General features: G+C 43.3%; 44 protein-coding genes (2 of these 44 cut by a window edge). 36 read left to right on the forward strand and 8 right to left on the reverse strand.

Annotated features, from left to right (window positions below; genetic code table 11):
• The 10 genes from ABHV44_RS10730 to ABHV44_RS10775 form a co-directional block, all read left to right on the forward strand.
• On the forward strand, window positions 1-153 hold the 3' end of the coding sequence (locus tag ABHV44_RS10730; RefSeq protein ID WP_459074687.1) for a lipoate--protein ligase. Its footprint begins 837 nt before the window's first position; the window shows 153 of its 990 coding nt (coding positions 838-990); the start codon falls outside the window, past its left edge; the stop codon is at window positions 151-153.
• Window positions 154-260: 107 nt separating this feature from the next.
• The gene (locus tag ABHV44_RS10735) at window positions 261-1,196 is read left to right on the forward strand and encodes a hypothetical protein (protein WP_459074688.1); all 936 of its coding nucleotides are present in this window, start codon (window positions 261-263) and stop codon (window positions 1,194-1,196) included.
• Window positions 1,197-1,266: 70 nt separating this feature from the next.
• On the forward strand, window positions 1,267-1,803 hold the full coding sequence (locus ABHV44_RS10740) for a GNAT family N-acetyltransferase (RefSeq protein ID WP_459074689.1): 537 nt from the start codon (window positions 1,267-1,269) through the stop codon (window positions 1,801-1,803).
• 81 nt (window positions 1,804-1,884) lie between these two features.
• Window positions 1,885-2,952, forward strand: a complete 1,068-nt coding sequence (locus ABHV44_RS10745; protein ID WP_459074690.1) for an NAD-dependent epimerase/dehydratase family protein — start codon at window positions 1,885-1,887, stop codon at window positions 2,950-2,952.
• 37 nt (window positions 2,953-2,989) lie between these two features.
• A complete protein-coding gene (locus tag ABHV44_RS10750; RefSeq protein WP_459074691.1) occupies window positions 2,990-3,547 on the forward strand; it encodes a GNAT family N-acetyltransferase in 558 nt (185 codons plus the stop codon).
• 21 nt (window positions 3,548-3,568) lie between these two features.
• Window positions 3,569-3,958, forward strand: coding sequence for a hypothetical protein (locus tag ABHV44_RS10755; protein ID WP_459074692.1), 390 nt, complete (start codon window positions 3,569-3,571; stop codon window positions 3,956-3,958).
• Window positions 3,959-4,097: 139 nt separating this feature from the next.
• Complete coding sequence (locus ABHV44_RS10760; RefSeq protein ID WP_459074693.1) at window positions 4,098-4,553, forward strand: hypothetical protein; 456 nt, start codon at window positions 4,098-4,100, stop codon at window positions 4,551-4,553.
• 32 nt (window positions 4,554-4,585) lie between these two features.
• Window positions 4,586-5,137, forward strand: a complete 552-nt coding sequence (locus ABHV44_RS10765; RefSeq protein ID WP_459074694.1) for an RDD family protein — start codon at window positions 4,586-4,588, stop codon at window positions 5,135-5,137.
• A gap of 65 nt (window positions 5,138-5,202) precedes the next feature.
• Entirely contained in the window at window positions 5,203-5,820 is a 618-nt protein-coding gene (locus tag ABHV44_RS10770) for an alpha-ketoglutarate-dependent dioxygenase AlkB family protein (protein ID WP_459074695.1), read from the forward strand.
• A 22-nt stretch (window positions 5,821-5,842) separates the two neighbouring features.
• Complete coding sequence (locus ABHV44_RS10775) at window positions 5,843-6,472, forward strand: hypothetical protein (protein WP_459074696.1); 630 nt, start codon at window positions 5,843-5,845, stop codon at window positions 6,470-6,472.
• Between the two features lie 56 nt (window positions 6,473-6,528).
• On the opposite strand, the gene katG is transcribed toward ABHV44_RS10775, so the two are convergent.
• On the reverse strand, window positions 6,529-8,775 hold the full coding sequence (gene katG, locus ABHV44_RS10780; RefSeq protein WP_459074697.1) for a catalase/peroxidase HPI: 2,247 nt from the start codon (window positions 8,773-8,775) through the stop codon (window positions 6,529-6,531).
• A 193-nt stretch (window positions 8,776-8,968) separates the two neighbouring features.
• Here katG and ABHV44_RS10785 point away from each other — a divergent pair, with 193 nt between their 5' ends.
• The 4 genes from ABHV44_RS10785 (at window position 8,969) to ABHV44_RS10800 (ending at window position 16,034) form a co-directional block, all read left to right on the forward strand.
• On the forward strand, window positions 8,969-9,541 hold the full coding sequence (locus tag ABHV44_RS10785) for a pentapeptide repeat-containing protein (protein WP_459074698.1): 573 nt from the start codon (window positions 8,969-8,971) through the stop codon (window positions 9,539-9,541).
• Window positions 9,542-9,733: 192 nt separating this feature from the next.
• Window positions 9,734-13,765, forward strand: coding sequence for a CheR family methyltransferase (locus ABHV44_RS10790; protein ID WP_459074699.1), 4,032 nt, complete (start codon window positions 9,734-9,736; stop codon window positions 13,763-13,765).
• 120 nt (window positions 13,766-13,885) lie between these two features.
• Window positions 13,886-14,305: a response regulator gene (locus tag ABHV44_RS10795; RefSeq protein ID WP_459074700.1), complete on the forward strand. Its 420-nt coding sequence runs from the start codon at window positions 13,886-13,888 to the stop codon at window positions 14,303-14,305.
• A 79-nt stretch (window positions 14,306-14,384) separates the two neighbouring features.
• Window positions 14,385-16,034: a PAS domain S-box protein gene (locus ABHV44_RS10800; protein ID WP_459074701.1), complete on the forward strand. Its 1,650-nt coding sequence runs from the start codon at window positions 14,385-14,387 to the stop codon at window positions 16,032-16,034.
• Between the two features lie 8 nt (window positions 16,035-16,042).
• Here ABHV44_RS10800 and ABHV44_RS10805 read toward each other — a convergent pair whose 3' ends face one another.
• Complete coding sequence (locus ABHV44_RS10805; RefSeq protein ID WP_459074702.1) at window positions 16,043-17,806, reverse strand: carboxypeptidase-like regulatory domain-containing protein; 1,764 nt, start codon at window positions 17,804-17,806, stop codon at window positions 16,043-16,045.
• A gap of 187 nt (window positions 17,807-17,993) precedes the next feature.
• Between ABHV44_RS10805 and ABHV44_RS10810 the strand changes: the two genes are divergently transcribed.
• The 3 genes from ABHV44_RS10810 (at window position 17,994) to ABHV44_RS10820 (ending at window position 19,675) form a co-directional block, all read left to right on the forward strand.
• A complete protein-coding gene (locus ABHV44_RS10810) occupies window positions 17,994-18,230 on the forward strand; it encodes a hypothetical protein (protein ID WP_459074703.1) in 237 nt (78 codons plus the stop codon).
• A gap of 73 nt (window positions 18,231-18,303) precedes the next feature.
• Window positions 18,304-19,182 (forward strand): NmrA family NAD(P)-binding protein, encoded by an 879-nt coding sequence (locus tag ABHV44_RS10815; protein ID WP_459074704.1) that lies wholly within the window; start codon window positions 18,304-18,306, stop codon window positions 19,180-19,182.
• A gap of 10 nt (window positions 19,183-19,192) precedes the next feature.
• Window positions 19,193-19,675: a GyrI-like domain-containing protein gene (locus ABHV44_RS10820; protein WP_459074705.1), complete on the forward strand. Its 483-nt coding sequence runs from the start codon at window positions 19,193-19,195 to the stop codon at window positions 19,673-19,675.
• A gap of 38 nt (window positions 19,676-19,713) precedes the next feature.
• Here ABHV44_RS10820 and ABHV44_RS10825 read toward each other — a convergent pair whose 3' ends face one another.
• Complete coding sequence (locus tag ABHV44_RS10825; RefSeq protein ID WP_459074706.1) at window positions 19,714-22,596, reverse strand: T9SS type B sorting domain-containing protein; 2,883 nt, start codon at window positions 22,594-22,596, stop codon at window positions 19,714-19,716.
• Between the two features lie 271 nt (window positions 22,597-22,867).
• The gene (locus tag ABHV44_RS10830) at window positions 22,868-23,869 is read right to left on the reverse strand and encodes a T9SS type A sorting domain-containing protein (RefSeq protein WP_459074707.1); all 1,002 of its coding nucleotides are present in this window, start codon (window positions 23,867-23,869) and stop codon (window positions 22,868-22,870) included.
• A 194-nt stretch (window positions 23,870-24,063) separates the two neighbouring features.
• Between ABHV44_RS10830 and ABHV44_RS10835 the strand changes: the two genes are divergently transcribed.
• Complete coding sequence (locus ABHV44_RS10835) at window positions 24,064-25,245, forward strand: T9SS type A sorting domain-containing protein (protein ID WP_459074708.1); 1,182 nt, start codon at window positions 24,064-24,066, stop codon at window positions 25,243-25,245.
• Window positions 25,246-25,351: 106 nt separating this feature from the next.
• Here ABHV44_RS10835 and ABHV44_RS10840 read toward each other — a convergent pair whose 3' ends face one another.
• A complete protein-coding gene (locus ABHV44_RS10840; RefSeq protein ID WP_459074709.1) occupies window positions 25,352-28,795 on the reverse strand; it encodes a T9SS type A sorting domain-containing protein in 3,444 nt (1,147 codons plus the stop codon).
• Window positions 28,796-29,220: 425 nt separating this feature from the next.
• On the opposite strand from ABHV44_RS10840, the gene ABHV44_RS10845 reads away from it, so the two are divergent.
• Window positions 29,221-34,611 carry a choice-of-anchor J domain-containing protein gene (locus tag ABHV44_RS10845; RefSeq protein WP_459074710.1) on the forward strand — a complete coding sequence of 1,797 codons (5,391 nt, stop codon included), beginning with the start codon at window positions 29,221-29,223 and terminating at the stop codon, window positions 34,609-34,611.
• Between the two features lie 75 nt (window positions 34,612-34,686).
• A complete protein-coding gene (locus ABHV44_RS10850; protein WP_459074711.1) occupies window positions 34,687-35,139 on the forward strand; it encodes an SRPBCC family protein in 453 nt (150 codons plus the stop codon).
• A gap of 30 nt (window positions 35,140-35,169) precedes the next feature.
• Here the strand turns inward: ABHV44_RS10850 and ABHV44_RS10855 are convergent, their stop codons facing one another.
• Window positions 35,170-35,544 carry a DUF6567 family protein gene (locus ABHV44_RS10855; protein ID WP_459074712.1) on the reverse strand — a complete coding sequence of 125 codons (375 nt, stop codon included), beginning with the start codon at window positions 35,542-35,544 and terminating at the stop codon, window positions 35,170-35,172.
• Window positions 35,545-35,921: 377 nt separating this feature from the next.
• On the opposite strand from ABHV44_RS10855, the gene ABHV44_RS10860 reads away from it, so the two are divergent.
• The 5 genes from ABHV44_RS10860 (at window position 35,922) to ABHV44_RS10880 (ending at window position 39,941) form a co-directional block, all read left to right on the forward strand.
• The gene (locus ABHV44_RS10860; RefSeq protein WP_459074713.1) at window positions 35,922-36,644 is read left to right on the forward strand and encodes a phospholipase D family protein; all 723 of its coding nucleotides are present in this window, start codon (window positions 35,922-35,924) and stop codon (window positions 36,642-36,644) included.
• A 63-nt stretch (window positions 36,645-36,707) separates the two neighbouring features.
• Window positions 36,708-37,280, forward strand: a complete 573-nt coding sequence (locus ABHV44_RS10865; RefSeq protein WP_459074714.1) for a DUF7149 domain-containing protein — start codon at window positions 36,708-36,710, stop codon at window positions 37,278-37,280.
• A 114-nt stretch (window positions 37,281-37,394) separates the two neighbouring features.
• Window positions 37,395-38,003: a DUF4468 domain-containing protein gene (locus ABHV44_RS10870; RefSeq protein WP_459074715.1), complete on the forward strand. Its 609-nt coding sequence runs from the start codon at window positions 37,395-37,397 to the stop codon at window positions 38,001-38,003.
• Window positions 38,004-38,157: 154 nt separating this feature from the next.
• The gene (locus ABHV44_RS10875) at window positions 38,158-38,829 is read left to right on the forward strand and encodes a porin family protein (RefSeq protein ID WP_459074716.1); all 672 of its coding nucleotides are present in this window, start codon (window positions 38,158-38,160) and stop codon (window positions 38,827-38,829) included.
• 284 nt (window positions 38,830-39,113) lie between these two features.
• Complete coding sequence (locus tag ABHV44_RS10880; RefSeq protein WP_459074717.1) at window positions 39,114-39,941, forward strand: T9SS type A sorting domain-containing protein; 828 nt, start codon at window positions 39,114-39,116, stop codon at window positions 39,939-39,941.
• Window positions 39,942-40,080: 139 nt separating this feature from the next.
• Here the strand turns inward: ABHV44_RS10880 and ABHV44_RS10885 are convergent, their stop codons facing one another.
• Window positions 40,081-40,455 (reverse strand): VOC family protein, encoded by a 375-nt coding sequence (locus ABHV44_RS10885; protein ID WP_459074718.1) that lies wholly within the window; start codon window positions 40,453-40,455, stop codon window positions 40,081-40,083.
• A gap of 239 nt (window positions 40,456-40,694) precedes the next feature.
• Here ABHV44_RS10885 and ABHV44_RS10890 point away from each other — a divergent pair, with 239 nt between their 5' ends.
• The 3 genes from ABHV44_RS10890 (at window position 40,695) to ABHV44_RS10900 (ending at window position 49,657) form a co-directional block, all read left to right on the forward strand.
• Window positions 40,695-42,149 carry a hypothetical protein gene (locus ABHV44_RS10890; RefSeq protein WP_459074719.1) on the forward strand — a complete coding sequence of 485 codons (1,455 nt, stop codon included), beginning with the start codon at window positions 40,695-40,697 and terminating at the stop codon, window positions 42,147-42,149.
• A 313-nt stretch (window positions 42,150-42,462) separates the two neighbouring features.
• On the forward strand, window positions 42,463-46,941 hold the full coding sequence (locus ABHV44_RS10895; RefSeq protein ID WP_459074720.1) for an HYR domain-containing protein: 4,479 nt from the start codon (window positions 42,463-42,465) through the stop codon (window positions 46,939-46,941).
• A 250-nt stretch (window positions 46,942-47,191) separates the two neighbouring features.
• The gene (locus tag ABHV44_RS10900) at window positions 47,192-49,657 is read left to right on the forward strand and encodes a heavy metal translocating P-type ATPase (protein WP_459074721.1); all 2,466 of its coding nucleotides are present in this window, start codon (window positions 47,192-47,194) and stop codon (window positions 49,655-49,657) included.
• A 276-nt stretch (window positions 49,658-49,933) separates the two neighbouring features.
• Here ABHV44_RS10900 and ABHV44_RS10905 read toward each other — a convergent pair whose 3' ends face one another.
• Window positions 49,934-51,670, reverse strand: coding sequence for a M23 family metallopeptidase (locus ABHV44_RS10905; RefSeq protein WP_459074722.1), 1,737 nt, complete (start codon window positions 51,668-51,670; stop codon window positions 49,934-49,936).
• Between the two features lie 278 nt (window positions 51,671-51,948).
• Here ABHV44_RS10905 and ABHV44_RS10910 point away from each other — a divergent pair, with 278 nt between their 5' ends.
• The 8 genes from ABHV44_RS10910 to ABHV44_RS10945 form a co-directional block, all read left to right on the forward strand.
• Complete coding sequence (locus ABHV44_RS10910) at window positions 51,949-52,239, forward strand: hypothetical protein (RefSeq protein ID WP_459074723.1); 291 nt, start codon at window positions 51,949-51,951, stop codon at window positions 52,237-52,239.
• A gap of 13 nt (window positions 52,240-52,252) precedes the next feature.
• Window positions 52,253-52,534 (forward strand): cell division protein ZapA, encoded by a 282-nt coding sequence (locus tag ABHV44_RS10915; RefSeq protein WP_459074724.1) that lies wholly within the window; start codon window positions 52,253-52,255, stop codon window positions 52,532-52,534.
• A gap of 77 nt (window positions 52,535-52,611) precedes the next feature.
• Window positions 52,612-54,156, forward strand: coding sequence for a ribonuclease Y (rny, locus tag ABHV44_RS10920; protein WP_459074725.1), 1,545 nt, complete (start codon window positions 52,612-52,614; stop codon window positions 54,154-54,156).
• Between the two features lie 95 nt (window positions 54,157-54,251).
• On the forward strand, window positions 54,252-54,560 hold the full coding sequence (locus tag ABHV44_RS10925) for a hypothetical protein (protein WP_459074726.1): 309 nt from the start codon (window positions 54,252-54,254) through the stop codon (window positions 54,558-54,560).
• A gap of 124 nt (window positions 54,561-54,684) precedes the next feature.
• A complete protein-coding gene (locus tag ABHV44_RS10930; RefSeq protein ID WP_459074727.1) occupies window positions 54,685-55,557 on the forward strand; it encodes a hypothetical protein in 873 nt (290 codons plus the stop codon).
• An 85-nt stretch (window positions 55,558-55,642) separates the two neighbouring features.
• The gene (locus ABHV44_RS10935; RefSeq protein WP_459074728.1) at window positions 55,643-56,383 is read left to right on the forward strand and encodes a hypothetical protein; all 741 of its coding nucleotides are present in this window, start codon (window positions 55,643-55,645) and stop codon (window positions 56,381-56,383) included.
• 108 nt (window positions 56,384-56,491) lie between these two features.
• Complete coding sequence (locus ABHV44_RS10940) at window positions 56,492-57,280, forward strand: class I SAM-dependent methyltransferase (RefSeq protein ID WP_459074729.1); 789 nt, start codon at window positions 56,492-56,494, stop codon at window positions 57,278-57,280.
• Between the two features lie 85 nt (window positions 57,281-57,365).
• Window positions 57,366-57,671 carry the 5' portion of a lipocalin family protein gene (locus ABHV44_RS10945; protein ID WP_459074730.1) on the forward strand. The gene runs 105 nt beyond the window's last position, so only the first 306 of its 411 coding nucleotides appear in the window; it begins with the start codon at window positions 57,366-57,368; its stop codon lies off the right edge, out of view.

A 57,671-nucleotide genomic window follows, 5' to 3' on the forward strand; every position in this document is an offset into this window, starting at 1 on the left:
TTCTTTGTCAACAAAGACATTGAGCCCGTAAAAGAGGCCTTGATAGGTGTTGAGCATCGTGAAGAATCAGTATTGAAAAAACTCAAAGAAATTAATAGCAGCGAATATTTCAACAAGGTATCTGAAGAGGAGTTAGCAAAAGCGTTTTTCTGATTTTGACTATATTTCAAGTGTATTTGACTTATTGATACTGGTACTCAATATAATTTGTAAACGACCCCGACCGTTATTAGCATCTCATACTACTTACTAACTATCTAATGAAAACTCTCCTAAAGATCTCACTGCTTCTAGTCTTTTTCTCTTTTGAATCTTGTCTTGTCTATCGTGGTTATGTGAATGTAGATAATGCTTTTCATGTTCCTACGGTCAACAATAACGTTTGCAAAAGGCTGAAGGGAAAGGTGATTGTATATGGGATTTTTGTAGACTCCAGGCAAACCGGACTCTGGACTGAGCACGACATTACCAGCACCATCGACTCGATCAACTACGCCATGAATTGGGTAGAAAAGCAAGGACAAAAGGCTGGAGCTGCGGTTGACATTGATTTCATTTACCATCAGGATGACAAAGGAACAATTCCGATAAGAGGAATACTTTCTGGTCAAACCCTGAAAGGCACACTCTTCGACAACGGTTACCGCGGAGGTTACGCAACAAGAAAAGTAGACCTTTGGGCAGACAAGCTGGCCCGTGATGCTCATCGCTCGCTTGAAACCGATAGCTCCGAAATTACAAAAACGAAAATCCGTCCTCGAGGTAGAGATGAGTTACTGGCAACGCTTCGTGATATTCACGGCACAGACAATGTGGCTTTGATGTATTTCTTAAACAACTATTACTCAGATGAAGTCTCAGTTGCCATTCATACATCCGAAGATGAAGAGCCCGAATACGCTGTGGTAAGCTTCAAACAACCTGCAATTATTGCTCACGAATTTTTGCATCTGTTTGGTGCGCTCGATCTTTACATTACTCCTGGAATGCGCAAAAACAAAATCAAGAGAAAGAGAGAATTTGCTATGCGCGAATTTCCGAATGAAGTTATGGCGTTTTATTATCGAAGATTAGACACCCTCAATATTAGTCCTTTAACCCAGTATCTGGTTGGTTGGGACAACGAGCTAAGCCCGGAACATAAAAACATGATTTTGAGCAAAAAAGTCGAAGTTGCGAAGTACTGTGTTCATTAATCCATTCCAGATTCAAAACCTTCAACTTCTCCAAAACTTATCTTAACTTCACATTAGATTTTAAGATAGGATGATCGCCAAGACTTTTCCGAAACTCGAAACTTCACGACTGACGCTGCGACAGATCTCAGAAAGCGATCGAGAGCTCATTTTCAAGGGCCTCTCCCACCCCGAAGTCATCAGATACTACGGTGTTAGTTTCGACAGTCTGGAAGCCACTAAAGAGCAAATGGAATGGTTTCGCGATCTGGAGAAAAAGGCCACTGGTATTTGGTGGGCCATTTGCTCGAAAGATCAAAGTCAGTTCTACGGAGCAGCAGGATTCAATAATCTTGATAGAAAAACCGCCACTGCTGAAATCGGTTTTTGGCTTTTACCAGAGTTTTGGGGAAAAGGAATAACCACAGAAGCTGTCGAGCTGGTTCTTGATTACGCCAGTTGTACGCTCGATTTGAAACGAGTAGAAGCTTACGTTGAAATCGAAAATGAAAACAGCAAAAACGTTCTTCAAAAGCAGGGTTTTGTTTTGGAGAAAACCATGAGCAATTGCGAAGAGAAAAACGGAAAGCTGATCAGCCTTGATGTTTTTGCGAAGCATTTTAAGTAAATGCTAAATTCAGTTTCTTGTGACAATTATTTGTCAATCTTATACTTACCGTGGTTTAGATTTCCATAACTTCGGCCACCTATGACAGAAATTGACAAAACAAAGCCCGTATTGGTCACAGGCGCAACTGGATATGTTGCTGGCTGGCTAGTAAAAAAGCTTTTGGAAGAAGGACTCACAGTTCACGCTGCAGTGCGAGACCCCAAAAATGAAAAGAAGTCGGCTCACCTCAGAAAGTTGGCTGAAAAAGCCGATGGAAACATAAAGTTTTTCAAATCAGATTTATTGGTAGAAGGATCTTATGCCGAGGCTATGAAAGGTTGCGAGTTGGTTTTTCACACAGCATCTCCTTTCACTTCAGATTTTGACGATCCGCAAAAGGAACTCATCGACCCAGCAGTAAATGGCACAACCAACGTGCTTGAGGAGGCCACCAGGACCGACTCCGTGAAACGAATTGTACTCACCAGCAGCTGCGCGGCAATTTACACCGATGCAATAGAGTGCAAAGAGGCCCCAAACGGTAAACTCACTGAGGAAATCTGGAATACTACCGCCTCGCTCGACTACCAGCCTTACAGCTACTCAAAGACACTTGCTGAGAAAAAAGCCTGGGAGATCAACAAAGCTCAAAACCGTTGGGATTTGGTGACCATCAACCCAAGTTTAGTGATGGGGCCACCACTTAACCCGGGGGCTACGACCTCTGAAAGCTTCAGTCTGCTAAAGCAACTTGGCGATGGCACTATGAAAATGGGAGTGCCTAATGTGGGTATCGGTTTGGTAGATGTGCGCGATGTTGCCGATGCTCACTTCGCGGCTGGCTTCACACCAAAAGCAAGTGGAAGATACATCACTTCGGCCCACAACACCAACTTTCTGGAACTCGGAAAATCCCTGCAACCCAGGTTTGGAGATTCTTTTCCCGTACCCAAAAAAGCGTTGCCCAAATGGGTCGCTGTTTTGTTCGGACCGATGATGGACTCATCCATCAGTCGAAAATTTCTCCGAAACAATGTGAACGTAGAATGGAAAGCTGATAACTCGAAAATCAAAAACGAACTGGGAATACACTTCCGACCTCTCCGGGAAACCATGGAAGATGGATTTCAGGTGCTGGTTGACGAAGGGATTTTAAAAGGGAAATAAATCAGTTCTATCATGTGAAAGACCCATCAGTAGTAAAATGAACCCTTTCGAAATCTACACCGACCGACTTCTGATCAGAAACTTATTGGTTTCCGATTTGGAGGCTTTTCTCGCTTACAGGAGTGACCCCGAAGTAGCACGCTACCAGGGTTTCGAACCTTTCGATCTTGACAGAGCCAAAGAGTTCATTCTGGAAAACGCAGAGAAAACAATCGGAATGCTTGGTGAATGGGTGCAGTTTGCAATTGAACTCAATCCGACCAAACAGCTGATTGGCGACTGCGCCATAAAAATTAGTGCTGACGATCACCGCCTTGGTGAAGTAGGTATAACTATCTCTCCTACCTTTCAGAAAAGTGGTTACGCTAAAGAAACACTGACTGCGATAGTCGACTACCTGTTTTCACTCGATGATTTCCATCGGATAACAGAAAGAGTTGCTCCCGAAAACACTGCCTCAGTTCGCTTGCTGGAAAGCCTGGGTTTCAGAAAAGAAGGCCATTTCATTGAGAATGTTTTTCTAAAAGGAAGATGGCAAAGCGAATTGCAGTTTGCTTTGCTTAGAAAAGAGTGGGAGGAACAATCTAAATCTTAAAAATAACTCAAGACTTAAACTATGGAGTCTATAATTTCTCAAACGACTGCGGCTTATTCCTTACTCGTGCTGCTGTTCGCACTTGGGTTCTTCCATTTGCTAATTTTGGTCGGCATCATTCCGCACAGCATCATTTGGGCAGGGAAAATTAAAAGTCGTAAACAGCTTATCCAACTTGAGATGTTTTCAATATTTATTCTACTGGTTGCTGCGTTAATTGCAGTTTTAAACACAAGTTTGGTGGAAGTAGATGTATCTCAAACGAGCCTGAAAATCGCTAACTGGGCCCTTTTCGGTTTCTTTGTGCTAAACACTCTCGGAAACCTTACAGCAAAAACTAAATTTGAAAAGTTTGGATTCGGAAGTCTAACAATAATCATGGCTTTTCTGGCATTGGCACTCGCACTTTAGCATTGAATCCTAATGGGAGAGATTTGTGAGCTCCCCATTTGTTTCGACCTCTTGTCATAAACATGGTTGTCCGGCTTTATTATTTGGTTTAATTTGAGAGCATTAGCACAACCAAAATTTTAATAGCACTTCAGCACCTATGCAGATCAATTCACTAGACTCACGTCAGGAACTAGAAAAAGACAGTAAAACCGAAAAAGTCTATTTGCAGTTTTCAAATTTACTCTCATCACTTCGCAAACAGGAGTTAGCTGATGAAGTTGTGGAATCCATCAACCTCGAGATTGCGAAAGTAAATACCGCAGAAAAAAGTAAACTGAGAAATGCCATCCGAAAAAGCCAGACTCGTATCTTAAGAGTAGTCGAGCAAAAAGCCAAAATCGTGCCTGTAAACTACTACCGCAACCTGTGGCTTGCCCTGGGTATGGCTGTTTTTGGAGTTCCCTTCGGTGTGATTCTAGGGCTGTCACTCGATAATATGTCTTACCTGGCTATCGGCCTGCCATTTGGAATGGGCATCGGCATTGCAATCGGAACCGGAATGGATAAAAAAGCCAAAGAAGAAGGACGTCAGCTTGACTTTGTTTTGCGGTAGACTCAGGCTTTTTAAGTTTAACTCATAAAAAAATGAAGCACTTACTCCAAAGGGGGCTAGCCTACTACATCGATTGCATCATCTGCTTTGGAGCCGTCATGCTCATTTTGCAATGGGGGATACTTTCAAACATTCGAGACGACATTGGAATTACAGACGATTGGTTCAGAGAAAGCTGGAACATGCAGCTTTACGTACTGACTACGATTTCTTTGCCTACCTGGCTTTACTTCGCCATGTTCGACAGCAATCATTCAAAGGGAACTCTCGGTAAAAGACTATTCAAACTATCTGTACTCAGAAGCGAAGATTCGAATCGGATTTCATTCGGAAAATCTTTTGGAAGGACCATCCTCAAACTTTTACCATGGGAAGTTGCTCACCTCGGAGTGATTTTTCCCACACCACTTTACTTTGCAAAAGAACCTGAAATTCAACCAATGACTTACATTGGAATTGCTCTTTTTGGAATCTACGTCCTCAGCATTCTTCTTAGCAAAACGAATCAGTCTATCTACGATTACTTGTTAAAAACAAGGGTTGTGAAAAGTAGTCGCAAGGCGAAATCCGTGAACGGAGTTTAGAAACGAAAATGAAATTGAGTGCCGAATCTTTAGAACAGCCTAGCCGAAAGTCTGTTCCAACCTTGATGAGTTATTCCGATTCCTCAAATCGCAAGAGTCCCAACCTACTCTCCCATGATGGCGTTGTTCATTATTTCCCACAATTAGTTTCACCCGCTGAAGCTGACGAATTCTTGCAGCTTTTGCTCAATAATATCGAATGGCAACACGATGAAGTAGTGATGTTTGGCAAGCGGATTATCACAAAGAGAATGACTGCCTGGTATGGCGATCGACCTTTTGACTACACCTACTCAAAAATTAAACGGACTGCTCTCGAGTGGACTGAGGAATTAAAAAAGTTAAAACTAGTCGTTGAAAAAGTAACCGGTGAAACTTTCAACTCCTGCCTTCTAAACCTCTATCACTCTGGAGAAGAAGGAATGGGCTGGCACAGCGACAATGAAAAAGAGCTTGAGAAAAACGGAGCAATTGCTTCGCTGAGTTTTGGCGCTGAGCGAAAATTTGTTTTCAAGCACAGGCGGACCAATGAGAAAGTTGAGATCCAACTGGCTCATGGTAGTTTGTTGCTGATGGCTGGTGAAACACAAAAACACTGGTTGCACCGCCTTCCTCCCACTAAAAAGATTTCTTCACCCAGAGTGAATCTCACTTTCAGAACAATCGCGGAGCAATCAACCTAATTTCTTTTTGTAACTATGTCGCATGACAGGGCCACAAAAAGTTTGGTATGCCAGCTACGGATCGAATATTCTCGAAAGTCGATTTCGCTGCTACATTGCCGGAGGCAAGCCAGAAGGTGCAACGCGAACCTACAAGGGTTGCAGAGATAAAACGCTTCCAGAAGACAAAGAACAAATCATTATTTCAAGTGAAGTTTATTTTGCCCGATCTGCAAAAACCTGGAATGGCGGTGGCGTGGCCTTCATCAAGAACAATTTTGATGAACATCATCAAACACTCGGACGAATGTACCTCATTTCTCAAGAGCAGTTTGAAGACGTGGTCAGACAGGAGATCGGAACCGAAGAACCACTAGAAATTGACTTCGACCTGGTAAGCGAAATGGGAAATCTGGTAGTGAAGCCTGATTCGTGGTATGGGAATATCATCTTTCTCGGCAAGAGTCGTGGTCATCCGATATTCACTTTTACGAGTGATACAGATTTGTTAGATCAATTAAACATGCCGAACCAACACTACCTGCGCACCATCAGTAAAGGTTTGAGAGAAGCATATGGCTACTCTGATTCAGAGTTGATTAACTATTTTCAGAAGTTGAGTGGCATTAAAGGCACAGCAATGGAAAGTGAAGTCGGGAGAATGATAAAATAAAAAGGTGGTCCGTTTCCAGACCACCTTCCTACATTCTAAAGTTAGGAACTGAAGAATTATTTCAAATCAAATCTGTCGAGGTTCATCACCTTGTCCCAGGCTGCTACAAAATCCTTTACGAATTTTTCCTGAGAGTCAGAACAAGCGTAAACTTCTGCAAGTGCACGAAGCTCTGAGTTAGAACCGAAAACAAGATCGGCTCTGGTGCCTGTCCATCTTAGCTCTCCAGACTTGCGGTCTTTTCCTTCAAAGAGTTTTTCTTCCTCCGAGGTAGCTTCCCATTTCGTTCCCATGTCGAGAAGATTTACGAAGAAATCATTGGAGAGCACACCTGGCTTGTCGGTGAACACACCGTGCTTAGAGTCATCCCAGTTGGTGCCAAGCACGCGCATCCCTCCTACAAGAACAGTCATCTCTGGTGCTGTGAGTGACATCAGTTGTGCTTTGTCAACTAATAGCTCCTCTGTAGTTACAGAATACATTGTTTTTCTGTAGTTGCGGAAACCATCTGCGGCAGGCTCCAGATAAGCAAACTGCTCTTCATCTGTCTGCTCTGCTGAGGCATCCATTCTTCCTGGAGTAAATGGAACTTCGATATCGAAACCGGCATCTTTCGCAGCTTTTTCAACTCCTGCGCAGCCAGCCAGCACAATCATGTCTGCAAGCGAAACTTTTTTATTTCCGCTTTGAGAATTATTGAACTCTTTCTGAATAGATTCGAGTTTATCGAGCACTTTCGAAAGTTGTTTTGGGTTGTTCACTTCCCAGTCCTTTTGAGGAGCAAGGCGAATACGCGCCCCGTTGGCTCCACCTTTGTAGTCTGATTGACGGAAGGTCGAAGCTGAGGCCCAGGCAGTAGAAACTAATTCAGAAACAGAAAGTCCAGAATCGAGGATTTCACCTTTTAGGTGAGAAGTGTCTTTCTTATCGATCAAGTCGTGATCAACTGCCGGGATCGGATCTTGCCAAATCAACTCCTCGTCTGGCACTTCCGGTCCGAGGTAGCGATTAATCGGTCCCATATCGCGGTGAGTGAGCTTGTACCAAGCTTTCGCGAAAGCCTCTGCAAACTCATCTGGGTTTTCGTAGAAATGTCTTGAAATTTTCTCGTATTCTGGATCGTAGCGCAACGACAAGTCTGTAGTCAGCATTGTCGGTTTTTGCATCCTGTCAGAATGAGCGTAAGGAATTATTTCGGGAGCGTCCTTGGCTACCCACTGCTTAGCGCCCGCTGGACTTTCAGTGAGTTCCCATTCAAAACCAAAAAGGTTTTCGAAGAAGTTGTTGCTCCATTTTGTGGGTGACTTGGTCCAGGTAACTTCCGGCCCTCCGCCAATGGTATCATCACCGTGGCCCTGTCCGTAGCTACTTCTCCAACCCAAACCTTGCTCGGCCATACTTGCTGCTTCAGGCTCGGCAGACTGATGCTCTGGTGAAGCAGCACCGTGTGCTTTACCAAAAGTGTGACCACCGGCAATGAGCGCTACAGTTTCGTAATCATTCATAGCCATTCGGCCAAAAGTCTCTCGGGTGTCGTGGGCTGCTGCCACCGGATCGGGGTTTCCATCGGGGCCTTCGGGATTCACGTAGATCAATCCCATTACTACTGCTGCAAGTGGGTCTTCGAGTTCTCTGTCTCCAGAGTAGCGTTTATCTTCGAGCCACTCACCTTCAGAGCCCCAATAAATATCGTCTTCTGGCTCCCAAACATCTGCACGGCCTCCACCAAATCCAAAGGTTTCGAGGCCCATAGATTCGAGAGCACAGTTTCCAGCCAAAATCATTAGATCGGCCCATGAAATTTTCTTCCCATACTTTTGTTTTATCGGCCAGAGCAGTCTTCTTGCCTTGTCGAGGTTTACGTTATCCGGCCAACTGTTGAGCGGTGCAAAACGCTGGCTTCCGGTTCCGCCTCCACCACGGCCATCGCCAATTCTATAGGTACCTGCACTGTGCCAGGCCATTCTGATAAAGAATGGACCGTAGTGACCAAAATCTGCCGGCCACCATTCCTGTGAGTCGGTCATCAGATCGTAGAGGTCTTGCTTAATTGCTTTTAAGTCGAGCTTCTTAAACTCCTCTCTGTAGTCGAAGTCCTCTCCCATCGGATTCGACTTTGACGAGTGTTGTCTTAAAATTCCGACATTTAATCGATTGGGCCACCAATCGTCATTGCGAGTTCCGCTACCTGCGGCACCGTTGCTTCTTCCCGCCAAAAAAGGGCACTTGCTGGCGTCACCGCTGTTGTTGTTATAGCTTTTCGATCCATTTGAGGATGAATCGTGATGTTCGTTACTATCCATATTGTATGATTTTTTGAAAGTTCACGTCCCTAATTTAAAAGATTCATCTGGATAATTTTCATTTATAATTCTTATGAATGTATAAGCTGTAACTATGAAAGCTAAGTCAGTAAAGAGCAATTTCCCATACTACACTGTAGGTTCATCGTTTAACTCACATTAATTAGCTTTGTCTCATCCAAAGAACTCTACGATGACCTTCAATAACACCCTGGAGCAAACCTTTGAAAAACTCGATTTCTCAGAATCAAAATTCGAAAGCGGGGATTTCGAACTATGCACTTTTATCGGTTGCTCATTTTCCAATGCGGACCTCTTGTCTTGTAGGTTTTTGGAAACTGAGTTCCTCGATTGCGATTTTAGTAATTGCAACCTGTGGAAGACAGCCTTTCAGGAAGTAACTTTTGAAAATTGCAAAATGCTCGGGCTGCAATTTGAGAATTGCAATGAGTTTGGGTTTGAGGCTGACTTTAAAAACTGCATCCTTGACCATTCATCTTTCTTCAAAATGAAGCTTAACAGATGTCGGTTCGAATCGTGTCATTTAAAAGGAGTTGATTTTACCGAATGTGAATTGAAGCAGGTGAAGATCACAAACTGCGATTTGCTTGAAGCCACATTCGAAAGAACGAGTTTGGAAAAAGCCGACTTCAGAAAGTCGATGAACTACTCTATTGATCCAGAGTTAAATAATGTGAGGGACGCGATTTTCTCCCTTCCTGAAGTCCTGGGCCTTTTGGAAAAGCACGGGATAAAAGTGAGTTAATTCTCACGAAGATGGCCATACATGCGGAATGGCAGATTGCCTGCGTCTTTGAGGAACGACCAGTCAATAAGCTCCTGGAGTATATTATTTTCCAGAAGGTGTGGAAATCTTCCAGAATAATCACTTCTTTGTAAGCGCGGCTGGGGTTCCGTCAAATAAAGCATCCCGAGTGAACAATTAGATAAGTAATTTATGTCTGGAAAGAACACTTTCCCGATCATAGGTATCGGGGCTTCGGCTGGAGGATTAGAACCCCTCGAGGCATTTTTTGAAAATATCGACCCCACTTCAGGCTATGCATTTGTGGTCATTCAGCACCTGGCGCCAAACCACAAGAGCTTGATGGATGAGCTTCTGGCTCGGCACACCTCTCTTCCTATAAAAGTCATCGAAAACGGTCTCGAAATCGAGGCCAATCACATTTACCTCAATCCACCCAAGAAATTTGTAGAGCTCAAAAACGGCAAATTTGTTTTGAGCGAAAAGGAAGATCGAAAGCTCAGTTTTCCAATCAGTTCATTTTTCGAATCTCTTGCATATGAAGTAAAAGACAACTCTGCTGCAATTGTGGTTTCTGGAACGGGAAGTGACGGCTCTGAGGGGATCAAGTACATCAAAGAAATGGGCGGTCTTGTCATCGCCCAGGATCCGGATACAGCCAAGTTTGACGGCATGCCCAAAAACGCCATCCAGACATCTTGTGTTGACAAAGTGTGTAAAATCAGAGAAATCCCAAAAGAGCTTGCCGTATTCTTTGACAACAAGAGCAAGACTCAAAAATATGAGATCGATCCTCAAGACAAGGAGGCTGAAATTTCGGAAATACTAGATGCGGTTTATTCTCAAACCAGCGTGAGCTTTGCGGATTATAAAATTTCTACGATTTACAGAAGGACAACAAGGAGAATGGGAATTTTGGGGTATTCAGATCTCACTGAGTATCGCGACTACTTGAGGATTTCCCCAACTGAAGCTCATCAACTGGCTAGTGAACTATTGATCGGTGTGACCCGATTCTTCCGAGATGAAGAGGCATTTCAAAAGATTTACGATGAAGTGATTCCCAAAATTGTGGAAAGCACATCCGACATCAAGTCCATTCGGGTTTGGGTGCCTGCCTGCTCTACCGGTGAGGAGGCTTACAGTCTGGCTATTTTATTCAAAGATTATCTCAGGCAACACAAGCTTCACTATGACGTGACAATTTTCGCTACAGATCTCGACAAGGAAGCGATTAAAATTGCATCGAACAGGATTTTCCCGGAAAGCATTTCGAACGAGGTTCCCACCTCCTATCTCAATAATTACTTCATCCCACAGAAAAAAGGCTATTCGATAGCTAAAGAAATTCGGGAGATGATTGTTTTTAGCATTCACAACGTTATTCAGGATCCTCCTTTCAGCAAGATCGATTTATTGAGTTGTCGCAATTTCCTGATCTACCTAAACAGCAATGTTCAGCAAAGGCTTTATTCTTTATTTCAGTATGCGCTAAAGCAGCACGGTGTACTTTTTCTCGGATCGAGTGAGTCGCTTGGCCAAAAGGGCGAGCAGTTTTCTGAACTCGATAGCAAGCACAAAATTTACCTCAACAAAAACAGTAAAAAGCTGGTGCACCTCAGAGAAAGAAAACCGATGCACGTGAACACAGCCAAGATCAGCGGAAAGGAACAGAATAATCAAAGCACACCTCCCTCCAACGAGAGCTACTATGCCTACAATCCATCGAGAAGAATGCTTAGCGAGATTCAGGAGGCAATTATTCAGGAGTTCGCTCCAGACACCATAGTCTATTCCGATTCTTTTGAATTAGTTCACACCACAGGAAAGGTGAACCAATGGCTTAAATTACCTCAGGGAGAGATCAGCACCAACATCTTGCGAATGCTTCCAGATCACATTGCCCTGTCTTTCGAAATGATGACCAACAGGGCACTGGGTAGCGGTGAGGTTCACTTGCTGAAAAACATCAAGCTAGATGAAAAGCTTAAGGAGGTGTATGGCGAAGATGAACGTCTCCATATCCACATTCGAAAACTAGCCTCCCAAAAAGGCCACCAACTGATGGCTGCAACATTTTTGGTGAAAGAAAAAACTGAAGAAATTGCGGAGTCCAATGAATTGGATTTGAGCATGGCTTCGCGCGAGAAGATCGATATTCTCGAGCGCGAACTCAGGGTGAATCAGGAAAACCTGCAAACGACAATTGAAGAACTGGAATCCAGCAACGAAGAGCTGCAAGCGGCCAATGAAGAATTGCAGAGTTCCAACGAAGAGCTGGAGTCGGTAAACGAGGAGCTATATACAGTAAATGCTGAATATCAGGAAAAAGTAGAAGAGCTCAGCAATGCCAACAACGACCTCAACAACCTCATTCAGAGCACAGATATTGCTCTACTCTTCCTGGACTCAAACCTCAACATCCGCAAATTCACTCCAGCGATAAAGAAAATCCTGAACCTCAATGAACAGGACATTGGTCGTCATGTCAGCAATTTTAGAGGAAAGATTCAGGTGCAGGATTTAATGGAACATGTGGATCGTGTTTACGATGAAATCACTTCGTTTGAAACTACAGTTAAAGACGATTCTGGAAAGGAGTACATAGTTAGGATGAGCCCTTTCAAAACCATGAACAAGGAGATTCAGGGAGTCATCATTACTTTCTTTGACATCACAGCTGTGAAGTCGGCCAATAGAAAACTGGAGCTTTCCAATGAAGCGCTTAACGAGGTGAGCTCTGTTTTCAAGAAGCAAACTGAGCTTTTTGAAATCATCGCGAGAAACTCTAACGATCTCGTAAGTCTCCACAATCTAGATGGTGAGATCACTTACCTCTCTCCTTCTGCTCAGGACCTTATCGGTTACACTCCCGAAAGTCTGATGGGCAAAAGGCTCACTGATCTGATGCCGAAACCCGAACATCAGGAAAAGTTGAAATCTATGATCTCTGATCACCGATTTGGCGACAAAGCCGGAACGCTAAAAGTGATTCTCCGAAATAACAATGGACACGAAGACTGGTACGAAACAAAGCTCAAGCAAATAACCGATCAGGAGGGCAAAGTAACGAGCGTGTTGGCAACGACCAGAGACATTCGCCACAAAATCGAAATGACTCAGGAGCTTGACAAGCTCTCTTTATTAGTCGATCAGACCACAAACTCGCTGGTTCTTACAGATGCTGATGAGAAGATCACTTTTGTGAACAACGCCTTTGAGAAACTCACAGGCTTTGAGATGTATGAAGTGTTGGGTAAAAAACCCGGAGACTTTTTGCAGGGTGAAGAAACTGACCCATCTACTGTAGAGCTGATGAGGAAGAGTTTAAAAGAAGAAAAGCCGTTTGACGTTGACGTCATTAATTACACCAAAACCGGTGAAAAATATTGGGTCAGCATCCATTGTGAGCCGATGTACGATCACGACAACACGCTCATTGGATTTTTCTCCATTCAACACGAAGCAACTATTCAACGCGATTATGAGGAGCGCATCAATAAGCTCAACGACCAGTTGAGAGAACAAAATAGCAAGCTGAGTAGTCTCAACAAAAATCTGGAAGAGTTTGCCTACGTTGCTTCCCACGATCTGAAGGCTCCTTTGAGAAACATCATTGGGATGATCAACCTCATTCAAAAGAAAAGAGGTTCATCGACTCCAGAGATGATGGATAAGTATTTCGAAATCATGTCGAATGCGGTGAACGACATGAATAGCATGATCGAAAACCTACTGAAGTATTCACGTAGCGGTAAGGTCAACGAAGAGCTGGAAACGGTGAATCTGGCTCAAATCATGCGCGAGGTGAAAAAGCTGTTCTCACAAGACCTCAAGGTTTCAGGCGGAAAGATAACTTTCAACTCTAAAGTAGACAGGGTTCGGGTTTACCCTATCCTTTTTAAACGACTGATGACAAATCTTTTGAGCAACGCACTGAAATACAGCAGTGAAGACAGAGAACCAGAAATAAAAATAAGCTGCGTAAAGAAAGGACATTACCTGCACTTCAAAGTTGAAGACAATGGTATTGGTATCGAAGAAAGTCAATTCGATTTCATCTTTCAGGTTTTCAAATCTATCCAGCCTAGCGAAGACAGCAATGGTATCGGACTTTCTATCTGCAGAAATATTGTAGAGAGCCACAACGGAAAAATGTGGGTGGAGAGCGAGCCTGGAAAAGGCAGCACTTTTCACTTTGAGATTGAAGACTTTATCGAGTAGCTTCGGAGAACCTTGTCTGTCTTCTCACTTCCAGCAGCAAATTGGTCAGTTGAGTTGTGTGATAGTTTCATTCTGTTTTGATATTTTCGATGGATTATTGAAACTTAAACTGAAGAGCAATTGATTACGTGTTTTTTAATAGATGACGATGCTGACGATCGAGAGATCTTTAGCATTGCCCTGCAGGACCTGGAACTCGAAACGGAACTGTACACGGCAGTTAATGGTCTGGATGGCATCGAAAAGCTCAATGGCAATGGCGATTTTCAACCCGACTTCGTTTTTCTCGATCTCAATATGCCCAAATTATCTGGTAAAGAAGTTCTGGAAGAATTCAGCAAAATGCCTAATTGCAAGGACATGAATGTCATTGTTTATTCCACCTCCACCCACGAAAGAGATATCGAAGAAACTAAAGAATTGGGAGCACGTCATTTTTTGCCCAAGCCCAGCAGAATTGACGATCTGAGAGAAAGCTTGCGTTTTGTATTTCAAAAAGAACCATCAGATTATTTGATACATCTAAGGGCCGAAAGATGAGTTGTATCTCATCAGTGCAGTGAACAAACTGATATAACTTGTTTGTTTAAGATTTGTAAAACAAAATTCTGGTCAAATAATGTCTGAGTCTTCTCCGGGAAAGTCATTCGACCGAAGTGGTCCTGGCTACTCACTTCCAAACTTTGCATACAGTTATAAAATTCTTGAAGAAATTCCTCTTGCAGTCTACATCTGCAACAGACAGGGGAAAATCACTTTCTACAACAGCGCAGCTCTTCATCTTTGGGGACGCACGCCAGACCTGGACTCGGAATATTGGAGCGGAGCTTATCGAGAATTCGATATAGAAGGCTCGGAAATCACAGTCGCCCAACACCAAAAATGGTCGAGCTTTGAAGACAATCGTGCCTTTAGAGCCCTGGAAATGGAAATCGAACGCCCCAGTGGTGTTAAGAAAAACGTACTACTTCACATAAAGCCCATCTACAGCACCCTCGGGAAAGTAAAAGAGACACTGCACATTCTTGCAGACATCTCTGACAAAGAACAGAAAGAACAAGAACTGCGACAGAGCGAAAACAGCTACCGGCTTTTCTCTGAAGTATTGGAGCAGCTTGTAGAAGAAAGAACACACAGCTTAAAACTTAGCGAAGAACGCTATCACAAAATGGTAGATGAAGTAAAAGATTACGCCATCATCATGCTCGATGTGGAAGGAAGAGTTGTGAACTGGAATAAGGGTGCAGAAGATATTAAGGGCTACACTGAAAAAGAGATTATCGGTGAGAACTTTAAAAAGTTCTATACCAGAGAAGACATTGAGCATGGTCTCCCTAACAAACTGCTCGAAAAAGCAAAGAAGGAAGGACGCTCTACGGACGAGGGCTGGCGCGTGAAAAAGGACGGCTCCACATTTTGGGGAAGCGTAGTGATCACTGCACTCCACAATGACGAGAACGAAATCATCGGTTTCACTAAAGTGAGCCGAGACCTCACAGAGCGAAAACTGGCGCAAGACCAGATGCAGAAATACGCTGTGGACATTGAGCTGAGGAACAAACAACTGGAAGAGTTTGCGTTTGTGGCATCGCACGATTTGCAGGAACCTCTGAGAAAGATCAGAATGTTTTCTGACCTGCTTGAAAAGGATATTCAGGACGAAGAAAGAGCAAGACGTAGCCTTAAAAAAATTCAGAAGTCAGCTACCCGAATGACCAACCTCATCAAAGATGTTCTTGAGTATTCTCAACTATCTCAAACGGCTGACTTTGTTCCTGTAAACCTTGAAGAAACACTCGACCAGGTGAAGGACGACCTCGAAGTTCTCATTGAGGAAAAAAATGCCACAATCGAGCACAGTGAGCTGCCGGAAATTGCGGCTATTCCGATCCAAATGCATCAGCTATTTTCTAATCTAATCGGCAACTCCCTGAAGTTTTGCGATGAACAACCGCACATAAAAATCGAATGCACCTTGCTCAACTCGAAATGCTCAGATAAATTTCCAGATACATTTCACAAGACAGACTACTGGGAAATAGACATTTCGGACAACGGACCAGGTTTTGACCCACAGTATCAGGATAAGGTTTTTGAGCTTTTCAAGAGATTAGACAAAGAACAGGAAGGCACTGGAATCGGACTTTCTCTCTGCAAAAAAATTGTCGACAATCATTTTGGAACCATCGAGGTGGATAGCCAACCTGGTGAAGGAGCAACTTTTAAAATCTGCCTACCTCTGAATGCGGAAGCTCTCCGCGATGATTGATACCGAGGTCAGGGACCACCGTTTTCACCTTCCACTTCTTCGATGTAAACCCTAAATAGAGCCAGGTTATCGATGCCCAGATGTTCCACAGTTCTTTCGTTCCATTTGCGCATTCCTTGTTTATTTAAACCTCTTTCAACATCCTTCAGAAAAGTGCTCGTCATTCGATTTATCATTTCCAGCCTGTCGAAATAAACTTTGGCCATCTCACCTTCCGAACTGCACTTTTTTAGCTGCTCATTGAGAATTCTGCGCTCGATTTCAATCTGATCGAAATAAAGATTGATGAAAGCGCGCGCTGTATCGTCCATTGGAAAGTGGTAGTAACTGGCGTACGGATCCATTATAGTACTTGTGAGAAAATGCAGTGAGTCGTCAATTTGATTTACATCGAGAAAAATTTGTGCCCAAAGGTGGTATCTCTCCGCTGGAGGTTTTTTAGCCAGTTCATAGAGTTCTGCTTTGTCATACTCCTGCTCTCTAAACACAATTCGCTTTCCAGACCAGTGAACGTAGGGCTGCTGCAAAAAGCCTTTTTCTCCAAAGGCCGACCGTACAAACATTTCTCTGTTACTAACCGTGGATGGGTCGTTGGCAAACTGATTGTTTTTGTCTTGTAAGTCATTCAATTTAAACTCATCAAAATTCTCCCAGAAATAAGCATTGTAGGGAATGGCATTTATCTTTCTGTAGTCGCTAATATCCGGGTTGGAGAAGTGAAAAAATGGCAATTCAAATCTTCTTTCATAATCGTAGGCATAGAGGACTGCTCGCGTGGAAATGTCATCAATTGAACCATCGCGGTGTTTGTAACGTAGATCGTAGTTGAAATCCAGTGATTTTAAGTACATCTCTCCATCAATTCGCTGATAGGTTTTTGATAACTCCATTCCTACTTTCAGCAGTGAATCTGAAGGCCAAATGGGGACAAAGGGATAATTGGCCACATTGTCAGCACTAAGCTCAAGTTTGATTATATCCTTTCGCAATGAATCAATCCACACTTTTCCAGAAAAATGTGAGCGCTCGTCTTCCAGAGGTTCGAAAGAAATCACATAAACCACATCCCCCTTTTCGTCCTTGTATTTCGAAAAAAGATTGAGATCATAGCTTTTCTTCAACTCGCGGTGGCGGAGCTCTAAAGGATTGAAAGGGAAATAGTCACTCCCATTAATTGCGCTGTACATGCACAGCACCTTGCTCGGTTCTGTCGAAATGAAATACTTTTTCTCGAACGAAGCCAGAGCAATTCGTCCATTTTTTAGATTTAGTTTATCGACATCGTATCCTGCAAACTCTCCGTTGTAGTAGCATTCGAGGAGTTCGACTTGTTTATCTCTCGTGTTGCTTTGCAGCGAAAAGTACGTTTTGGCTATTTTCCTTTCATTGGTTCCCGTCTTCTTTGCCTCCCTAATCAAATCATACAAATAACTGTCATCAGCTGAGATGATTACCTCACCCACAAGCTCAGCCCTTTGAGTGAGCGCAACAAAATTTGACTCAAAGATTTGTGAAGCTTCGACCTTTCGATTTTCATAGCCAACAAATGAGAAATAGATAATATCATCCTTTCGAACATCATTGAGCCTAAAAACACCCGTCTCATCAGTCACTGTTCCTTTCCCGTTTCTCAGGTTGACCACCGTGGCGTAAGTTAGTGGTTCGCTTGTTTCCGAATCAACCACTACAGACCTGAGTGTTTCTCCCTGCTGAGCAAAAGACTGAAAAACAAACATTAAGAGCAGAGAGAGAAGCGCTACTCGAGACAGCATTGAAGTTTGTAAAACCATAGGAAAGGCATTTGTGCGCTTCAATTTAAACTGCTTTTCAATAAGATCAAGTCAAAAAACGAAGTAAACAACTTCAAAAAACACAGTTCTTTGATGATCTGAAGATTCTGTTTGAAAAGGACTATTCAAACAATTCAGAACGAAGTTTGATTTATATGAAAACCAGGTTATGACTGATTACACAATAATTTACAAGGACGGCAAAACAGAGCAACTCGAGTGTGCCGGCAAAAAGGAGCTAATTGAGATTCTATTCGATGGCCAGGAAAAATCATTTAAAGACAAGGTATCTTCCTTGAAATGGAGCACCATTTCGATGCGCTACATAGAAGATGTCGAAACCGGAAAGATCGATTCTGAAATAACCAGTGCTGATGTAAACCCTTACGGTTGGCGTGATCATTAAATTCTCGCAAAGGCTTTCGATTCTACAACTATCTTTACCCTGAGATAAAATTGTTATTAGAATTCTGGAGACTATGAAAAACAAGAATGCCTTAATTCTTGGAGCCACGGGAAATGTAGGTAGCGAAGTGATTAAGTCACTGCTTGAATTGAAATCAGAAATTCAGGTGATCGCAGCTGTGAGAGACATTGAAAAGAGCAGAGAACAATTTGATGAAAACCCGAGGCTAGATTTTGTCCGCTTCGATTTTGATGATCAGGAAACTTTTGAGACTGCTCTCAAAGGAGTCGATGTTGTTTTTGTTCTTCGTCCACCACACATTAGCGATGTAAACCGAGTGTTTGCACCACTGATTGACATCATCAGTAAAGTTGGTTCTGGCATTGTTTTTTTGTCAGTGCAGGGAGTAGAGAAAAGCAGCATTATCCCGCACTACAAAATTGAGAAGCTGATAAGGGAGGCTGATATTCCGTACGTCTTTGTTAGGCCGAGCTACTTTATGCAGAATCTCAGTACAACTCTTCTCAGAGATATTCAGGAGAAAAAGAAAATAATTTTACCCGCTGGCCATGCAAAATTTCTCTGGGTTGACACTGCAGATATCGGTAGAGCGAGTGCCGTGCTCATCGATGAGTTTGACAGGTATAAAAACCGGGCATTCGAAATCACAGGTACCGAAAAGCTCAATTTCCATGAAGTTTGTCAGCTGCTGACTGAAGAAACGGGAAGTCGAATAGATTACACACCAGTTAATCCGCTTCGGTTTTATGCGATCAAAAGTAAGGAAGGAATGAAAAGTGGTTTCATCCTGGTAATGATCATGCTTCATTTTTTACCGAGATTTCAAAAGGAGCCCGCAGTAAGTACCAGCGTTTTTGACCTGACAGGCAGAAAGCCCAATCACCTGCGAGAATTTATACAGAGAGAAAAGGCTATTTTTAAGGTCTCTTAAATTCATCGTGATGCCCAACCCCGAGATCGTATTCCTAAAAAAGAGAAAGCTCGTTGGAATAAATATAGAAACTTCTTTTGGCGAGGATCGGACGGCCGAACTTTGGAGTAGTTTCATGCCCAGGAAAAAAGAAATTGAAAATCGCGTGGGTAACGAGTTAATATCCCTTCAGCACTACCCTGCTGATTTTGACTTCCAGCCTCAAACCAAATTCACTAAGTGGGCGCTGGTGAAGGTTTCAAATTTCGATTCAGTTCCCGAAGGGATGAAAACTTTTGAATTGCCCGAAGGCTTGTACGCGACTTACCTTCATAAAGGAACAGCCAGAGAGTTTCAGAGTAATATTATTGAAATTTATACCAAATGGTTGCCAGCGTCAAAGTACGAACTTGACGATCGTCCGCATTTCGAAGTGCTCGGCAAAAACTACAAGGGCTACAATGCCCCAGATTCGGAAGAAGAAGTTTGGATACCGGTGAGGGAGAAGGAATAGACTTGATTGATACAACTCAGTATAGTCGTCTTCATATTTCATCTCACCACAGTAACGTGCCCTCGAACAGTCTCCACCTCGGTGGAAGATTTTTTACTGTACTGAAGGACGTACTGAAAAGTGTCGTTCTGATTGAAGTAGTCTCCGCCCCGGTTGGAACCGTCCCAAAGCGCTTCAGGATCTTTAGAATCGAACACTTTCTGTCCCCAGCGATTGAAAATCATCAGGTGATACTCATCTAGTGGACAGTAAATGACCGGCCTGAAGAACTCATTGTTTCCATCTGAATTGGGCGTAAACGAATTCGGGATGAACACAGGTTCTGAACAAGGGCAGGTTCCTTCGTATTTCACCTCAATAGTTTCTCTGAACGTACACTCAAACATCTCAAATGCGAGCTCATAATTTCCACCCTGGGTGATGCTGAAGCTAGACGATTCGGCAAAGCCATCCCAAATGGGATTCAGCGAATCGCTCACGGACAAAACCAACGTGTCGCCATCGCAAATGGCGTAGTGCGTGTCGAAGTCGAGCGTGTCTTTAGTGTAGTCCACATCGAAATTGACAGAGAAAGAGCAGCCATAGTAGATGTACTGAACCTGATGATTCCCTGCATAGACCTCTACTTCACTTTCAGTGGTTTCCAATCCGTTCACCCAAACTTGTCCGGCAAAACCTGGTGTCTCCACTATGTAAGTCGTTCCTGGACACACTTCCTGATCTTCCACTCCGTACTCTGGAGACTGGATGAGTTCAACCTGAACCGAATCGATCAGGAGACAACCTTGTTCAGAGACCTCCACTACGTAAGTTCCCGCCTCTTCCACTTCTATTTCGCTTCCGGTTTCGCCAATGTTCCAACTTCCATCCATCTCCGGATCAATTAAACCAACCTCTACAGAGCTCCCATCACAAATGGTCAGTTCCGTAGGATCAATCAGGTTTTGAGTGGCCAGGGAAATTTCGAACTCGTAGTCAAAAGTGCAGTCTTCAATAGTTACTTCCAACCAGTGCAATCCGGTTGCTGAATAATAAGACTGTGGCTCATCACCACCGTTGTTCCACTCGAAGTTGTAACCCGGATCCAATTCGGAGTTCACCAAAATTGAATCAGCCGGACTGCACAATAACAGGGCGTTGCCAAGATCCACTTCGGGTTCTTCGATGACCTCAATCTCAATAGAGTCCTGGGCAAAACAAGAATCGATTTCGGCCTCAACCCAGTAACTGCCCGACTCAGAAAGACTGGGATCAAAATTTTCACCACTCATCCACTCCAGTGAATTGTAATTTCCCTGTGGTACTATCTCATATTCCTCACCTTCACAGAGAAACTGATCTGGTCCAAGATCTATCGTTGGTGTGGTGATGCTGACAAAAATGCTATCCGTGAATACGGATCCGTTGATTTCTGCATCTACCCAGTACCAACCTTCAGCATCAGGAACGATTTCAGGAGTAGTTTCATTAGTAGACCAGAGGTAGTTGTCGAAATCCAGATCCACAGTTTCGATAGTGTCTGGCGCGTTAAAACAAATGTCTATTGAATCAGGCTCAATAACATTCACTTCGCTGACACATAAGCTTGAATTTAGTACCGTGTCCTGGGCATAGCTACCCACTACAAAGTTTGTGAAGTTGAAGGCCGGCTCCAGGTCAATCTCGTTGTTGAGCACGTTGATATCCACTGCCTGGCAGGTAGGCTCAAATTCGCCACAAGTATTTTCCTGATTTGGACCAACGTGAGTAACGCGAATTTCAGAGTTTCCACTGCCATCACCTGCAAAGGTCGTATAGCCAACCTGCACTAATTCTCCAGTGGATTCGATGATTAGATTTTCTCGTTCAGGGTAAACGTAATCATCCGAAGAATCATTGATAGCTTTTTTCCAGAGCAAGTCGCCATCGATGAGATCAAATGACATCACAACAATGTGGTTGGGTTGATCGGCAAAACCATCGGCATAGCCACTGATAACAATCTTGTTGTTGATATACTTCATATCCACAGGTGTTTCATCACCTGCCATCAAAATCTCTTTTGCCCAAATCGTCTCTCCATCTTCATCAACCCGCACCAAAATAAAATTTCTCTCACCCGAATTTTCTGCTCCTGTTGCTCCAAAAACGACATACGAATTAGGCGCTGTCATAATTGTTTTTGGTGTGAAGTTCGATCCGTACTCCAGTTTTCTGAGCCAGTCAGGAGTACCGTCCAGACTATACCTTCCAATTCCTGCGGCAAAATCAACTCCAACATGATCGCTAGTCATTTTCCCGGTTGAGATAAGGCTCTGACTGCCTCCGTTGCTCAAGGTAGAAATGCTTTGCAACATCGAGGTACCGTAGGACCTTGACCAATTAGTACTGCCGTTTAATCCTGTTTGAATAATGAAATAGTCACTCCAGTCTTCATTAATACCCTGATAGGCCAACCCTCCGAGATAAAGCGCATCGTCAATTCTCGTCATGGTAATTCCTTTCTCCGAAACAGCGCCATCCGTTGTAGCCGTGTATCGATTCGAAAACACCACTTCTCCCTGCTGATTGATTCGAATTAAGTACGCACCAGACCAGGTATTACTGGCACTTGCTGAAGTCGATTGCCCGATAACAAAAATCCCACCTTCTCCGTCTGTAACCGCACTCCTGGCCGTTTCGATGTTTCCATTTACTCCAAAAAACTTACTCCATAGAAGCTCTCCCTCGGGCGAGTGTTTGATCACTAAAATATCTTCGTCAGTTTCATTAAATGCTGAACCAACAATGAAAACTTCGTTATCCAGGTTTTTGATGACCGAGGCAATTTCGAAGGTTCCATTGCCACCGTATCCAAAGGTTCCGATGATTTGAGAAAAACCGCTAAAGCTAAACAATGATGCCGCGATGAATATCAGCAACCTGACAGCCTGGTTGTACATTCTGCGAGAACTTGCTCCAATCTGTTTTGCAGATTGAGACCGATCAAACTTATATTTTCCTTTCAATAATCTCACCTAGTGCTGAAGACCAAATTTTTCTATGGGTAGTTGCAGTATACAAGTTAACCACAAAAATCACTATAGCACAAATATTTACAGGTGTATCGGAAGGGAAAAGACTTTAATAATTTCAGTTCTATATGGCGTGTAAGCATGACAAAGCCAGAGAGTGAGTCTCACCAGTAATTACTCAATCTGAAAATTGGGGCCACTAGCGGACTACCAACTTTTCAGACTGACTTGTTGTACCGGTGTGCCAGGTAATGAAATACACTCCAGGCTCAAGATTAGAAATATCCAACGATCTCTCTTCTTCGAGTTTTACTTTCATAACGATTTGTCCGAACGAGTTGTAGACTGAAGCCGTCTGACCTTCGTTTTTCACGTTTCGAAAAGTAATCTGATCACTTGCAGGGTTTGGATAAACCGAAATGTCATTTTGATTAGCTAGTTCGAATTCTGAAACATTGACCTCATTTGGATCAATGTAGGTAACCCTTCTCAATTGCGTGAAGCCACCTGTTGAAAAAGATGTGTATGATCCAACCTGAGCTGCTGTGTTTTGGTGATACCAAATGAACAAGGTATCTGTATAATCGAAAACCGGAGTTCCCATATACTCATCCGAATAAGTGTAAATAGCTTTTACTCTAACAACATTTTCAATATTCAAATCTGGAGTTTGAAGGTTTCCGTAACCATCTACTTCTACTTCAATTTCACCAGATCGATCGAAGACTTGACCGTTGGTGAGGTTTTCAACTGTAGCTGAGAAAGTCCCGTTATAAGTGTCACCATATTCAAAAGGGAATTGCAGTATCTCTCTTGGATCGTTATAGGTGATACGACCCTGACCTTCAATAAATTGACCTTCAAGCGAATAACCATCAGCATCTGCCTTATAATAATTTTGGCTGTCTTGGCCTCCCTGAGAAATATTCTCTACTAGATTGGCATCTGGAAAGTTGGATCCTTCGTCCTCATCTGCCGGGTTAGTGTATATCGATGGGACAGATAATTCAGGAGTAGTAGTCAAATCCCAAGATTGGTTGGCTCCCTCATTATAAATATCTGTCTGACTCATGTCAGTAGAATAATAATAAAGATACTCCTCGCCTTGTGCAGGCACATGATTATCAGAAGTTAGAGGAAACTGTGCGAATGAAGCAGACGCAAAAATTGAAAGTAATAATGTTAGGTAAGATCTTTTCATAGCTTGGTTTTGATTAATTAATAAGTGGGACGAATGTAATAAAAATGTTGATAATTGGCCAGTATGGATAGCTGGAAGGGACAATAGAATCGATGAATGACCTATTAATCAATCAATAATGCCTTCTCTAAGACTTTACAATAAATCAATTGAAAACTCATTTAGTAAGAAGCCTTTTCACGAAAACACCAATAATGAAAACTGTTTCTATTTCTGTATTCTTATTAGTCCTTTCAACCCAACTCGGAGCTCAATCCGAAAAACCCATCCTCGTCTTCGACCTCGAAGCAGAAACTGTAGATTCAATTACCAACATCGGATATGATGAGAACCTGACAAGCGGCACTACCAATTTTTTTGTCGGCAATTATTTTCCCGAAATTGAACAGCTTGAACTCTCACTTCCAACAGAAGAGGTTTATCCCGGAAGTCAATATACCCTCAAGCAAAAAGTTTCAGATTTCTACGATGTAGAGAATTATCCAAATCGAACAACCATAAAGCTCTTTCAGGAAATTGATGGAGAACTGATATCACATTGCTCAGGCAGCATGATTAGCAGAAGACATGTGCTCACAGCCACACATTGCCTGGCCAACTCACCGAGCAACGAGTTATTCGTAGAGAGGCTTTTTGCCAGTCCGGCTTTCGATAACGGAAGCTTTCCATGGCTTCCTGGCAGTTATGTGAAAAAGATCTACTTTTTCCGGGACTGGGACATCGCATCCGAAGACTTTGCAATTCTCGAACTTGAGGAGCCCATTGGCGATGAAGTGGGTTGGATTTCCATTGGATTTGATGAGGATGATGACGCTTTAGAAAGTCACACATTCTACAAGTTTTCCTACCCCAATGCCAGTGTACCCTGGGATTCAAACGAGTATAATGGCGACACTTTGTATTTCAGCTATGGAGCGATCTCAGAAGCTTCTGAATTGCATATTATAATTGAAGGGTCCAACGGAATCCCTGGCGAAAGTGGAAGCTCAATTATACATGTTGAGAACGAAGAGACCTACACCTCATACGGAACTCTAACCTTCGCGACTAACCAGAGACACAGCCGCTTCAGGAACTACCATTTTCACGCCTTCGAGCAAATTATCGAAGACGACCTTGAAGTTTCCATTAACCCTGTCACTGCCGAAGCTGAAGAAGTCATCCTCTACCCCAACCCGACAAATGGCAGGTTATCTATCGAGTGCCCGTCAATAATTACTTCGCTTAAGGTGCTCGACCTCACTGGTCGTTTAATTCGAGAGTTAGATCCAAAAGCCAATCAGATCAATCTTTCCGATTTGCCAGTTGGGACTTATGTTTTGCAGATTGAGACAGAGGACCTTGTGGTAAATAAAAAGATCATATTAAGAGATTGAGATTTTAAGAACATCCCCAAAACGCAAATGCCCCCTAAATTAATAGGAGGCATTCTCTGAGAATTCCATTTCGATCTAACTATAGTTGATAACGATTGAATCGACTTTAATTCTTAATAATTCGCTTTGAATAAGAATCACTTTTTGATCTTACAATCACATTGTAAATTCCATCGGTTTGATCGCTTATATCTATCTCCACTCTGTCTGACGAACTTGTGAGCCTCCTGGACATCTCCTGTACCAGCTTCCCTGAGCCATCGTAAACCTGGATATCTAAATCACCGATAAGCTTGTTTCCTCGTAAGTAAAATCTATCTGAAGATGGATTTGGGTAGATGCTGATAGATGGCTCCTCTGCGTATTCTTCCACTTCAGAAATAATGTCTGTTTGGAAATTGAAATAGTGCCTGATCTCTTTACCGAAGTCGCGTTCAAAAAACTCGAAGAACAATCCACCGACTTTTTTCAACCTTACATAACCAGATCCGTCATTGTTGGCAAAGAAGCTCAAACCATCGTCACCAGAATCTTCAATGTGCAGGAAGTAGCAACCAGCGTTCAACGTCAAGGTATCTTTGTACTCAAAGTTCGCCTGGGTGTAGTCGCTTGTCCAGATTGTGGTTCCGTCAATTGTTTTGAGGGTCACGTCTGTTTCTGAAGGGATGTTATTGGTTTTCGTAATTACAATAATTCTGTTGTCGTCTTCATCCTCATCGTAGGCATAAGTGGGTGGTCTCACAAAATGAGATGAGTTGTAGTTGTTACTCTGATTTTCGTCTACTGTGCCATTTGGAGCAGAAAGCTGCACTTCGAAAGTGAGCATTTCTTCGTTGTCTCCCCAATAAAACTCATCTGTTTCATCGTAGGTCAGTGTGATCACTTCACTTTCCATAAACTCGAGGTCTCCAGTCCAATTGTAAGTCTGCATTTGTCCGTTGACCCCATATTCGATATCAAGAGACGTCAAAGGCTCTGAGCCCTGATTGGTAATTCTAATCATTGGGTTGTCGCAAATAGGATTCACCCGGCTGTTGATTTTAAAGTCTGATGGTGAGATAATTTCGGTCATGTCTACATCCACAGCATGATTGATTTCTCCGTAAGAAATGAGCTGTGCCATGAGCCAGTAATTTCCGTACGGGTCGTAGTCGATGTCATATTCAAGAGTAAACTCATTTCCTTCGATAAACGGAGTCAACTCGAACTCTCGTGTGGTAACAGGAGCACCGGGACACCAACCTGCGCGGTCATAAATCCAGGTTCCTCCTTGTGGGTAAAGGGGATTGTCCGCACATTCCTGAATCATTTGCCAGCTGTATTCGTTGTTTCCGTTGACTTTCAAGTCGTGGGTATTGAAGCAAAATTCTGCACAGTTGTTTCCCTGACCGAAGAAGTGACCCGATGTAGTGGCTCGCAGTTTAAACATCTCATCACCTTCGTTCACAGTGAAAGACTTTTCTGGCACGTTGTCGTTCCAGATAGACAGTTGGTAGTTGCCGGCCCAAACGTTTTGAACACTTTTGACATCCCTCGGTGGTGTTCCTTCGATGAATAAAAACTTGAGATCCAACAATTCTTGCCAGTTTCCTGCCTCTAGCTCCACTTCTCCGCGAAGCAATGGCTCAAAATCCGTAACGTCATACACCCAGGTCCAACCATCTTCCATATCGAGGTTAATACCATAAGGAGTAATAAATCTGCCGAGTTCAATTCTGTTAATCACCTCAAAAGGAGGAGAGAAATAATTGAGTGTGTCGTTCACGTATATCAGAGGCTCCGACATGCTGTTGGAAACAGAGTTGATTACATCACCATTCACATCGTATTCATTGGAAAAACCAACCGGATAAAGTGACTCAGTGCTTACGACCTCTAACTGATTGCCGTTTACTCCGTATTCAACAACTGATATCGGAGGCAATTCTTCGATTACCTGATAATTCACTGTAGCTTCTGTAGTTTCGTATTCTCCTGAAAACAGAGAAAGCCAGGGTTTAACGGTTACCTCTTCTGATCCGTTCAACTCTTCTCCGGAGTAGTTGAGCAAAGCGGCATTGCCAACCGCCAATCCGTGTAGTTCACCTGCGGAATTGGTTACAGGCTCTCCGTAAACGTCCTCAAATTCAAAGTATGCCAATAGGTTTTCTGACTGAGGAAGCGTTCCTGAGTATGATGAATTCATGTATTCCTGAATTTCAGAAACTGTCAATTCCTTATCGAGAATAAAAAAGTCGTCCATGCCACCTCGGTAGTAATTGACTCCGGAAGCGGCAGAACCAATCACAAACTGTGTGATGCCGGCCATTGAATTATCCTTGTCTGCTCCGAACAACCACTCTTCGCCATTCAAGAAAATTCGCATCTCGCCAGTAGTCGTATTCTTTGTGAAAGCCCAGTGATTCCACTGACCTTCGTATTCCGACTCTGACGCTTGAGCGTTAATTCGATCGTATCCGCCTTCATTTCCGGCATCCCAGTAAACCTGACCATTCCCCCAGGGATTGTGCACATTCAAAACTCTGTCGTTGTTGGCATTCACGCCTTCGAAAGTGCTCGAATTTTCAGGTTGAAATTCAGGGGTTCCGTAGAGCCAGTAACCTATGGTTATTTCCTCATCCACACCTTCAAACAAGGATGCCGGAATCTGAACCTGGTCCTGCCCATCGAGCAGGATGTATTGGTTATCTCCGTCTGATGCCTGAAACGAATTGCCTTCTTGAGCTCCTAAAATTTGGAACCCAGCAGAAGCAGAATCGAATGAGATTTCCATGAGCAACCCTGAAGTGTTGTCCCATTCGATAGTATTGTCTAAAAAAATGTCTGTTTGTCCGGAAGTGAAAGAAAAGGCAGGGTGAAAAAACACTTCTACCAGGTCTTCGTCTACCAATTCGATTGGAGCTTCGTCCATCCAGGAGACTTTTAGACTAAAGTTGCTCAACTCAGCCTCACCATCGAGCATCAGACTGATTTTCTGAATTTCATTTTGTAGTCCGGCTGTTGTTAGTTCATCGGCAGAATAATAAAACTGTACTTTGGCAGGAATGCCAGAACTCAAGTCCAGCGCCTGAGTCATGTCGCTGTTGATCGAGTATTCGGCTTCGGAAATCACATTGGAGACCACCGTTTCCGAAAACTCGTAATTATAGGTGTTGACTAGCGGAATCTCAGAAAACTCCATCTCCTCAAAGTCCATGTTGTTGGCCAGGTACAGCGGGTGCTGAAGGGCATTGGAGTCCAACGCTCCGGTGTGTTCATAGAGGTAGGTATGCGTGGTGTAATCCCACTCTCCACAAGGGAAGCCGAGTCCACCGGCAGTGCCGTCTTCAAAACACTTGAGTGTGTAGTACATCAGTATTTTTTGATACTCGGTACCGTCATCCTCCGGGAAATCGAACCACCTTCTGCCGGGAGAATCGTATGCGGTTTCGGGATTATTTTGTTCCTCGAAGGTGTAAGTCTGAACGACCACGGTATCCCCCTGAGCCAGCACTGGCAGGCTAAAAAGGGTCAGGAAAAAGGTTGCGATGCAAAAGGTAAGTTGTCTCATAATAGTTGGTTAAAAGGCTATTGGAGCTAAACTAATGCATTACGGCCAAATCTTCGCCAGCAAACTCAGTAAAATAATTGCTTTCCAACAGATTAAAAATACGCTAGTCTTAAGTACTTACTTTTTGAAGGTCGAATTTGTAGATCAGTGACAAAAAGATCTATAGCTCATAAAATTCCTTTCTAGACCTCATCTGTTGTTTGTGTCTGCCATCTCTTTTGAATTTATTATTTTGCGGAGATTTATAAAAAGACCTTAACATGAACCTATACCATTTAGCTTCAAAGAACATTTTTACCCTCCTTTTTTTCACAATATTTTACTTGGCTACTTTAAGCGGGAATGCTCAATTAGCACCTTCAACTGTTGATCCGGAGGAGAGTTTCTTTCCAGTTTTTTCAGAGATTCTATCAAATGGTTCATCAATGAATTGCGATCCTTTTGAACTGCCTGTGGATCTAACTCTTCTTATCGATGAAGAGCCAAATTGCTGGGAAACGTTTTATGGGGGATATCCGGAAATTGGCCCCTCTTATAATTCTTATACCGATTGGGATTTTGTTTGGTCTGGATCGTCACCTGCTTATTGTCTCTCAATTGATCAGACTGGTGTAAATGATTGGTCCTTCAGTCCATCTATCCAGGTCCCAAATGAACCGTCAGAAATACTGTTTGAATTTAGGATGTCTTTACACGATTCACAGTACCCATATTGGCCTATTGGTGCCGGTGATTTGGATGGAAATGATGAAGTTCAACTTCTAATCACAACTGATGAAGGTGAAAATTTTGAGACTCTGGCTTCCTGGACTGAATCTTCCGAATTTGTATTGGGTTGGGAAGATTATAAACTCAGTTTAAATGATTATCAAGGACAAGAAATTCAGATTGTCTTTTGGGCTACAGATGGTGAAATAGCCGCAGACACTGTTGAAAACACTGTTTGCTTTAAAAATGTCATTGTAAGACAGTCTCCAGAGTGTCCCACTCCAGAAGATCTTTCAGTCTCCTATATCACAAACAACTCTGCTAAAATCAGTTGGACTCCCAGCGATACTGCTTCAGTTAGTGTAGTCCAATATGGACCAGTAGGGTTCAACCCAGATAGCCTGGAAGGCGAGTCGTTTTCCACTTCTGAATCTCAGAATGTGCTTATTTCAGATTTATCGGAAGAGACCGTTTATCACGTCTATGTTAAAGCCGATTGTGAAAACTCTTTCGAGTCAGAGTGGATTGGTCCTCTAGAGTTCACTACAAACTGTGAATTCGGTGGTGCAGATGTTGTTTTCTGTGAAGGATTCGAAACAGGAGTACCAGGGAGTATGACACATGTTATGGTCGAAGGATATAGCTCCTGGATTGCCGTGGAAAATTCCAACCTCCCAAATTTTTACCCATATGATGGCCAGTTTTCAGCTTCATTTGGAGGTGCTTCTGATTATATTGCAGCTCTTGAATCGCCAACTTTCGATGGTCTGGGTGGAGGATCGTTGCAGTTGTCTTTTAACCATACTAACACGAGGAATTATTGGAATGAAACCAATGCATTTGCAATTGAAGTTTCTAATGATGATGGGGCTAGTTGGATACCAGTTGATTCCATTAATGAATTATTGATTTATGAATGGGAGCTGGCAATTTATAACCTGGACGATTTTATAACTCCCTCTGAAACAATGAAGGTTAGATTTATCGCAACCGGGGTTTCAAGTAGCCAAACCATGCTTGATAATATTTTCGTGTCAAGAACTGACTGTATTGAATCAGATAATCTTGACATTGGCCACCCTGATTACGATTCAATTGAAATGTCTTATCTACCTGAAGAAGACACAAACTGGAGCATCGTTTATGGCCCGGAGGGATTTGATCCTGCTGTTGATAGTGGAACAACAATCAACCCTATTCTTTCCAATATAGCGACATTGGAAAATCTTGAGCAGAGCACCGACTATTCAGTTTATTACCAGAAAAATTGTGAAGGAGTGGAATCAAACTCCTGGTCTGGCCCAATAAACTTTAGTACACTATGTGAGCCTGTCACGGTAGGTTTCACGGAAAATTTTGAAGAATCACTTCCTTCCTGTTGGAGAGAGGGAGAAAATGGCAACTTGAATAATGGACCTGAGCATTTGATGTTTTCGAAATGGAACCACACTTCTTCTAACGGACATGGCCAGGAAGCTTCTATATCCCAAAATGATGAAGGAAGTAATTGGCTACTAAGCCCATTCATTGACCTTTCAGGAGGTGATTACCAGGCTGAATTCCACCTCGAGGTATTTGAAACGAATATAAACTCTGCCCAGAGGCTTTCCGAAGGTGACACGCTTCAGTTTTTAGTCTCATTAGAAGGTTCAGAAAACTGGGTTTCACTTGGACATATTAATCATACATACATATCACCAATTGGAGGTGAGGTTATCACCGTTGACTTGTCCAGTTATACCGGAAATGTTCTTGAATTTGCTTTCAGGGTTGTATCGGATGATTATGAAGACCCGGAGGTTTATTCGTACAAAATAAAACTATCCAGTTTCGAAATCACAAATGTCCCCACCTGTCCGAATCCTGAAGATCTAACATTAATCAATTATACAGACTCAACAGCTTCTATCTCTTGGCTCCCTACTGGAGAAGAAGCACAATGGAATTTGAGGTACGGTGAGCCAGGTTTCGAGCCGACCGAGAATGAAGGGACACTCATTGATGTGGCAGACGATCCAACTACAGAAATTTCAGATCTGAGCTCGAGCACTATTTACGAAGTTTACGTACAAGCTGAATGCATTGAAGGAGAGGATCTTTCTGAATGGGTTGGGCCTATTGAACTTCATACTTCCTGTTCGACAATTACTCCGGAATATCTCGAAGGATTTGGCATTGGTCCCCAGGCTGAATTCCCAGAGTGTTGGCAACAAGCGACAGGTACTTTAGAGCATCCCATAGATTGGGGAAGTTCGGATTGGGACCTCAATACTCTCAACTCTGCAGGGATTGAACCCAATACGCTTATTTCAGTTTTCGATGAGTATAATAAAGTGAACTGGGCGATTTCTCCGAGCATTCACTTGTCTTCGGAGTCTTTGTACCAATTAGATTTTGTGCTTCTTCTCTTAGATATTAATGGTCCATACGCTGACCCACACTATATAACTGGCAACAATACATTGAGATGTATGATTTCTGGTGATAATGGTGAAACCTGGGATTTATTAAGACTATGGGATAATAGTTATCAGTCTCAGCATGGTGCAGAGATTTTGAATTTTGACTTGTCCGAGTATCAGGGTGATACAGTAAGGATTGCATTTTTGAGTGAAGAAAATGGTGGTTCACCAACACAGGTCCGCATCGATAACTTTCATGTGCACGAGTTAAATTGTCTAGCCCCTACCTCTATTGGAACTTCTTCAGTTGAATGGGATTCGGCTCAGGTTTCATGGATGCCCGAAGGAGACGAAACAGCCTGGAACATTCAGGTTGTCGAGGAGGGCCAGGATCCGGAGCTAAATAATGGCGACATCTATAACGTTGAATCGGATACAACATTCACAGTATCTAACCTCCAGCCCACAACAGATTACCAGGTCTACGTTCAGGCAGTCTGTGGAGCAGAAGATAATTCGCCATGGCTCAATAGTAACTATTTCACCACACCTGTCTCTTGTCCTGCGCCATCTAATTTGACTCTCGAGAGCTTTACTGAAGAACACATGGAAGTATCTTGGACTCCAGGTGGAGAAGAATCCAATTGGGAGGTACTCATTGCATCTGGATATTTTAATCCAGATGATGATTTCTTTCAAACTGTCGAAACGACTTCTAATTCAAATGTTCTAATTGAACCCAACTACACCCAATATGACTATTACTCTATATATGTAAGAGCGGTTTGCGATTGGAATGGTGACGAAGTTTCGGAGGTTTCACAAAGGATCGAAGCTGCAATTAACTATCCAGCTCTTGCACCAGATTACTTTAACGATTTTCAAGGGGAGCCCGACTCTGTATTTCAATACTGGCGAGAAGCGGATTGGGGCATACCATCAGAAGGTCCTGTAGGCTTCAACTCTGACAATGTGCCCTGGTTTCTTGGAAATAATTATGCGGAAGAAGAAAGTGATATCTCAATTAAAAAATACATGTCGAGCGGTACAGATGAGGCGACCGAAGACTGGCTTCTAAGTCCTCTTTTTGAGCTCAGCCCGGACACTGAATATGAAGTTGAATTTGATATATCATTTGTAGAGCAAGATTTTTTCGGTATGAGTCCGGGTGGGCCAGCAATTGTTGATGATTTTAATTTCATGATTTCCGATGATTACGGAGCTACCTGGGACACATTGGGAATTTGGGCATATGCTTACGAGTCTCCTTATGGCGGTGAGCACGTCACTTTTTCATTAGAAGATTATGCTGGTTCAACAGTACAAATGGCCTTTTGGGCAAATAGAAGTTTTCTCGGAGCTTCAGCAGATATTATTGTTTACATAGACGATTTCGAACTTGGAGCAACACCGGTCTGCCTTCCTCCTTCTGAAATCACCCTGGAAAATATAACTCCGGATGCTGCTAATATTTCGTGGGTTGAAAACAACAGCGCACAGACCTGGAACATTAGGTATGGCGAACCTGGCTTTGACCCCGAGACTTCCGAAGGTCAAATCGTTTATGCTGATTCGAACAATGACTTCCTTCTAAACTCTCTGGAAGATACGACTACTTATGAAGTTTATGTCAGGTCAATGTGCTCCGAGGACAACCTGGTATCAACTTATGCTGGCCCAGTTACCTTCACAACCACTTATCAAGTCGGTTCACAAGACCTGCCCTGGGATGACGGTTTTGACGATCTCGAAATTCCTGACCTGCCAGATGGCTGGTCAGTAGGTGATGAAAATGGCGACAGCCTCACCTGGCAGTCGGACGATCAATTTAGGATGGTTGGAGCCACAGGACTTTACATCAGTGGATCACCCGATCAGCCGCTGGACGATTGGATTTTTACTCCTCAGTTGCAACTTGAAGAAGATTTGAGCTATGCGCTCTCCTTTTATTACCAGGGCGGTGGCGAAGGCATTGAAGAAAATCTCGAAGTGCTTTACGGTGGAATGGCCGAAGCCGAAGGAATGGAAATCGAGCTGATTGACCTACAGGGAATTTCGAACACAGAGTATCAACTCGCTCTTGTCAACTTCTCAGTAGATGCTGACGGCCTTTACTTTATTGGCTTCCACGGTTACAGCGATGCCGGTTCGGCTTACATCGCCATTGACGATGTGAGGCTTGACGTCTGCATGGCCAATGCGGAATTCAGCTACGATACGGATACGCTATGCACAGATGATGGTGTTGTAATTCCTTCCATCGAAATGGTTGGTGGCACTTTCACAGCTCAGGCTGGGCTTGACATTAATACTCAAACCGGTGAGATCGATCCGTCCAACAGCGAGATCGGCAGCTATGATGTGTCGTACTTCATAGAAGAGGACAGTCTCTGTTTTGATGGTCAAACGAATACTATCATTATCGATGCTTGCGCAGGCTTAGAAGAATACTCTGAGAGTAGCTCTGTTAGAGTTTACCCGAATCCAGCAGAAGACATCATTCGTGTGGATTTGCGAAACATCCACTTCACCAGCGATGTCAAACTCGAACTACTCGATGTAGCGGGAAAAGTATTGAAGACTGAAAGAGTTGATAAGCCAGTAGTGGTAGTCCTCGAAATTGAAGACGTGAACACAGGACTTTACCTGATTCGAATCTCAACGGGTGAACAAGTGATCACCAGAAGAATTGTAGTGAATAAATAGAATGACCTGAAAAGAACTTAACTGAACCCCGCTCTGGTAATTCCATTGCGGGGTTTATTTTTAAAATCAAAAGCTTTGCCCCTCATAAAACTCTGCACAGAAATAGCCGCATCGCAAGAAAAAGTGTTCGACCTTGCTCGCAGCATCGATCTGCACAAAAAGTCGATGGAGCACACCGCAGAAGAAGCCATTGCAGGCAGAACCAGCGGTCTCATTGAAATGGGCGAAACGGTGACCTGGCGGGCACGGCATTTTGGAGTAATGCAAACACTGACTTCCAAGGTCACCGGATTTGAGCGTCCCTCCTACTTTGCCGATGAAATGGTGAAAGGCGCTTTCAAAAGCTTTAGGCACGAGCATTACTTCGAGCCCACCGAAACCGGAACTCTACTCATCGATCACTTTTACTACACCTCACCACTGGGGGTTTTGGGAAAACTAGCCGACTGGCTTTTCCTGAAAAAATATATGACCCGGTTGCTGGTAAGGAGGAATAAGACTATTTGTGAATTAGCTGAGAACGACTGATTCCTTGAATCAACTTTTCATGTGGATTTGCTAATCCGTAAATTCTATAACAAAACCGCTAACCGTTACAGTTCTTTTGTAGAAAAGAGGTACAAAAAGCGACCTGTGACTTTCCACTGTAGTATTAATAATTGCCCTTGGCTTATCTACTAAATCGGCTTCCTCGAGCATTTTAGATCGTGCGTTTTCAATAAGCGCACGCTGAGATAATCCACCTAAGCCAAAGAGGTATGTAGCCGAAGACTCACCTTTCACTTTTGCAACTACTTTGAAATTGTTTTGGCCCAGGTCGACCCGGGTAATATTGTTGTTTTGCTGGCTGACTACCGCGGAGTGAAAACCGCAACCAGAAGCCAGCGCTACAATCACAAACAAAATTGAAAGAAGATGTAATGACTTTTTCATAATTCGGAATTTTGGAATGCTAAAAGTGCTAAATGATTAATCGATAATACGAAAAATTCTGCAGGCTGCGGTGAATGCTGAAGTCCGTAAGTATTTAGTTAAATCTCAAACTCTCCTTCGACCACTTCCATGGAGTTGTTAATCTGTGGTTTTCACGTAAGCTGGCTTTTCCTCAAAAAATATATGTCCCGGCTGCTGGAAATGAGGTATGAATTGCTCAAAAGAAGTACGGAAGAAGCACTTCGGAATGAACAGCAACTCTATTCTTCGGCAGATCAGCAACTTCCAAATGCTACTAAAAATATTTCCAATTTTCCTACAACCAGTTTTCTCGGATTATTCAATTTTAGCCGCTCAAAACACTTACCAGACTTGAGATGGCAGAATTTTGCACTACTAAGAGAATAGCGTATCACCTCGAAGATATTATCATTGAAGCAAAGAAAAAGCTTGTGCTTGTCTCACCCTACTTAAAGCTTTCAGAAGCTTTTCTGGAAAGGTTGATTGATGCCGATAGTAATAACATCGATATCAAAATAGTCTATGGGAAAGACGAACTCAAAAGTGCTGAAAGAAATAAGCTGAGTAAGCTCAAGAACCTTGAACTTTACTTCTGTAAGAACCTCCATGCAAAATGCTATCTCAATGAATTTGAAATGGTCATCACTTCCATGAATTTCTATGATTACTCAGAAATGAATAATCGCGAGATGGGAATCTACCTCACCAGAAAAGATGACACAGAACTTTTCATGAGAACAGCAAAAGAGGTGAAATCAATTTTGAACTCATCGAGCCTGAAAACTTTAAAGAGCACCGCTAAAAAAAGCTCTACTCAAAAGACACAAAAATTCACCCTGAAGAAAAAGTTCAATGAAGGACATTGCATCCGTTGCCTGATTTCCATTCCATTCAACGAGTATCAACCGCTTTGTCCGGGTTGTTATGATATCTGGTCTTATTTCGAAAACGAAAACTACAGAGAAGACTACTGCCACCGCTGCGGTAAACAACGTGAAACAACTAAAAAACGGCCATTTTGCTACGATTGTGAAGTGAAACTTGGCAAACACCAAGACAAGGCACCTTCTGGTTGGTGACCTTTTGTAATGTTTAAAGTCAAAACTTTAAATTAGCGCAAAAGCAAACACTCGACCTCTTTAATGCAACTAACCAAACTGAAACCCCGGAAAGCACTCAACAAGGCTTTCCTGAAAGTGAAGCCGAACAGAAGCGACATCGAAGGCTTTAAGGATAACCTGATCAAGTTGCTCGACAGAGCCAATGATCAGGAGTCTGAAGAATTTCACAAAAACCTGGTTTCCGATTTTCTTAAGCAGACTTACTATCGCGACCAGCATTTCATCAATACCAAAGGCCGCAATGATCTGGTGATCCACAACGGCAAAAACGCCAAGAGTTCTGTTGGCGTGGTCATCGAAGCCAAGAAGCCGACCAACAAAAGCGAGATGGTTCGCGAAGACAAAATCAACACCAAGGCTTTCCACGAACTGGTGCTCTACTACCTGCGCGAAAGAATCACAGCCAACAACCTCGAAATAAAATACCTTGTTGCCACCAATCAATACGAGTGGTTCATTTTCGATGCAAACGTGTTTGAGAAAGCTTTTGCCAGCAACAAAAGGCTGGTGAAACAATTCGAAGATTTTGAAGCCGGCAGACTAGCAGGGAACTCTTCCCCCCGCTGGCGCAAGTTTTCAACTTGTGCCCGCTGACTCAACCTTCCCCCCTGCTGGCGCAAGTTTTCAACTTGTGCCTTCAAAGAATACAGACCTGACACTATGCTTTATCGATTTTTTGTAGCTTTCCCTTCAGAAAACCAAAACATTATGAAACTAACAATTACATTTCTTACTCTACTTTTCACCAATTTTCTTTTCTCTCAAAATCCACCAGTCGAAATTGCCGTTCCTTACGATTCAACTGAAGGGAAGTATCAGTATCAAGAGGTTGTTGAGCTTGAAGGCCTATCAACCGAACAATTCTATAAAAATGCCAAGGAATGGCTGGAGGAGAAGTATGTTGAAACCGATTTATTGAGGGATGAAGAGAACACGATTATCATTGATGAGGGTTATTTTAATATTGTTTGGGTCATGGATTTTGGGCAGTCATTCTCAGAGCTTGAGGTTTCAAAAGAGATTAAACTTACTTTCAATCTGAAATTAGAATTTAAAGATGGAAGATATCGCTACACAATTACTGATATGAGAAGTGGTGAGTACGGTGAAGTTACTCTAGAAGGGCTTGTTACCTCCTCCTACGATCAGGTTAACCAAGACATTCCGGGTTTATCTAAAAGACAACAGAGAAAAGTGCTCGAAGGACAGATTAAAAACCTGGAGGAGCTAGGTCGAATAATGGATGAAAAGTTCCAATCTGAGATAGCCGAAATGAAAAAGGCTATTAAAGAGGGAACTGACGAAGATGATTGGTAATCCCACGCAGCCATAAGGTTCTAACTTATTCCTGCCAGCTACCACAACTTTCCAACTTGTGCCTTTCCAACCCAATTTTCCGTCATTAGAAATAACATCGGAGAATATTCCGTTTTCTGTGGGGCGCTGTGGCTTAACCAAATAACTCTCTATTATGAAAACGGAATTCAAAATCTCTTTGGCTCTGCTGCTTTTTGCTCTACTCTCTTTTTCTGGCTTTTCGCAAGACTCCAAACTGGAGCTCGGTGTGGAAGGCGGTGGAAACATGCTCTTTCTGCGGGGAGATGATCAGGTGAATGATGCTGCTCCCGTGCTTGGGTTTAGTTCTGGCCTGGTTGTGCAATACAACCTCACTGAGAGACTTTCACTACGCTCCGGGCTTTCTTTCGAGCACAAAAAGGTGGAATGGCCGATCATATTCACAAACAGCACTGGAGAACCACTCGATGTGATTTTAACAGAGCGGTTCGACTACTACCGACTTCCGCTTTTGCTGAGGTATCACTTTGGTGAGCAGAAGCAATACTTTGCCAATGCCGGACCTTACGTCAGCTTTTTGATGAAACACTTCACCCGCCCATCTGGCTCTGATGCCGAGGGCTACGAAAATGTTGTTGTCTTCAATGGCAATGGCTTCAGCAATCTGGATTACGGTCTTTCTGCCGGAGTTGGCGTCAATTTCCTTTCAGTCGGTGCTCTGTGCTTTTCTGCCGAACTGCGCAACGATTTCGGAGTGCACAACATCGGAGAAACGTTTCAACCGGGCGGCACCGACATCCGCACCAACACACCGCAGTTTCTGATTTCAGCGATGGTTGAGTTGTAAAGCTGAATTGGATAAGAGTTTCGGAAGAGTAAAGGAGGATTATTATCCCGACATGAGCATAGAAGTAGTTCCTGGCTAATTGCATGAAGAAATCTGTAATCAGTTTTTGCATTGGGATTTAATGAAGGTCTGATTTTTCAGTTTTTACCCCAAAAGCTCAAATGCTAATAAGACTGGAAAAACACCCTTTCTGAAATTCCAACATTAACAAACATTTCAATTGATTAGCTAAGTTTTCCTGATCTAAATTGCGCCCATCATACTAATACGAAACAAAATCTAAAATGAAAACAGTTACTATTCTCAGTGCCCTATTGATGGTCGCATTTGGCAAGGCGGGCATGGCCCAAACAGAATTACCTTACTTCTCAGGATTCGACAATGATGATCAAACTAACGGATGGGAAGAACATCGGTTAGGTGCTCAAAGTGATTTCTACTTTTGGGATGTATCTTCTTTTTCACCATTCTCCGATCCAAATAATCTTGAACATACATATCCGGTTGGTGGCAAAGAGCTCACCGATGACTGGTTTATTTCACCAGGCTTTGATTTGCCGGAAGGAGGAACCATTGATTCTTTAAGACATGCTTTCAGTGGGTTTGGTGTGCCTCAGGCTGGCGACACAATTGCCATTTATGCTTTGACAGGCTCCCAGGACCCTGAATCAGCCTCATCCCGAACCTTGCTCATAGATTTTAGGGGCGACAACTATGTGGCAGACAATAGCTGGCGAATGATTTCTGATATTGAAATTCCACCTGGAGATGAAACGGTTTATATAGCTTTTCGGTATGTCACAGTGGTCAACTGGCTCGATGTGAGGTTTGACAACCTGAGAATAAGTTCGAACACAATAGATAATACCACAGAACAAATAAAAGATCAATCGGTCATCATCTATCCCAATCCGACTTCGGACCAATTGATGCTTTCGGGTGCTGATAATTTTGATTCTGAGGTACGGATTTATTCTACATCTGGAAGGCTGATTTGCATCAAAACCTTAAGCAATGGCAGCTTGAACATCTCTGATCTGCCCTCAGGAAATTATTCACTTGAAGTTGAGATTGAGGGAAATAAACTGAGAAAGCAGTTTATCAAAAAGTAAGCCCTGTCTGCTAATCGATTTCTCAGGAAGTGGTTCTGTTTTGCTTTTGCCAATGGCTTTATGCCAAGCAGTCTTTGATTTCTGTGCTGATCGGTTTGTGAAGTTTATATAAATATTGTCCCTGTCTGGAGCTTAAAATCTACTTTCCCGACATCAACGCCACGCGATTGCCTTCCGAATCTTTGATCACAGCCATGTAGCCAATATCCTCTGAGACCAGCGTTTTCGGTTGAATGATGGTTCCATTCTTCTTTTCCAGCTTGTCCAACACCTTCTGCAAGTCAGGATCGGCATTGAGGTAAACGAGCGGTCCTTGGTCTCCGGGTTTGTAGAACTCGTGATTCTGGCAAAGAGCACCACCCACGCCTGTTTGGTCCGTTGGGAAAAGTGCCATTTTAATCTGATCTCCCAAATCAAAGTCCTGCATCTTAAAGTCAAAAATTTCTTCGTAGAAAGCCTTTGCCCGCTTGATGTCCGTTGCGGGAATCTCAAACCAGTGTAGTGCGTTTTTCATTGTTGCCGAATTTGAATTTCACATTGACCACCAAATTAGAGAGAAATTGAGAACGGTTTACAAATGCGTGTGAATTCCACCGCTGGCGTACGTTTCTAACTTGTGTCATTTCACTTTCTCCTCTGCGCGGCATTTGTAATCCTGCACTTTTAAATTCACGGATTTGAAATGCGGCAAGTGAAACATTTTAGTATCCTTGAACCAAATCGACCTTGTGCTGTACAGCTACAAAAAATAGAATGAACTACTCTGCTCTCTTCCGTTGTTTTATGGCTTTGCTGCTCTCATTTGTTGGGCTTTCATCCTCTTTTTCCCAGCCGCCTTGTCTGAAGTGGTCCGACTCCGATTGTCAGCTGCTACCGGTTGTTTTGCGGAGTGATGCCAATGCCGATTTTTTTGTGGCGCAGGATATTCTGGAATTCACCAACAACTGCCAGCAGACTCTGACCACGGAGATCGGTATGGTAGAAAGCAACAAATTTTTTTCAATCTCCAAACAAACTGCACCACTCGAAAAAGGCCAGCTCGTTTTTCGCGACTCACTCTGGTATCGCCCGGAAACAATGGAACTTCGACAAGCTACAACAACAATTAAAAATTCGGCCAACCAGCTCTACCGCGTTCAATACTTCTACTTCTTCGTTGGAAATGGCGTCACTCAGGTATTGGATGCAAGCGGAAAAATTGTTCGGTTTGAAAAAGACTTTGGTTTCAGGAAGCTATGCCTCGAGGTTGACGAAAACCGCATTCCCACCGGCTACGGCTATCGAAGTACTAAAACAGAAGAAAAAGTCGGTCAGTGGCAGATGTGGGCATCATCTACCAGCTACCCTACAATTGAAGAGCACAGCAAACTTTTTCGTGTTCAGCTTTTGAATGAAAACACGTCAGAAGGAGACATCAGCATCTTCACTTTGGAGAAGGGAAAGTGGCAAGAGTCTGAATTCGAGAAATATGGAAACAGTCATGCATTTTATGTGAAGAGCGTAGCCGACAGTGTGAAAATCGTACAGGAAAATCGGGTGGCAAAGTGGAAGGTAAATTACGATCAGCTGCGACAGGAAACCTCCTTCCAGGTCTACTTGATTGGTCCAGATCAAAATTACATTCCATCCACATATGGCAACATTCCTATCGAGTGGAAAAACGAGTATGTCATCTCATGGAACTGGGAATACGTTCAGCAGCACTTCCCTGAGCCGCACACCCAGGAGTCAATGACCAAACATCTCGGATATCTTTTCCCTGATGTGGAGTTTTATCCATTCGACAGTCAAAACCTCTACTATCCGGCTTTCAATCTCGAGTCGTTTTCTGAAGCTGCCCGTGATTATCTCCTTTCGGAAATACTGAGAAGGGAAGAAGTTGCCACAATCTCCAAAACACTGTCGCTACCTGGAATTGAGCGCACCTACCTCACCGGTGACGTGATGGTGACTTTGAGCCAACCACAGAACTATGATCAGTTTGTAGCCGAAGCAGAGGCGCTTGGCTTCAGTATAAAAAGCAAAATGATGGGCTCCTATCAAATGAGCTTTGAGGGAAATCGTATCGATCAGGATATGATCGACCAATTGATTCTGCTCCATCAATCTGAGAATGTTGCCACGGCTTATCCGGATATGTACTTGGAGGCATTCTACGATAGCAAGGAAAGCTCACCTTTGGAAATGATGATGCAAGAAAAGGAGTGATTATGAGGAGCACGACTCGTGAAAAATAAATATTTCTCTCCCAAAGGTTGACTTCAACGCCAAACGATTTCATCTCGGATCTTCAAGCGTATTCATTGAGCCAATCAACTCCTAAACCTGCGCTTGCGGTCGAAAATTGCCTACTAGAAATTATTCAGTCTCATCCTCAGTCACTTAGGTCAAACCCTTATTCTATTAGTTAAATAATTGCAACAACACTCTGAGCGCGAGAGTAAAAGTGAACTCCTCTTTGGTCGTTTTATAAAACGAAATCATAGGAGGACGAGATTAACTAATTTATAACGAGTATTTTATGAAAACCACTACTACAGACTTTAAAAGTCCTGTGCTCTATTTTACAGGCAAATTCCTCAAACACACCATGTTGATCGCTTTGCTCCTCTCGGGGTATTTCACTGCTATGGCTTGTGATTGTGACGCACCAGTAACCAATATTGGTATGACTGAATCCTCTACATCATTCACCTTTACAGGTACTAAAGCGTATGCAGGAGCTTGCGGCTGTTACGAGTTAACTGTTGAGGTAAAACCCGTGGGAGAAGCCTTCAATGGATCCAACTTCTTTAGCAGTAATGACGGATGTATTAATGGTGCCGGAAATCAGGCATTGAATCCGGTAATCATTTCCAAAGATGATTTGTTTGCGCTTTACGGGGCTTTAGAATTAAAATGGCGAATTCGGACTACCACCAGCGGAGGGAATTGCTACCTGTGGGTTGAGCCTAATATGAACTTTTTTGCCTGCACAGGTTCTCCTACCGAAAGCATTACTACTTCAGGATCTTCACTTCTTTGTGCAGGAGAGCCTGTTGTTCTGACAGCACCTACAGGAACAAGCTACCAGTGGCTTAAAGATGGACAATTCATCTCCGGAGCTAACTCCGCCACTTATGAGCCAAATGAAAGTGGTGATTACAGCGTATCTGTAAACCCTCAGGAATGTCCCACCTCTTCGGTTACCATTAATCCTAATCCCGTGGTAGCGATAACAGCAGATCAAACTACAATTAGCGCTGGCGAGAGTACAACCTTGACCGCGAGCTTTCAATACGATGTAGAATACCTGGTGCCATTGGGAGATTTACTAAATGTTCCCAGCAGCTGTGGAAACGGATCAATGTTAAGCAATGTGAACCAGGGCTTTCAGTGGATGGATACGGAATCAGCCACCGCTACAAATGTGAATATTCAATTCTCAGTTGGCGTTGAATGTCACAACGGGCAAACTCATACCACTTCTATTAACGGTAACACAGGCCCTTCTTACACTCAAACTCCAACATTCTGTGATTGCTCTTTGCCAACTACTGAGGCAATTGTGAATCTGGATATTGATCCAGCGGATTACAATTCCGGAGAGCTAAACGATTTAATAATCACGAGTTCCAATACGTCTATGGGCTTTGCGCCCGCTCCATCTTTGGATAACAATTACGCCAAAATCACAGTTACTTACGGAGACCCGAACATATCATTTAGCTGGACTCCCGGTGACTTAATTACTAATCCAATTGTAGTGTCTCCGGAAAGCGAGACAACTTACAGCTTGACCGCTGTTAACGATGTAACCGGCTGCAATACAACAGTTCCAACTACTATAAACGTTGTACCAGGATTTTCTCTCAGCGCTACCGATGTTTCCTGTAGTGGAGCTGACAATGGTTCTATCACTGTAACTCCTGTCGGCAATTCCGAGAACATTATGTACTCCCTAAATGACGGTGCTTTTGTGTCAACAAATACCTTTGCCGATCTGGCTCCGGGAACCTATCAAGTCAAAATTCAGGACGGTGATTATACTTCTCCCAACGAATCGATTGAAGTGGGAACAACTCTGGATACTACGCCTCCCACTGTGGTTACACAGAATATTAGTGTGAACCTCGATGCTGACGGCAACGCTTCAATAACCGCTGGCCAAATTGACAATGGTTCTTCTGCTGTTTGTGGTATACAAACTATTTCAGTTTCACCTGATGCTTTTGCCTGCACAGACCTCGGTGCCAACTCAGTAGAGCTAACGGTTACCGATATTAATGGAAATGTTTCTTCTGCTTCAGCTACCGTAACAGTTAATGACAACATTGACCCTGTGATTTCCGGAATGCCTGCTGATATTTCCGTGAACAACGATGCGGCAAGTTGTGATGCTGTTGTTTCATGGACTGCACCAACGGCTTCTGATAATTGTCAAATTACTTCTCTAACTCCAGACTTTAACAGCGGTGATACATTTCCGGTTGGAACAACAACCGTGACTTACACTGCCGAAGATACTTTTGGAAATTCTGTTTCTGCCTCTTTTAACATCGTAGTTTCAGATGTGTCCGATCCGGTTATTTCGAATTTACCAGCTGATGTGGCTGTTAACAACGATACTGAAAGCTGTGACGCCATTGTTTCTTGGACAGCACCTACTGCTTCCGACAACTGCGAACTTGCTTCGTTGACTTCAAACTTCGAAAGCGGAGCTGCTTTCCCTGTAGGAACAACAACAGTGACTTACACTGCTGAAGACATTTATGGAAATACAGCAACGGCTGCTTTTGATGTTGTGGTCTCAGATGCTTCTGATCCAATCATCTCTGAAATGCCAGCTGATTTGGCTGTAAATAACGATACTGAAAGTTGTGACGCCATTGTCTCATGGACCGCACCGACTGCTTCTGACAACTGCGAACTTGCTTCTTTGACTTCAAACTTCGAAAGCGGAGCTGCTTTCCCGGTTGGAACAACAACTGTGACTTACACTGCTGAAGACATTTATGGAAATACGGCAACAGCTTCTTTTGACGTAGTGGTCTCAGATGTTTCTGATCCAATCATCTCTGAAATGCCAGCTGATGTGGCTGTAAACAACGATGCTGAAAGTTGTGATGCGATTGTCTCTTGGACAGCACCGACTGCTTCTGACAACTGTGAAGTTGCTTCGTTGACTTCAGACTTTGAAAGCGGAGCTGCTTTCCCGGTTGGAACAACTACCGTGACTTACACTGCTGAAGACATTTATGGAAATACAGCAACAGCTTCTTTTGATATTGTGGTATCAGATGTTTCTGCTCCTGTGATAGCCGGTATGCCTGCTAATATGGCTGTAAACAACGATACTGAAAGCTGTGACGCGATTGTCTCGTGGACAGCACCGACTGCTTCTGACAACTGCGAACTTGCTTCGTTGACTTCAAACTTCGAAAGCGGAGCTGCTTTCCCCGTTGGAACAACAACTGTGACTTACACTGCTGAAGACATTTATGGAAATACGGCAACAGCTTCTTTTGACGTAGTGGTTTCAGATGCTACTGATCCAATCATCTCTGAAATGCCAGCTGATGTGGCTGTAAACAACGATACTGAAAGCTGTGACGCCATTGTCTCATGGACCGCACCGACTGCCTCTGACAACTGCGAACTTGCTTCGTTGACTTCAAACTTCGAAAGCGGAGCTGCTTTCCCCGTTGGAACAACTACCGTGACTTACACTGCTGAAGACATTCATGGAAATACGGCAACAGCTTCTTTTGATGTTGTGGTTTCAGATGCTACTGATCCTGTTATCTCCGAAGTGCCGGCTCTGATTTCTGTAAACAACGATGCCGAGAGTTGTGAAGCCATTGTTACATGGACAGCACCGACTGCTTCCGATAACTGCGAAGTTGCTTCATTGACTTCAGATTTCGAAAGCGGAACTGCTTTCCCGGTTGGAACGACTACAGTGACTTATACTGCTGAGGACATTCATGGAAATACGGCTACAGCTTCTTTTGATGTTGTGGTTTCAGATGCTACTGATCCGGTTATCTCCGAAGTGCCGGCTCTGATTTCTGTAAACAATGATGCTGAGAGTTGCGAAGCCATTGTTTCATGGACAGCACCGACTGCTTCCGATAACTGCGAACTTGCTTCGTTGACTTCAGATTTCGAGAGTGGAACTGCCTTTCCGGTTGGAACGACTACAGTGACTTACACTGCTGAGGACATTCATGGAAATACGGCTACAGCTTCTTTTGATGTTATCGTTCAAGACAATGAAGCCCCTGTGTTCGCTGACTGTCCTGTTGATACCATTATTTGCTCAGGAGCTTTCTCTTTTGAAAATCCGGTTGCAACTGACAACTGTGAAGTAGAAGTAACACAATCAGAAGGTCCGCTTTCGGGTGATGTTCTGACTGAAGGTTTTTACACCATCACTTTCACTGCAACAGATCTTTCAAACAATGTTGCCACTTGCTCTTTTGAAGTAGAGGTAATGCCACTCCCTGAAGTAGCTTTAACCGACACAACCGTTTGCATCAATCACACACTGGAACTCGATGGTGGATCTGGATTTGCGACTTACCTATGGGAAGTGCAACCAGCAGATTTAATGTTCGAAACTCAGACTATCAACCTCGAAGGAAGTGAAATGGGTTCAGGCACTCATACTGTTTCGCTTACTGTTTCTGACGAGAACGGATGCGTGAACTCTGCAAGTATGGACGTGATTGTGGACCCGTGCACGGGAGTGGACGAACTGGACCAACTTCATTCAGTAAAAGTTTATCCAAACCCCGCACGCGACAATTTCAATATTGATATAAATTCTTCCTCCTCTAAAGTTGCTCAACTTTTGTTAATGGATTCCAATGGAAGAATGGTAATTGATCAGAAAGTGAATTTGTCAGCAGGAGATAACACACACAACCTGAATATTGCCGATTTGAAAAGAGGAGTTTACTACCTCAGAGTAATTACAGGAAATGATGTGATCAACAAAAAGATCATTTCTCAATAGAGTTTTCTCATTTCTAAACAAAAAGCCCCTGTGACTAGCGTTGCAGGGGCTTTTTCTTATTCGTACATGTTCTTCAGGAGCTGGTCAAAATTTGCGATCAGCTTGACTCAAAAGTTTTGGAATCCTCAGACCACTACTTTCAGTTTTGCAATCTGCATAATAAACTTAGTCAACCTGCCCACTCTCCCCTTCTCAACTGACTCAAATCATGTTTTGACCATCGCTTCCTGTATAAATTCGCAGTCTGAAGATGGAAGCTGTAGCGCAAAAAACAAAAGAAAAGGTCACCTGCTACCACTGCGGAGATGACTGCCTGTCGGAGCACATCGTGGCTGACGAGAAGAATTTCTGTTGCCACGGGTGCAAAACCGTTTACGAGATCCTGTCGCAAAACGAGATGTGCGACTACTACACGCTCGAGAACACTCCGGGGATCAGTCCCAAAGCTAGAACCCAAAGCAAATTCGACTACCTGGAGCACGAGTCGATTATCGATCAACTGATCGACTACCGCGATGACAACATCAGTAAGGTTCAGTTTTACCTGCCGCAGATACACTGTAGCTCCTGCCTGTGGCTGCTTGAGAATCTTTACAAACTCAATCCATCGGTTCGCCAAAGCCGTGTGAACTTTCTCAAAAAAGAAGTTTACCTGACCTTCGACCACAACGAGCTTTCGCTTCGCAAACTCGTGGAGCTGTTGGCTAGCCTCGGTTATGAGCCGAGCATCACACTCGATCAACTTAAAGAACAACGCAAAAAACCCATTAGCAGAAGGTTGATCTACCAGGTGGGACTTGCCGGTTTCGCTTTTGGGAATATCATGCTGCTGAGCCTTCCGGAATACTTCGGACTGGACATGGCGAGCTACGACCAGTTCGCCTCATGGTTTGGGTGGCTGAATCTTGGATTGGCTACTCCAGTTGCGCTCTACAGCGGACAAGACTACTTCAAATCCGCCTGGCGAAGCCTCAATCAAAAACGACTCAATATCGATGTGCCGATTGCTCTCGGAGTACTGGTTCTTTATTTGCGAAGCACTTACGAAGTCGTTTCCGAAACCGGACCCGGCTACTTCGACTCGCTTTGTGGCTTGCTGTTTTTCCTATTGCTCGGCCGCATTTTCCAGGAAAAAGTTTATCACCAATTATCCTTCGAAAGAGACTACCGCTCTTACTTTCCAATTTCGATAACTCGTGTGATTGCCGGAAATGAAGAAAGTATTCCAGTGAGTGAAATCAAACAGGGAGACCACATCGTTATCCGCAACGGAGAGCTCATTCCCGTTGATGCTTACCTGATCAAAGGAAAGGCAAACATCGACAACAGCTTTGCCACTGGAGAATCGGATCCGATTGAGAAAGAAATGGGAAGTAAAATCTATGCCGGAGGTCGTCAGGAAGGCGAGGCAATTACACTGGAAGTGATTCGTCCGCTTTCTCAAAGCAAGCTCACCAGGCTGTGGAGCGATCACGCTGAAAACACCGGTAAGAACGAACAGGCTACCTTCTCACACATCACTGATAAGATCAGCTACTGGTTTACGCCAATTATTTTGATCGTGGCTTTGGTTTCCGGAGCTTTTCATTTGAATGAAGGTCTTGGTCATGCGCTCGAAGTGCTGTCCGCAGTTTTGATTGTAGCCTGCCCCTGTGCATTGGCACTGGCTGCTCCCTTCACTTTTGGCCATGCCACTCGCTGGTTGGGCAAGAAAGACTGCTACTTGCGAGAGGCCGGAGTGATCGAAAAGATGGCCGAGATCGATCACCTTGTTTTTGATAAAACAGGAACATTGACCTACAGCCAAAACAGAAAAGTGACCTATGAAGGTGAAAAATTAAGCTCGAGCCACGAGCAAGCTTTCAAAACGCTTCTTTCGCAAAGCAATCACCCGCTGAGTAGAATTATCTCAGCACATTTGCCCGACTACCGAAAATCTCAAATCGAGGCTTTTGTGGAAGTCCCCGGCAAAGGACTCGAAGCAAAAATTGAAGGTAGCCTCTACCAACTCGGCTCCCCAAAATGGCTGAATTACAAGGTGGAAAATAAAAGCGACACTGCAGTGGTAATTGCAGTTAACGGCAAGTCACTTGGGCATTTCGTGGTAAAAAACCAGTACAGAAAAGGTCTTGTTGGATTACTCGATCGGTTGAAACAAAACTTCAATCTTTCTCTGGTCTCTGGCGACAATTCCGGTCAAAAAGGTACGCTGAAAGAGATGTTCCCTGCCGGAAGTCAGTTGCTGTTCGAGCAATCTCCAACCGACAAGCTGGACTTCATCAAATCGCTCCAAAAGAATGGCGAAAAAACGATGATGATTGGTGATGGCCTCAACGATGCCGGAGCGCTGAAACAGAGCGATGTGGGTGTTTCGATTGCAGAAAATGTGAATGCATTTTCTCCTGCTTGCGACATCATTCTAGGAGCCGACCGGTTCGACAACCTCGACAGGATCATGACTTTTGCCAGAGACTGCAAAAAGATTGTGATCATCAGCTTCATCATCTCGTTTCTCTACAATGCAGTGGGACTCACTTTCGCAGTTCAGGGATTGCTAAGCCCGGTTTTCGCGGCCATTCTGATGCCGATCAGTTCGATTAGCGTTGTCGGTTTTGTGAGCCTCGCTGTGTGGATCATCGCTGGCAAAACCCAGGAACCAGCGCTAGATGAAATGACTGCAACCAGAGAGCAGCAAGTTGCACTGGATAAAGTTTAGACTCTGCCGCCAGAAACTGTAGTAACATCGATACTTAGGGGTTCTCATTAAGCAGATTAAGATTGCCTGAATGTTTCGGATTCTGCTGAATCATTTTTTCAGTGTTTCTCGCAGAGCTCACAGAGGTAAAGCACAGAGAACGCGGAGCTCCGTGAGAAATGGAGTTTGAGTTTTGAGAGGGTTCTGTTGATTGAGTACTTCCTCAATTACCTGAGTTACCTGAGTTACCTGAGTTACCTAAATTTACTCAATTACCCAATTACCCAATTACCAACCTCACCAAACAAACTCCGACTCGTACCTACTCTCATTGCCGCAGGCATCACGGATGAGGAGTTCGAAGGTATGCTCTCCCCTGTCGAGTCTCGCCTCGTCAAAAGTGTAGGTGATTCGCGCTCGTTTGGCATCAAAATCCATCAAAATCCATTTGCCATCTATTCTCCCTTCGATGTGATCAACACCGCTGAGGTCGTCAGTGACAATGAATGAAAAATCGCGGTAGCTGCGCATGTTTTTGCGAAAGTCGACCGAGCGAATTCGAGGCTTTTCTACATCTACCGTCACCGCAAAACTACCGAACTCATCTACCTCCGTTTCCATCCAGCCGTCTTTGAGCGTTCCTCCTCTCGAGTAGAGTCTACCGTTTCTTTCATCTATCTTCACCACGGTCAGGTTATCGGCCAGTCCCTGTGGAACGTTGTCAACTTTCAGCTTCAAGGTGTATGGCTCAGTGAGTGGAACACCCTCGTCACCCATTTTGTAGGTTGGTGTTAACATTCCTGGAATTGTATCGCCAGAAGAGTAGCAAAACTCGAGGTCTTCATAAAGACTGTAGCCGGGCAAGAACATGCTGCAACTTCCGGTCACCAGGTGGTTTTCTTCATCGAATTCAAAAGTTTTGTAGAAGTCACTTCTTTCAATTGCACGCTTTGGCTTACTGGCTTCATCGCGCTCCACACCGCGAATGGTAAAGGACAATGCAGAGCGATTACCTGCTGTGTCGTAGACTTCGTACAGCGCTTCTTTTTCTTCACCGGGCTCCAGTTCGATGTGGCCCATGTTTTCAACATGCTTGTAAATGTTTAGGTGATTGTTCGGCAAAACATGCGAGCGCTGAAAACGCCTTCCTTCACTCACGTATTCGGAGTAAACATGATGAGCATTGAAATACTTTCGAAGTGAAAAATCCAATTTCTCAATTCGTTGCTCGTAAACCTTGAGGTCTCCAACAGTGAGCCGAATAATATGGACACCACAGCGATTGGATTGTCCGTTGAGGCGATCGATCGTGTTGATAGCAAATCCCACTTTCCCGGAAATTTCGATTGGAGCATTTCTCGAAAGATTGCAATCCGGCCCCTGGCTTCTTGCCACATTAAACTTTTGTTCCTCGAAGTGTCCATTCACCTGACTGAAGTCATCGATGGGCAACGCCATGATATCGTAGATGTAAGGCGGAATGTTATCCTTAATGTCGAAACCAAAAAGAAGCGGATCGATTGGCCGCTCAGAGTCGGTCTCTCGAATTTCAAAGTGGACATGAGGACCACCAGAGGAACCTGAATTTCCCGAAAGACCAATCACTTCACCCTTTTCGACTTTCAGCTTGTCTCCTCCAGGTTGAAGATCCACAGCAAAAGATTCTAGCTCATATTGCGCCTGGCGAGTAAATTTGGTAATCGCATCGTTGAATTCCGACAGGTGAGCGTAAACCGAAGTGCGGCCATCGGGATGATCGATGTAGATGGCCTTTCCATAACCGTAGGGTGAAACTTTAATTCTCGACACCACTCCTTCTTCTATAGCCTTCACTTCAAAACCTTCAACTCCCTGTGTTTTTATATCGATACCGGTGTGAAAATGATTTCTGCGAAGCTCTCCAAAATTCCCCGATAGGTAGAGCGGAATGTCCAACGGTGGACGATAATTCGCATCCTCATACTGCCCAAAGGATGTCACGGCCAGCGACATTAGAAAAACGATCAGGAAAACGCTTCGCATCGGTTTTTTCATTTCCAGAGTTAGGTTTGAATAATGTGCAAAAATGTTCAAAAGTTGTGCCCGATCGAAAGAAAACTCCAGAATTTGTGAACGTTCTAATGTCACTTTAGCATGTTTGAAAGAACGTTCATGAAAATCCTATTTCTTCATCGCCTTCCAACGCGCCACTTACATCCGCCAAAACACTCATCCACAGTAAGCATTTCATAATTACATAAATCAGGTTTGTTAAATGCACTACCGAGTATTACATTTGCTTTGGATTTAATTTAGATCAGTAGAGACAAAAAATGAGTAAAGAGGAAACTTTAATTGCGTCTGTGAAGGACAAACTAAAGCAATTGGGCGACCGCAAGGACTCACTTGAAAATCAACTGGCTGAGGTGCAAAAAGAGCTATCCACCCTAAAGGAAAAACTCGATGAGCGCGAGAGCCAAATAGCCGATCTCACTGAGAAAAACAAAGTCCTGAAGATGGCGAAGTCGCTGTCGGGATCTGAGGATAACACCTCGGAAACCAAATATAAGATCAACGAATTAGTTAGAGAGATTGACAAGTGCATTGCACTTTTAAATAAATGAAGCAGCCGGTCGAATGAGCGAATTGTCTATAAAACTCAATATTGGTGGACGCGTTTATCCGCTTACGATCGATCGCAGTGAAGAAGAAGTGATCCGAAAAGCCGCAAAAGTGATCGAAGAGAACATGCGCGTTTTTCAGGCCAACTACGCAGTGAAAGACAAACAAGATCTGCTCGCGATGACCGCCCTGCAAATGAGTACTCAGCTTTTGAAAACAACTGATAACGGTAACAACGACCACCTGCTAGACCAGCTCAAAGAGCTTGACGGACTGGCAGACCAAATGCTGAAATAGGCTCTTTCATTTAGTCATACTCCTCCCCGATTCGCTGATCTGCGAGTTTATTTACATACTATCAAACAACAACTTGTATGACAGAAACAACATTATATCTGATCATTGGACTGTCGGCTTTAATTGTCGGTGCCGGATTGGGATATGTGATCCTAAACATGGTTCTCACTAAACAAAAAGAACAGTTCATTAAAGAGCGGGAAGAGATCTCAGAGAACATCAAGCAGAAGAAAATCACTGATGCCAAAGAGAAATTCATGGCGCTCAAAGAAAAGCACGAAGCGACCATCAAAGATCGAAACCGAAAAATTCAGAGTGCCGAAGATCGCGTAAAGAACAAAGAAGGACAGCTCTCCAAGCAGATTGAAACCAACAAGCGCAAGGAGAAGGAAATCGACTCTATTCGCGACAATCTGAGCAAGCAACTGGAAGTAGTTGAGAAAAAGAAAGCAGAGCTCGATAAGTCCCATCAGAAGTCGGTAGCATTGCTCGAAGAAATCTCAAACTTGAGTGCCGATGATGCCAAAGCACAGCTGATGGAGCAACTGAAAGAAGAAGCCAAAGGATTGGCGATGGGCCAAATGCAGGAGATCATTGACGATGCAAAGCTTCGTGCCAATCAGGATGCCAAGAAAATCGTTATCCAGTCTATCCAACGCATTGCAACAGAACACGCCATTGAAAACTCGGTGTCAGTGTTCAACATCGAGAGCGATGAAATAAAAGGTAGAATCATCGGTCGCGAAGGACGAAACATCCGAGCCATTGAGGCAGCTACAGGCGTAGAAATCATTGTTGACGACACTCCGGAAGCTATTATTCTTTCTTGCTTCGACCCGGTGAGACGTGAAGTAGCAAGACTTTCGATGCACCAGTTGGTGACAGATGGAAGAATCCACCCGGCTCGTATTGAAGAAGTTGTGGCCAAGGTGAATAAATCGATCAACGAAGAAATAATTGAAGTTGGTAAACGCACTTGCATCGACCTCGGTATTCACGGAATGCACTCAGAGCTTGTTCGCATGGTAGGACGAATGAAGTACCGCTCATCTTACGGACAAAACCTCTTGCAGCACTCTCGCGAGGTAGCTAACCTCTGCGCCACCATGGCCAGCGAGCTGGGACTCAACTCCAAGCTTGCCAAGCGTGCCGGACTGCTGCACGATATCGGTAAAGTGCCCGAAGACGAAGCCGAAGTGCCTCACGCGATTTTGGGAATGAAGCTGGCGGAGAAGTTTGGCGAGAAGCCAGACGTGTGCAACGCCATTGGAGCTCACCACGATGAGATCGAGATGACCACTCTCCTCTCTCCTATCGTTCAGGTTTGCGATGCCATTTCAGGAGCGCGCCCAGGAGCGAGACGTGAAGTTGTGGAGTCTTACATCCAGCGATTGAAAGATTTGGAAAACCTCGCTCTTGAGTATGAAGGTGTCAATAAATCTTACGCAATTCAGGCAGGACGCGAGCTTCGCGTAATGGTAGAAAGCGAAAAGGTCAGTGACGAAAGAGCCGACCAGCTCTCGTTTGAGATTTCTCAAAAGATCCAAAACGAAATGACTTATCCCGGACAGGTAAAAGTGACCGTGATTCGCGAAAGAAGAGCTGTGAACTACGCGAGGTAGACCTCTGTCTTACAAAACTGAATTCAAAAACCCAGACCGGATTGGTTTGGGTTTTTTTGTTTATTTAGCTAACGATTATGGTTTCTAAAATTAGATTGAAGTATTGGTCGACAAGAGTCGCCCTGTTGGCTCCAATGATTTTTGCGATTGTAGAAATTATGAGCATCTTCCGCGAAGAGCTTTTTGGAATCGTTCCTGGATACGCACCACACAATTTTAGCTTCAATTTTGGTTTCTATTTACCAGCACACTTTTTTCTATCCACTCTTTGTCTGCTAGTGATTATTCGAACCTACATCAACTGGGATATTTGGCCAGCAAAAATTGAAAAATACGTGGCTCTTCTTCTCTCTGTACCATTCTTTCTCAATGGAGTTTACATGTCTTCTAAAATCTTTTTCTGAGAGATTTAACTTAGATCATGAACTGAGGAATCGGATATTACTGGAGTTAAAGTGAAAACATTTCCTGAAAATTTATTACAATATATTTCTATACATTTAAACAGGATTTATTCTATAACCAGCTATGAGAATACTCACTTTGCTCACTTTATTGCTTTTATTGAGCTGCTCCTCAAAAGAAGAGCAACTGACAAAGGAAGAGCAATTCGAAATCAACACTTTTGTTTCTCATCTCACAGCAAGCATCCAAAACCTGGAGTATGATTTTCTCCGAAATGCCTGGAGCCACGAGGTTTTTAAACAGCGAATTTCAGATGAGATGGAAGCTGACGCCACAGCCTTCAAATACATTTACGATGAGAAAATCAAGGTCGAAGTGCAGATTGCCAACAATGACCTCATTAACAAACAGAAATACTCAAATGGGAGCATCAAATACCTCACTACAGAATTCTTTCGCAATCATGCAGAGGTGTCCTACCTTCTTTTCTTTGACGGGTCTTTCAAGCTAATTAAGTACCGCATCGAAAAATACGGTCAGAAATTGGTGCTTTCCGATTATTTCATGATTACTCAAAACGTTTGGGCAAGTGAGTACATGTCTAATATTGCCATGGTGAACAAAAGGTATCGCAACCGCTCTAAGAAGCGAATTGAAGCAAATGAGAATTTCAACCTTTACCGACAATATATTGAGCATGGAGATAGCAGCTCTGCCTTATATTACCTAAATCAAATTCCCAAGACTCATCACATTGGAAACTATCTCAGCCTGTTAAAAATTCGCTGTGCAGCGGGGATAAATGACACCGTCTTTGTAGAAACACTACTTACTGAAAGTGAAGGAAATAATAGTCTGTACCTTGATTATCTCACGGCCTATTACATAGGAGATACGCTTGAATTGAACAAGATGTATATGTTTCTAAAGAACGAGCATAAAGTACCGGAAGAAGACCTAACTAGAATTCGTGAAGATGAATTAATCTGGCAGTGACGACTTTAAAGTTCAGAAGAATTGTGAAAACTTCTCCTCTACAACAAGAGCTGAATAACTGCTGACAAACTGCCACCAAACAACAGTGAAATACACAAGAGTTATAAGAACAACAGATAAAGAAATCTTTAAAGATTTTGTTTCGTGTTTTGAAAGGAATCACATTAGATACCGTGTTCGGAATAGGGAAATGTTCGATGATCACTTTTTCATCAAAATACATAGTCCTTACTCTTATGTTCAAGTGGAAATTGACGTCCTTAACCTCGACATTGTCAAAGCTATTCATTTCATCACAAAGGAAGACCTTAAAAAGCATCTTGAAATTGACAACCGGGGAAGTGAGTTTCTCTATGCCGTGGACAAATTGACGAGATTCTGGCCACTTTCTCGAATTAGTTTATCGAACAGATTCTTGACAATTTTTCTATTCCTGTTGACCTCAGTTATTGCATTCTTCATTTTCGAACCTGCTATCCTGAAAGGTAGGTTTGATATTACAACTGAAGATTTTTACTTAAAAGCAATTCTTTACAATGGACAGCGCAAGAATATTACAGTGGACAGGTCAAGTTATATTGTTAATCTCAATATAGACACAGGCCCTTACGAATTAATAAGGTTTGATGATTATGTTGGATTTCCGTGTTCAGATTCCTCTATGGTTAATTTCAATTTCGATTATAAATTCAAAGAGGATAGTATTTATTTACGGCCCATGGAAGAAGATTGCAACTATATTTCCGGTGGCTACGAGATTGAATATTTTGTCGACAAGTCAATTGTGCTAAGGTCTTCTTCAACAAGAATTGTGTTAGAAAATTGAGCTGAAAAGGACATTCAATTCAAATCTCAAGCAATTGAATGTGAAGCCTGTTCCGTTTAGGACAGCACTCTTTTTTATCTTAACACCTTTGAATCTATCTTCAGACAAATGCAACCCAAGTACAATAAAATTGGCAAAGGCTACGATCGCACCCGAAAGGCGGATCCGTATCTAACTAGCAAATTGATTGAGCACCTGCGTCCGCAAACCGGTAAGCTATATCTCGATATTGGTTGTGGTACAGGGAACTACACAAATGAGCTTGCCAAACACGGTGTTGATCTCATAGGAATTGACCCTTCTGAAAAAATGCTGAATGAAGCCCGATTGAGGAATAAACAAGTGGACTGGAGAATCGGCACCGCTGAAGATACGGGACTCCCAGATAGTTTTGTGGATGGTATCGTAGCTTCTCTTACCATTCACCACTGGTCAGACCTGAAGGCGAGCTTTGATGAACTTCACCGTGTTTTAAAACCGGGTGGTCGAATCGTGATATTTACCTCCACTCCAGTTCAAATGAAAGGCTACTGGCTCAATCACTACTTTCCAAAAATGCTGGAAGATTCCATTTCTCAAATGCCTGACCTTGGACTTGTGGAGAATGCGATGACTTCAGCCGGGTTCAAAGTTTCTAACACTGACAAGTATTTTATCAGACCTGACCTCGAGGACAAATTTCTCTACTGCGGAAAGCAAAACCCAGAGCTATACTTTGATGAGCAAATTAGAAAAGGAATTTCTTCTTTCTCATCGCTAGCCAATCGTAATGAGGTTGATCGAGGTCTCAAAAATCTTAGAAAAGATATCGTCAGTGGCGAAATATGGAAGGTAATTGAAAGGTTTGGAAACGACTTTGGAGACTACCTCTATGCCATAGCAGAAAAGAACAGCTAGCTATTGTAAAGAACAGTTATTTGTAATTTTATTGGTTGATATGTATACTGCATAACTCTAACATCTAATTAAAAACCACTGTATTATGAAAAAGTACTTTTTCCTATTATTGACTATTGGGATTCTCGCTTCTTGCACCAAGGACAAAAACAACCCAATTAACAATTCTGAATCTGAAGTAATCGGCACATGGAAACTCGTAGAAGTTTACCTGGATCCTGGAGATGGTAGCGGAGACTTTGAACCCGTGGACTCCGAAAAGACCGTCACATTTCATGAAGATGGAACAATTACTTCAAACGGAGATTTGTGCTCTCTGTCACAGGAAGCGAACGGTACATCATCCGGAACCTACTCTCTGCAAGATTCAACACTTAACCTGCCCGAGTGC

It is taken from the genome of Halocola ammonii, assembly GCF_049334165.1.
Taxonomy (GTDB): Bacteria; Bacteroidota; Bacteroidia; order Flavobacteriales_D; family Sanyastnellaceae; genus JBEGHD01.

Excerpts from the sequence above, each read along its gene's own strand:
- ABHV44_RS10810 (WP_459074703.1), top strand. The coding sequence starts at position 17,994 with ATGACTGATTACACAATAATTTACAAGGACGGCAAAACAGAGCAACTC.
- ABHV44_RS10740 (WP_459074689.1), top strand. The coding sequence starts at position 1,267 with ATGATCGCCAAGACTTTTCCGAAACTCGAAACTTCACGACTGACGCTG.
- ABHV44_RS10890 (WP_459074719.1), top strand. The coding sequence starts at position 40,695 with ATGAACTACTCTGCTCTCTTCCGTTGTTTTATGGCTTTGCTGCTCTCA.
- ABHV44_RS10830 (WP_459074707.1), bottom strand. The coding sequence starts at position 23,869 with ATGAAAAGATCTTACCTAACATTATTACTTTCAATTTTTGCGTCTGCT.
- ABHV44_RS10900 (WP_459074721.1), top strand. The coding sequence starts at position 47,192 with ATGGAAGCTGTAGCGCAAAAAACAAAAGAAAAGGTCACCTGCTACCAC.
- ABHV44_RS10790 (WP_459074699.1), top strand. The coding sequence starts at position 9,734 with ATGTCTGGAAAGAACACTTTCCCGATCATAGGTATCGGGGCTTCGGCT.
- ABHV44_RS10750 (WP_459074691.1), top strand. The coding sequence starts at position 2,990 with ATGAACCCTTTCGAAATCTACACCGACCGACTTCTGATCAGAAACTTA.
- ABHV44_RS10765 (WP_459074694.1), top strand. The coding sequence starts at position 4,586 with ATGAAGCACTTACTCCAAAGGGGGCTAGCCTACTACATCGATTGCATC.
- ABHV44_RS10835 (WP_459074708.1), top strand. The coding sequence starts at position 24,064 with ATGAAAACTGTTTCTATTTCTGTATTCTTATTAGTCCTTTCAACCCAA.
- ABHV44_RS10755 (WP_459074692.1), top strand. The coding sequence starts at position 3,569 with ATGGAGTCTATAATTTCTCAAACGACTGCGGCTTATTCCTTACTCGTG.
- ABHV44_RS10915 (WP_459074724.1), top strand. The coding sequence starts at position 52,253 with ATGAGCGAATTGTCTATAAAACTCAATATTGGTGGACGCGTTTATCCG.
- ABHV44_RS10905 (WP_459074722.1), bottom strand. The coding sequence starts at position 51,670 with ATGAAAAAACCGATGCGAAGCGTTTTCCTGATCGTTTTTCTAATGTCG.
- ABHV44_RS10825 (WP_459074706.1), bottom strand. The coding sequence starts at position 22,596 with ATGTACAACCAGGCTGTCAGGTTGCTGATATTCATCGCGGCATCATTG.
- ABHV44_RS10785 (WP_459074698.1), top strand. The coding sequence starts at position 8,969 with ATGACCTTCAATAACACCCTGGAGCAAACCTTTGAAAAACTCGATTTC.
- ABHV44_RS10855 (WP_459074712.1), bottom strand. The coding sequence starts at position 35,544 with ATGAAAAAGTCATTACATCTTCTTTCAATTTTGTTTGTGATTGTAGCG.
- ABHV44_RS10860 (WP_459074713.1), top strand. The coding sequence starts at position 35,922 with ATGGCAGAATTTTGCACTACTAAGAGAATAGCGTATCACCTCGAAGAT.
- ABHV44_RS10880 (WP_459074717.1), top strand. The coding sequence starts at position 39,114 with ATGAAAACAGTTACTATTCTCAGTGCCCTATTGATGGTCGCATTTGGC.
- ABHV44_RS10800 (WP_459074701.1), top strand. The coding sequence starts at position 14,385 with ATGTCTGAGTCTTCTCCGGGAAAGTCATTCGACCGAAGTGGTCCTGGC.
- ABHV44_RS10910 (WP_459074723.1), top strand. The coding sequence starts at position 51,949 with ATGAGTAAAGAGGAAACTTTAATTGCGTCTGTGAAGGACAAACTAAAG.
- ABHV44_RS10770 (WP_459074695.1), top strand. The coding sequence starts at position 5,203 with ATGAGTTATTCCGATTCCTCAAATCGCAAGAGTCCCAACCTACTCTCC.
- ABHV44_RS10775 (WP_459074696.1), top strand. The coding sequence starts at position 5,843 with ATGACAGGGCCACAAAAAGTTTGGTATGCCAGCTACGGATCGAATATT.
- ABHV44_RS10865 (WP_459074714.1), top strand. The coding sequence starts at position 36,708 with ATGCAACTAACCAAACTGAAACCCCGGAAAGCACTCAACAAGGCTTTC.
- rny (WP_459074725.1), top strand. The coding sequence starts at position 52,612 with ATGACAGAAACAACATTATATCTGATCATTGGACTGTCGGCTTTAATT.
- ABHV44_RS10820 (WP_459074705.1), top strand. The coding sequence starts at position 19,193 with ATGCCCAACCCCGAGATCGTATTCCTAAAAAAGAGAAAGCTCGTTGGA.
- ABHV44_RS10870 (WP_459074715.1), top strand. The coding sequence starts at position 37,395 with ATGAAACTAACAATTACATTTCTTACTCTACTTTTCACCAATTTTCTT.
- ABHV44_RS10840 (WP_459074709.1), bottom strand. The coding sequence starts at position 28,795 with ATGAGACAACTTACCTTTTGCATCGCAACCTTTTTCCTGACCCTTTTT.
- ABHV44_RS10745 (WP_459074690.1), top strand. The coding sequence starts at position 1,885 with ATGACAGAAATTGACAAAACAAAGCCCGTATTGGTCACAGGCGCAACT.
- ABHV44_RS10845 (WP_459074710.1), top strand. The coding sequence starts at position 29,221 with ATGAATTGCGATCCTTTTGAACTGCCTGTGGATCTAACTCTTCTTATC.
- ABHV44_RS10885 (WP_459074718.1), bottom strand. The coding sequence starts at position 40,455 with ATGAAAAACGCACTACACTGGTTTGAGATTCCCGCAACGGACATCAAG.
- ABHV44_RS10930 (WP_459074727.1), top strand. The coding sequence starts at position 54,685 with ATGAGAATACTCACTTTGCTCACTTTATTGCTTTTATTGAGCTGCTCC.
- ABHV44_RS10895 (WP_459074720.1), top strand. The coding sequence starts at position 42,463 with ATGAAAACCACTACTACAGACTTTAAAAGTCCTGTGCTCTATTTTACA.
- ABHV44_RS10735 (WP_459074688.1), top strand. The coding sequence starts at position 261 with ATGAAAACTCTCCTAAAGATCTCACTGCTTCTAGTCTTTTTCTCTTTT.
- ABHV44_RS10760 (WP_459074693.1), top strand. The coding sequence starts at position 4,098 with ATGCAGATCAATTCACTAGACTCACGTCAGGAACTAGAAAAAGACAGT.
- ABHV44_RS10805 (WP_459074702.1), bottom strand. The coding sequence starts at position 17,806 with ATGCTGTCTCGAGTAGCGCTTCTCTCTCTGCTCTTAATGTTTGTTTTT.
- katG (WP_459074697.1), bottom strand. The coding sequence starts at position 8,775 with ATGGATAGTAACGAACATCACGATTCATCCTCAAATGGATCGAAAAGC.
- ABHV44_RS10940 (WP_459074729.1), top strand. The coding sequence starts at position 56,492 with ATGCAACCCAAGTACAATAAAATTGGCAAAGGCTACGATCGCACCCGA.
- ABHV44_RS10875 (WP_459074716.1), top strand. The coding sequence starts at position 38,158 with ATGAAAACGGAATTCAAAATCTCTTTGGCTCTGCTGCTTTTTGCTCTA.
- ABHV44_RS10815 (WP_459074704.1), top strand. The coding sequence starts at position 18,304 with ATGAAAAACAAGAATGCCTTAATTCTTGGAGCCACGGGAAATGTAGGT.